Here is a 57,297-nt window from a genome sequence, read left to right as displayed (position 1 = left end):
CGTTGCCGATCTGCCGTGCGATCTCGATCTTGGTCCCGCACCACAGGTAGTCCTCGTCGAACCCTTGTAGGCGCGCCGCTTCGAGGTGGGTGATCGGACGGTTCACCCGGTTGCGGCCACGCGCATCCCACTGCGGATGCAGGTACGCTCCCTTCTCCGGCTTGTAGAACTCGGTGCGGATGGTGTGCGAGGGGAAGTCCCAGCGCATGCGGCCCATGACGTCGGTGGTTCCGGTGGGCTTCTCACGCCAGCAACGCGGCAACAGGTGTTCTGGTACGTCGAAGCGCCCACCACCGGGCGGCACGTGGTCGTACCGCTGGAGAGACAGTCGCGTGGGGTTGCGCCCGATGTGGAGGTCGAGTCCCTTGAACACACCCGGGACCGTCTCGTCGAAAAACCTCACAGTACTCGCAGGTAGAGAAGTCGTCGCGGGAATCGCCGGCAACCTCTTGATACGCGTTTCGGTTCCGTTCCATGGAAGAAGCCCCGAATCCTTGGCCGGGTTCCGGGAATGCGTCGGCGCCGGCAACTCGATGCGCCCGATCCGGGAACCGATCACGATCGTCCGGATGCGTCGCTGGGCGACACCGTAGTCGGCGGCGTTCAGATGGCCGTAGGTGAGCTGATAGCCCTTGAGCGATCCGTGCTCGGCTTCGTGAAGCAGGAGCTGGAACTCGGGCGACTTCATGAACCGGTCGACGTTCTCGATCACGAACACCTTGGGCTTGGCGACACTCACCACCCGCAGGTATTCGCGCCAGAGCTGATTCCGCGGGTCGTTGATGTCCCTGGATCCCAGGCTGGAAAAACCCTGGCAGGGCGGGCCACCGATTACCACGTCCGCCCGAGGTATATCCCGCTTCTTGACGCCCTTGATGTCTCCGAAGACCGTATGGTCCTCGCCGAAGTTCGCGGCATAGGTCGCCGCCGCGTGGAGGTTGAATTCGACCGACAGCACGGGCGTGTAGTCCTCGGCGACAAATCCCGCGGTCATGCCCCCGCAACCTGCGAAGAGGTCGATTACGTCCGCCATGCGCTCCACCATAAATTAGGGTTCCGACACCGCGGAGAGGCGCGCCGGCCGTACCGTTTAGACGTGGCTGTCGATACCTCGTGGGCATCGTCGGATGCGACTCGGGCATCGATGCGCGCGAACCGCCGGCGCGATACCCAACCCGAGCTCGCGGTGCGTCGGCTGGTGCACGCCGCGGGCCTGCGCTATCGCGTCGACTACCCTCCACTCTCCGACCACCGGCGTCTGCGAGCCGACCTGGTGTTCACACGCGCACGCGTCGCGGTGTTCATCGATGGGTGCTTTTGGCACGGGTGCCCGCGACACCACACCGTGGCCAAACGCAACGCCGAGTTCTGGGCGGCCAAGGTTGCCGGCAACCGCGCGCGCGACGAGCGGGTGACGTCGATGCTCGAGGCCGAGGGATGGACGGTACTCCGGTTCTGGGAGCACGACGAGCCAGCGCTGGCGGCCTCAGCGATCGTCGCGGCGGTGCGGGAGCGGTAGCCCAGGACGTTCCGACCTCCGTCGTGTCGAACCGGACCGAATCAACCGGCACCCGATGATATAGGGAACGGTAGGACACGAATCCCGCGCTATTGACCGGCAACGCCGGAGTAATCTACAAAAAATCGGTCGCACGTTCACCTGTGTCAGGCCCCTCTGGTATCACCTTGTATACCGAGTTTTCATCTACAGGAGGTCCTGCAGACATGTTGCCGAGCCGTCGCATCGCTCTCATTCGAGCCCGGCGCCGCAACAGTCTCCGGCCTAGGTTGTCCCGTGCACCACAGTTCGCGCTCGGGTCCCAAACCCAGGTCGGGCGCGCCGAGTAGCAACTCCATGTCGACGTCTTCTCGGCCGCTACCGCCGGCCAGCGAGGCCGCGTACCAAATTCTGGTCGAGCACGGTCCACTAGGTGCCGGCCAACTCAGCGAGCGCCTCCGTACACAGGGCTTCAGCCAGTCGATCGAACGGCTGGCCCAGCTACCCGATCGATTCCCACATCGATTTCAGCTCAACAACGACGGCTTGTTGACCGTCCGTACCGCAGAAGTCCCCCACGACGCTCCAGAGCACCACCACCCTTCCCAAGACAGCAGGGACTGGTATCGCCAGACCAGCCTGCCCCGAGCGCCGGCAAACCGGGTAGCGGTGCTCGACATCGAAACGACCGGTCTCGACAGCGCGACGGATTTCATCACCGAAATCGCCCTGGTTGGCCTGAACGGTGATCCGCTGGCCAATCTGATGGTGCAACTCCCCGATCCGGTGAAGCGGCCTACCGAGAGTCTCTCCGTCGAATTCCCACTCCCCGACGCCCTCGAGCTCCTGGCGGCGCACCTCGCCGAGATCGATCTAGTGATCGGCCATAACCTGCTGGCATTCGACCTGCCGTTCCTTCAGGCCACAGCCAAACGCGCCGGCATCGCGATACCGCAGCTGCCGATCTGTGCCGACAGTCTGCATCTCGCCACTCTGGTCGATGTCGCCATGCCGAACCGCACCTTGGCCGACCTCGTCGAAGAATACGGCGTCGCCCACCACGAGGCGCATCGCGCCGCGGCCGATGCAACCGCCACGGCAGCCGTCGTACGCAAGCTCTTGGACGCCGTCGACATGACCGACTCCAGCTGGCAACTGACGGTAGGCGTGCTCGAGAGTTTCGATCATCCCCTGGTTTCGCTGCTACCCGAACTGCCTGCGAAGCCCGACCTGGCATCGTTGACCCGGGCTCCCGACCCGCTGTTGAACCCGGCCGCCTCTGCGTCCGCAGATGCGTGGTCGGCCACGCGGGATGCCTTCACCGCACTACAAACCAGCCGCGGACTGCGGTCACGGCCCGCACAGCAGGAAATGGCCCACGCTGTCGCCGAAGTATTCGATCACGGCGGCCGCGTGGCGGTCGAGGCCCCTACCGGCACCGGCAAGTCCTTGGCCTATCTGCTACCCGCACTGGGCCGTGCCTCGCGGCCCAACCAGCCCGTCGTCGTGGCCACCGCCACCAAGGCACTGCAAGACCAGTTGCGGGGCGAGGCGGCCCGCCTCAAGACCGAAGGTTTGCTCAACGCTCCGTTTCGTCAGCTACAGGGCGTCAACAATTTCGTCTGCACCCGCGAGCTCGAAGACGGCCTCGCCGATCGGGATGCCTCCCCACTCGCGCTGGCCGCAGCGATTCGGGCGGTCGCCGCCTCGCCGACCGGAACCTGGGACGACGTAACCGATTTCGCGCTCCGACAGCGCGATACCCGCTACGCTCGCACCCGCGCACAACTGCGCACCAACTCCGCCGGCTGCGAACGTACCCACTGTCGTTGGGCGCACGTGTGTCCGCTGACCCAGCAATTGAAAGACATCGACAAATCGCCCGGGGTGGTGTCGGTGAACCATGCGCTGATCGCCAGCTGGGTCAAGACCGCGCAGGCGCCCGGCAATGTGCTCAGCGACGGGCGCGCAGACCTGGTTTTCGACGAGGCACACGCGTTGGAGGACTCCCTAACCTCAGCGTGGACTGAGCGAGTCGATGCGCTGGAACTGGAAATCCTGGCCAACAGCCTGGCACCGCGCGCAAGGTTGATGCGAGACATCCGGTCCCGAGTGGGTGACGACGCTGCTTTTTCGGCGACTCACGAAGCCCTCGAGAACAGTCGCGCACAGCTGCGCGCCACGGGTGCTGAATTCACCGAGGCGGTCGCGCTCTATCTCCACGAATATTCCGGCCGTTCGAATTCAGTCGTCCTCAGCACAGGCGTCGTCACCAGTCGTCCTGAATTCAGATCGCTGCGTCAAGCTGCGACCGCGGTCCGCTACGGCCTGATTCAGGTGTCCAAGGCGGTGCATCAGCTACGTCAGCTGCTGGACGGGACCGGCGGCGCGGGGCCTACCGGCCGCCGCCTTCGTGGTCTGTTAGATCGCCTCGATGGCGCCGTCGATCTGCTCGACACCTTGCGGGAACTGCCCGACGGACACGTGTGGGTGTACGAACTCACCTGCGAAGAAGACGATCCCGCAGCGTGGACCTATGCCCGCATCCCGATCCACGTCTTCCCGGAATTCCAGCAATCGATAGTCGACAAGACGCATTCGACCGTCTTGTCATCGGCGACGCTCACCGTCGAGCACCGCTTCGACTATTTGGCTTCCCGCCTGGGAATCCGTATCGACCCCGATCCAAACGACGGTTGTTTCCGAGCATTGAGTTTGTCTTCACCGTTCGACTACGCAAAACAATCGCGGGTGATCCTGACCAGTCACCTGCCCATCCCGATCCCGGTGAACGAGCGCGAGTTCTGCGAGGAAATGGCTGCCGACCAGACCGGATTCCTGTCCTTGTCCGGCGGCAAGGCATTGACCTTGTTCGCCGCTCGTAGCCGAATGGAGACCGTCGCCGCAGGTGTCCGGACCCGCGCAACGGAATTAGCCCAGCGTGGCGTTGAGCTGTTGGTGCAGAACGAGCAGAGTCGCTCGCAGATCCAGCACCGGTTCAGAAGCGATCCGGGCACGGTGCTCTACGGGCTGCGTTCGTATTGGGAGGGTTTCGACGCTCCCGGCGAGACGCTGTCGTATCTGTTCATCGAGAAACCACCCTATCCGCATCCGGACGATCCACTGATCGCAGCACGACAGCGGGCTATCGCTGAGCGCGGCGGTGACCCGTTCCTGGATTACGTGCTGCCTATGACGGCCATGCAGTTCACTCAAGGGTTCGGCCGACTCATACGCTCCGAGGAAGACCGGGGCGCTGCGTTGGTCTGTGACCGCCGCCTGCACTCCCCGACGCAGGCTCAGCGAGTGATTCTCGGATCTCTGCCGGGGCCAGACGTGTACGAAGCGGTCGATCGCGACGATGCCTGGACCAGCGCCATCGAATTCGTCACCGGATCAGCACCCGATCTATCCGATGCAATCAGCTTCGGCCGGGACGACGTCAGTGAGCTGTTGGAGAGCCTTCGCCTGGTGCCGGGAGAAGATCCCACCTCCAAGCTCATTGAGGCGGCCGAAAAGCTTTTCGGGATAACCGAACTACACCCCAAACAACTGGAGGTAATGCGGGCATTCATCGAGGGAAGAGATTTCCTGGCGGTGCTGCCCACCGGTTTCGGCAAATCCGTCTGCTTCCAGTTACCGGCGCTGCTCGCTCCCGAAGACCGAGCCACGGTCGTGGTCTCACCGCTGATCGCCCTGATCAAAGATCAGGTAAACGATCTGCGCGGACGCCGCGGTATCCGACCGGTGCAGGGCATCACCGGTACCACCTCGCGCGTGGTGCAGACCGAGATTTTGCGCGACACCGCCGACGGCAAAGTGCGGCTGCTGTACGTCTCACCGGAACGACTGGCCCGCGATCCGGTGCTACGCGGCGCGCTCGGGCGTCAGGAACTCAATCGCGTGGTGGTCGACGAGGCACACTGTGTCTCGGTGTGGGGCCACGATTTCCGGCCGGAGTTCAGGCAGGTTCCGGCATCGGTGGCAACATTCAACACCCGCCCACCACGAGCCGGCTTGACCGCCACGGCCACCCGGGAAGTGGAAGCCGACATCACCGGATCGTTGGAGATGCACGAGCCCGTGATGGTCCGCGAGCCCAGTGACCGGCCGAATCTTCGGTTCCGCGTCCAGGAATGCGGCAGCGAACGTGCGCGCGCCCGCGAGCTATTACGGTTCGTCACGTGGGCAAAGGATCGCCCCGGGATCGTGTATGTGACACGGCGATCTACAGCCGAGGAGATCGCCGCCCTTTTGCGCCGTGCCGGTTACTCCGCCCGCGCCTACCACGCCGGGATGGTGCCCGAGCAGCGTGACGCCGTCCAAGAGGACTTCGACTCCGACACCACCCGAATCATCGTCGCCACCAAGGCCTTCGGAATGGGCATCAACAAGCCCAACATCGCCTGGGTGGTGCACTACGATCTGCCGGACTCTCTCGATGGCTACGCGCAAGAAGCCGGCCGGGCAGCGCGCCAGCGCGATCTGACCGGCGAGTGCTTGCTGCTGTACACCCAACGAGATCTGCTGCGGCGCCGCCGCCTGATCGACACGCACGATCCCAAGACCGACGCCACCATCACCCAGCAGCTGTTGACCGCGCTGTGGTCATGCCCGGAACGTGGGGACAGCCGGGTGTTCGACGTCGAGGAGATAGCCGACACGCTGGCCATCGAAGACGACGAGCTCAACGTCCACCTCGCGCAGCTCGAAAGAGTAGGCGCCCTCACACAAGGCCTCGACTGCTCGGCACGCGGCACCGTCGACGTCGGTTCCCGGGAGCCCGAGGACGAAGAGGGCAAGCGCTTGTTTCGTGAGCTGTTCTACAAACACAACCGCGCACGGCCCAATGTCCGCATCATGCTGGATTTCCAACAGCTCAGCGACGAACACGACTATGACCCGGACGCCCTGGAGCAGCGGCTCATAGAGTGGTCCCTGGATCGGATGATCACATTCTCCAGTTCGCGTCGGCTGCGGCGCGTTCGGCTGACCAAGCGTGATGCGCCGGCCGATGCGCTGGCCCGAGAATCCGCGCACTGGAAAGCATGGCAGCAGCGCCGCCTCGGCGCCATGATCGACTACGCCACCAATACCTCGGAATGCCGCCGCGTCTTGGTCGCCCGGCATTTCGGCGACGAAGTATCCGACTGTTCCAGCCGCGACATCGAACGCTGCGATGTCTGCGATCCGCAGAACCCACCGTGGGCTTCGCTCCCCGATCATCTGGTGGCCGACCCGGAGCTGCTGATCAATGCTGAGCTCACCGTGCTGCAAGCAGTCGCGTGGGCATCCAGATTCCGGGGCGGCGCCTACGGGGAAATCAGCTTGCGTGCCGCGGTATTGGGCAACGACTCTCTTGGCCCGGGGCGGCCACTGGGCCAAGGCGTCCTGAATTGCCCGCAATTCGGCGCGCTGCGCCACGTCCGCAGCGGCGAGAAGCGCTGGGACGACGCCGTCACCCAACTCATCGACAAGAAGCTGATCGAGCGGCGCAACGTCCAACGGGACGTCTCGCAGACCTCCTACCAAACCCTCGCCTTGACCCCTCTCGGCGAGCAAACCATTGGAGTTTCTGGAACAGGATGATCGAGAAACGAATCACCGAACAGCTGCTCGAAGCCGGTGAATTGATACTCACCCCACGGGAACGCGAAGCGCTAAAGCTGCCTGAACACAGCACGACGGTCGAGATCGAGCTTGACGGCGAGACGTTCGGCGCGCAGTGGAACGGACGCAGCCGCAAGCTCAGCGGCGACACCCTGAGCGAGCGACTCTGCGACTACGGGCAAGTCAACGGGCTACTGCGGTTCGCCAAGGACGGCAACGGCTACCGCCTGTCGATACTGCCGCCGGGGTCGACGATCACCATCGACAACAGCAAAACACCCCAAGAATCACCAAGCCGCCCCGCCGACAAGCCGAAATTCAAGCGCCGCCCCACTGTCGATCGTCAGTTCCAATCCGACGACAAATACGACTGGGGCACCGGAAAAACCCGCACCGTCGGGTTCCTGGCCGAATCACGTAACCTGCTTGCCGACCAACTCAAGGCAGCCGGCTTCGACCCACTGGAAATGGTCGAGCTGCGGCTCCAGGGCGAGGAACTGGCGACACTCGACGACTTCGAAGAGTTGCTGTCCGTCGACGTCTCCAACGTCGATCGCATGCCGCATCAGGCCGCCGCAGCCCGTCACGCCCTATCGCGGCTACGAGGCAGGGCGATCCTGGCAGACGAGGTCGGCCTCGGCAAGACCATCGAAACCGGTCTTGCGATGAAAGAACTGACACTGCGCGGCTTGGCCAAGCGGGTGTTGGTGCTCTGCCCCGCACCACTGCGTGATCAGTGGCGCGAGGAGATGGATCAAAAGTTCGATCTCCGCTTCGATGTGGCCTACGGCAAGGCTGATATCGGCAATCAGGAAAAGCTGATCATGAGCCTGCCGCTAGCGCTAAAGAATATGGAGAAGCTGACGGCGGAACCTTGGGACATCATCGTTCTCGACGAGGCCCACCGAGCGGCCGGTGCAGGTGCCCGAAAAACCCGCGAATTGGTAACCCGATTGACCACCGCCTGTCGGTATGCGTTCTTTTTGACTGCGACTCCGGTGCAGAACGATCTGGTGGAGTTGTATCGCCTGGTCGAGCTGTTGCGTCCCGGTACCTTCAAATCGGAGAGTGCCTTTCGCGCCGAATACATGGCCAGCTACGACTCACGCACCCCGAGGGACCCTGCCGGACTTCGCCGCCTGATCAGCAGCGCGATGATCCGGACAACCCGCGCTCAGGCCGGAGTCGACCGGGTTGTGCGCCGCGCCGTGGACGTACCGATCGACCTCGGGCCTCGGGAGCGCGAACTCTACGCGCTCAGCACCGATCTGCTTCGCAACATCATGCGCAGCCCCGGCGACGCGATGCGCCGCCGGAGTCTCGCACTCCGGTTGACCGCCAGCCCGTTCTCGATGGGAACCACTGCACTACGGATGGCCGCACGCCACAACGACGAGCACGTACGCAAGGTGCTCAACGAGGTCGGCCATCTTGCCATGGATATCACCAGCTCCGCCCGCGAAGACCGGGCTCTGCAGATCACCCGCGATTGGGTGCGCGAACACGGGCGAGTACTGATCTTCACCCAGCACACCGATACCGTCACCGGCTTGCTTCGCCGAATCGAATCCGAAGGTCTGACCGCACGCGCTTTCCACGGTTCGATGTCGGCCGGTGAACGCGCCGCCACCATCTCCTCGTTCCGATCCGGCGAAGCCCCGATCATGATCTCGACGGACGCCGGCGCCGAAGGCCAAAACCTGCAGTTCTGCAATTGCGTCCTCAACTACGACCTTCCGTGGAATCCGATGCGAATCGAACAGCGCATTGGCCGTGTGGACCGGCTGACCCAGCCGCGGGACGAGGTGTTCGTCGCGAATCTGTATGCCCGCGACACCATCGATGCAAATGTCTACTTCCTGCTGGCCGAGAAGCTGCGGATGTTCGAGCTGCTGTTCGGCCAGGTCACCACGATCCTGGGCGAGATCGACGACTCCAAGTCGGCAACATTCGAATCCCGCGTCCTTGGAGCACTTTTCGCTGAGAACGATTCGAAGATGGAACAGCTCCTCGGCGAACTCGGAACCGAGCTCGCCGGTGCTCGCGAACGGGCCTCCACGTTGATCGCGGCTGATAGCGGACTATCGAGCTGGATGGCGTCGGCATTCGAACATCGCGAAGGGCTTACCAAGGCAGGCAGCAGCGAGCTGGCTCCGGAAATCAGTGAGCGCGCCCGGATCAGGCAGCGCAGCGTGCAATCCTGGGTACGCCGCGTGTTGAAGGCTCTCAACGCGGAAATTCTGCACGACACCGGCGAAGGTGACGGCGCGTTTCTGACCGCGAAGCTAGACGACGAAGTCGGCGAAGAGCTCGGTGGCCGCACGCTGCTGCATCTGGCGTTTGACAGACATGGTCTGGACAATCATCCCGCCGCGGAATTGTGTGCAGTGGGCTCCCCGGTCTTCGACGAGCTGCTCGGGCTACTGCGGATGCGTGGCGACATGCATGCGACAGTGCCGGTGATCCCCGAGGACCCCGGCCCCAGCCCACTTCGGCATGCACCCAGTACCTCGCTGGTTCGCCGTCGGTTTATCCCCTCGGGAACCTGGAGTGGTCACGCGACGTTTCGCGCTACGGTCGGCGAGGCCGAGACGACCGAGCACATCATCACCAGTGACATCGCCGGCGGCGGCGAGAATCGGATGCCGCGACGGCCGCTGGACGACGGCGAACCTCTCCCCTCAGCGTTCGGCATGCCCAAAAAGGTGATTACGGAGTTCGAGCAAGAAGCCGCCCGGCAACTTGAAGTCCTTCGCCGTGAACGAACCGAAAAAATAGCGCAGGAACAGGCGAGGGAACGCGAGCGCATCCGCGGCGGCTACCAGGCACAGATCGCCGAGGCCTATGTCAAAGAAGACCGTGAGCGACTGCAACGGGCGTTGCGTTCTGAGGAGCAGCGACTCCAGCGTCAACCGGATGTGCGGGCTCGCGCGAAGCTGCTGGCGTTCACTCTGGATGAAGACGACTGGCTGGTCGAAGAGATCTGGCGTGGCCCAGGAGATTCCGAGGTGCAGCTGACCTACGCCTGGGACCCTGCAGATGTTCCTGACGTGATCAGTGATGCGACGGATCGGCCGATCAAGATTCTGGCCCTGTGCTCCCAGTCCCACACCGTTGATCAATCGGAAGTCAGCGAGTGTGGTTCATGCGCCAATCATCTTTGCAGCGGCTGCGGCAACGATGCGCAGTTCACCGAATGCCCGATTTGTGCGGTGTCGATCTGCGGTGCCTGTCGATCCGCTTTCGGTGGGCTCTGCCAAAGCTGCGCGACCCCGCAGCGAGCACCGGAACTCGATGAGGATTTTGCAGTCGGCTGGCGACTGAGCGATCAGCTGACGCTGTTGGTCGGCGAACGGACTGCGCGACTCGTGCGGCCGCAGAATGCAGGCTCCAAGCTGATCGTTCGCGATGAAGATCTAACCGATGCACACCGCGTGAAGATGCGGGCATACGCGGTGAGTAATGGTTTACCCGCCGATAGCGGCGTGGAGTTGCTCGACTACGCCGTTCCACGCCAAAGTGTCAGCGATCCAAACCGTCTCGCGGTGAAGTCCAGTTCTGAGATCGACGTGGAGATCTCGATCAGCGAGAACCCCTCATCGGCCATCAATGCGACCGCAGTCCGTGATCTCCCCTCCGCGAAAGACCCTCGGGTGTCCGGAGAGACTGCTGCCGGCCTCGAAACCTTGCTCGCACAGCTACGGCACAGGGTTCCTCCCGCAGCCCCGCCAAGCGTCGTAGTCACACGACGCAACCGCTATGTCGACGTCTACCTCGAAGTCGATCGTCTCGTCGAGGAAGTCGCACTTTCAGGTGAAAGTGGCGCGACAACAGTGATTGGGCAGCACGAGACTCCACTGAATTGGCGCACACCAACTGTTACCGAAGCCACCGTCGCCGAAGCCCAGCTCGGAGGCGTACGTGTGATCCTGGAGCGCAGAAACGACGCGGTCCTTGTCAAAGCTGGGAACAAAGAATGGCTTGCCCTCCTCGACGGCCAATCCCCCGGAGAGCAACTGAGGTGGTTCGAGCACTTACAGTCACGTGGAACCCCCGGGGGACGCGTCGGCAAGCCCGCTCACGAAGCAGCGTCTATCATCCAGCCCTTCCCATCACCGGCTGAGTGTCGACTTCTAGAACGCAGCATCGAACCGGCGGTTGAACTTCGCGATGTCGCTGCCCTCACCGATCTTGTGTCGGCGACCGGCCCCGCACCACTACGGGCGGGTGCCGACACGAAGCCGGTAAAGCCTGCTAGCAGACTGCCGCGTGCGCTGAATAGCGCACTCTTACAGCGATCGGCACGATCCTTCACAACCGTTGTCCACAGCGGCTTTGAAGTGGTTGAAAGGTGGCGCGGGCATGGCGATGCGATACACCGATACCGGACATTCGACGGCCATCCTGTAGCACCGACTCTTGCTGATGTGGGTATTGCAGCTACGGACTTCGGAGTCTGCTGCGACGGTCATTTCTATCAACCCGGCACCGCTGCACTCTGTAATTCCTGTAACAGCTGGGCATGCCGCTCCTGTGATGAAACCGCGCACCAAGCGTCGATAGCCTGCCCTCGCTGCACTGCGTTGGTATGCCGACGCTGCCTAACCGACACCCATGCCCTGCCCCTTGTCCCCTGCGCCATCTGTGGTGATGTTGCCTGCTCCGAGTGCGGTTGCGATCCACACGTCGACGCTTGTCGCGTCTGCGATCGCGCCATGTGCGTATCGTGCCGCGTCGGCGATCTGTGTCCGGCATGCAATCAGCTGGCGCCGGCGACCGAAGGCCAGTTGCGCACGCTGCCCGCCGAACTCGCCGCTGCGGGAGCCACCGTTCTCGTTGGGAACGACCCGGACGCTACCACTGTGCTCATCAACCGCGGCGGCACCGTGGAACAGGCCGTAGTGAGGTCGGGCGTGGTCCATCGCTGGATATTGTTCGGCCACTCCAAAATTGATGACGTTTACCGACTTGAGCTGGTAGCTGCCCGCGTATATGGCGTACAGCTCAGCACGACGATTGAGGCGGTAGACAGGGAGGCACCCCTCGTGGTTCCGCACCGTGTCGTTCGATCCGAGCGAGCCTTCTGCGCCTCTTGGTCGATCGATGGGCTCAATGTATCGGGAGAGAGCACAGCCTCGTTTCCCGACACCGATGGCGACCTAGTTCGCCTGATTGCCCGCGAATTCCCTGCCGCCGGGGCCCTGCCGACGCCGTGCGAGGCAACACCGGTTCAGGTTCGTCAGGTGATCGAGTCTGCATCAATTCCGCCAACCTCCACACTGCGCTTGCGGTGGCATCGCATCGGATACGACGTACTCATTACCGATTCCGGGCTGCTCGCGCGAGCGATATCGGGAGCATCCGCACGCGAGAACGTGGTTTCGTGGTCGGTGCCAGAAGCGCCTCCTGCCTGGGTTAATGACTTCTGGAATCCAGCTCCGGCCATTCGTGGTTTCGCTGCAAACGATGGCGTTGAAGTTGCCGTCGTTGGTATGGCCTCACTTCTGGCCATCGGGATCCGCGTATCCGGCGTGACGAACTGGTACTCGATTTCAACATCCCATAATGCCGCTGCGGCCACGCTACTCGCGCGCTGGATGCACCTCGGTGATGCCGATGAAGTTGGCATTTTCACCGACCCCCGGCAGATCATCCGGTCGTCGGTTTCAAATGCGAAGAACGTCTCCTCGCAAATCCGGGCTGTCGGCGTTACGAAATCGATCCCCAGTCAAGATTTTCCGCGAACCAACGCGAAGAACGCTTTGCAGGTCTGGATGCCGGGCGAATCAGTTATCGTTCCGCAGTATGGCGTGCTGCCGGAACATTTCAGAGCCGCACTACAGCGACATTTCGGCATCGGCTCTCGGATCGTTCTGGAAATCGGCGCTCATGTCCACGAGTCGGTGACTACCGAGGACGGCGAAGTCTGGCAACACGACATCGACCTAGCGGCGGGTGCAACCGATGCACGCCTACTTGACAGGACGACGAGCCTGCCGCGAACCGCGGGAATGATCGACCGAGAAGGACACTTCGGCGACGACACCGTCTGCTGCGGATACTGCGGCGGACGCGTCTGTACGGTCTGCACGGACGGCATTGTGCGGTGCGACTGCTGCACGATCGCCGCCTGTCGACGCTGCGTTCAACCATTGCAGGCTCTGACGTGGCTTTGCTCAGCGTGCACCGGGATGCGTCGCCCGAGTCGCAGCGAGGCGCGTCAGCACGGGCGCCGGTTGCTGACCCGAAACATGTTGATCGGAGACGACGTCCACCATGAGGTCGTCGTCGAACGCACGAAGCAAGGTTGGATCCGCCAAACGGTCGACGGTGACCGAGCCCCAATCACCAGTCACGTAGTTGTCGAGTTCCTCGACGGCCGGCTATCGGCGAAGGGGGGCTAGCGAGGAGCGGCCATTGACGAATTCCACCGCAGGCACACAACCACCGGTCCCGGCGCGTTGACCGACCGCTCAGGTAGCCCGCGGTCGTGGCTTAGGTCAGCACCGACGGCTTGCCCCCCTGAATCCCCCGCAGCATCTGCCTGGTCGCCACCACGTGCAGCCGCGTCCCGATCACCAGGGCGCGATACATCCGGCCGTGTAGCCCGGGGAAGGCGGCATACGAACGGGCACGCACACAGGTACCGCCGCCCGCCGCGTCACTGAGTTCGAATTCCAGCCGATACCGCGAAAACCGGTGCCGCCCGGCCAGACTGATCCGCTGCTGTTCCACACGCTCCGCCACGTCAAAGCCGGCCCGCGGCTGCGGGCCGAGCAGCGCGACCAGGGGATTGCGTTCGGCGCCGCGTAGTAGGGATTCGACATACCGCTGCAGGCTGTCCCAGGCGGTCGCGCGCGGCGCATCGATGCGTACCGTGTGCTCGTCGATGTAGGGCAGTTCGCTCATCTCCGCCTCCTCCGTCAGAAACGACCTGTCAGCATTCGCCGTCGCTCCTGTCCGCTAGACGATCCCGCGCCACCGGATGTGACATCACCCGGCCGTCACACCTCGCCGCCGTCGCCCGTCCTTCCTAGAGACACCCGAAACAGGAAGGACTCAAACCATGAACACCGCACTGTGGACTGCCCAGGTCGTGCTGGCCGCGATCTTCGCGGCGTCCGGGACCGCCAAACTCACCATGTCCCGCGAGCGACTGCTGGCCACCGGCCAGACCGGGATCGCGATGTTCCCGATGCCGGTGGTGCGCTTCACCGCGGCGATGGAACTCCTGGCGGCCCTCGGCCTGATCGCTCCCGGACTCACCGGGATCGGGCCGGTGTTGACCCCGCTGGCTGCCGCCGGCTTGTGTGTGGTGATGGTCGGTGCCGCCTGGGCGCACTCGAAGCTGCACGAGCCGGCCAGCGTCGCGGTGAACGCCGTACTGTTCGCGACTGCGGCCTTCGTCGCACTGGGCGCGCTGGTGTGACCGCCCCTCAGAACGTATCCACGAACCGCGGCCGCGGCTCGCCTTGCCCGTACCCGGTCGAGGCCGCCAGCGTCGCCGCGATCACTCCGCGGGTCTCGGCGGGGTCGATGACGTCGTCGATTTCGAAAATCGCTGCGGCATTGAGGGCTTTGGCGTGTTCTTCGGCCGCGGCGGTGGCTTCGCGCACCCGCGCCTCGCGTTCGTCGTCGTCAGCGATGGCTTCCAGTTCTTTGCGCAGCCCCAGCCGCACCGCGCCCTCGAGGCCCATCGGCCCCAGGTGTGCCCCCGGCCACGCCACGGTCAATACCGGCTGGTGCAGACTGCCGCCGAGCATGGCTTGCGCACCCAGCCCGTAGCCGCGACGCAAGATCACCCCGATCAGCGGCACCCGCAGCGCCGCCCCGGCCACCAGCAGCCGAGATGCCCGTCGCACCAACGCTTCTGCTTCGGCCGCCGGGCCCACCATGTAGCCGGGACAGTCCACCAGCGACACGATAGGCAGCCCGAAGGCGTCACACAACTGCAGGAATCGGGCGGCCTTGTCGGAGGCACCGGCGGTGATCGCCCCGGCCATCACCATGGTGTTGTTGCCGATGATGCCGACCGGCCGGCCGTCGATGCGGGCCAGCGCGGTGACCATCTCGGGTGCGAACTTCTCCCGCAAGAACGTCACCGAGCCGGTGTCGGCCAGGGTTTCGATGATCGGTTTGAGTGGATAGGCCCGGCGGGCCCGCTCGGGAATCATGGTGCGCAACGCGTTCTGGTCGGCGGCTTCCCCTGGCGCGGTCGCGCCCTGGAAGTAGCCGAGGACTTGTTTGGTCACCGCGACGGCTTCGGCTTCATCGGCCACCACCACGTCGACGACGCCGTTGGGCGCCTGCACCGAGATCGGGCCGACGTCGTCGGGGGCGATATGGCCCAAGCCGCCGCCGGCGATCATCGCCGGGCCCGCCATGCCGATCGAGGTGTCTTCGGTGGCGATGATCAGATCCGAGACCCCGGCGATGACGGCGTTGCCGGCAAAGCAGCGGCCCTTGACCACCGCGATGCGCGGCACCAGCCCGGACAGCTTGGCCCACAACGCGAATGCCGGCACATCCAGGCTGGACACGGTCGGATAGTCGGTGTCACCGGGGCGCCCGCCGCCGCCTTCGGCGAAGAACACCGTCGGCAACCGCAGTCGTTCGATGAGCTCGAACAGCCGATCCTTCTTGAAGTGGCCGATGGCGCCCTGGGTACCGGCCAGCACGGTGTAGTCGTAGGACAGCACCGCGCACGCGCTGCGTTCGGGCCCGAACAGGGCGCCGTTGATGGTGGCGGTGCCGCCCAGCAGTCCGTCGCCGGGGGTGTTGGCGATCAGGTCGTCTTTGTCGCGCCGGGCGCGTTGGGCGGCGATGGCGAAGCGCCCGTATTCGACGAACGTGCCGGGGTCGATCAGGTCGGCGAGGTTCTCCCGGGCGGTGCGGCCGCCGGCGTCGTGGCGGCGTTGCACGGCGTGCGGTCGGGCCGAGTCCTCGGTGAGGGCGCGGCGGCGCAGTAGTTCGAGCAGGTCGTCGCGCAGCGGGGTGTCGGGCATCAGGCGGGTTCCTTACGCAGCGGGGGTCAACGTGCACACCATCATGGGCCGCGGGGGCTCCACAAGCCTGCGGCCGGGTGGTGTGCGGCGTTTCCGGACCATAGGGGTTGTTGCCCGCCTCTGAGCGACAACCCCCGCCCGCGGGGCGACATAACGCCGACTGTCGCTGCAAGGCGGGCAACTCCCCTATCCCTCCACCCGGCGCCGGCCCCTACCCTGAACCGCATGGCGAACGAGGAACAGCAGCAGGCCTGGGCCACCCAGGGTGTCGACTGGGTCACCCATGCGGCCGTCTTCGACGCGGTGCTGGCACCGTTCGCCGACGCGGTGATCGCCCACGCCGACATCACCCCTGGCGCGCGGGTGCTCGACATCGGCTGCGGCTCGGGCACCTTGCTGCAGCGCACCACGGACCTGGGCGCCGACGCGTTCGGGGTGGACATCTCCGAGCCGATGGTGGCCGCCGCCCGCCGCCGGGTCCCGCAGGCCACCGTGGCGCTCGGTGACGCCCAGACCATGGATCTGCGCGACGGCGACGACGGTGCCGCGTTCGACCGGGCGATCTCCCGGTTCGGGGTGATGTTCTTCGAGGATCCGGTCGCGGCCTTCGTCAACATTCGCGGCGCGGCGGCACCCGGAGCCCGGTTGGCGTTCGTGTGCTGGCGCGACGGCGACAACCCGATGTTCACCGCCGGCGTCGACGTGCTGGCCGCCAAGCTGGAGTCCCCGCCCGCCGCGCCGGATCCCGGCGCACCCGGACCGCTGGCGTTCGGCGATGCCGACCGGGTCCGCGCCATCCTGGCGGAGTCCGGCTGGAGCGACGTCGTCATCGACGCGTTCGACGGGATCTGCAACTTCGGCGTCGACGGTAGCGACGGCGTCGAGGAACGCTTGATGCTGCTGCTGTCCAACCGCACCGGACAGCAGGCTCGCGCCGAACTTACCGAACGCCTGGGCGCCGACGGTTGGGCCGCGGCCGTCGAGGAAGTGCGCGACGAGCTGCGCCGCCAGCGCGTCGACGGGGTGGTGCAGTTCCCGGGCCGGACCTGGGTGGTCACGGCGATCAATCCGGGCTGATCCTGTCAGTCCCCACCCCTACCCTCGCGGCCAGGACCTGGAAGGAGTGGCCGTGTTGGGGAGGCTGTGGGATGCGATCTTCGGTGAACCGGAGCCCATCCCTGACAGACCGCCGCTGCTGAAGCTGACCATCGAACAAGGCGCACGGTTGACGCCGTTCACCGAGCAGTGGATCGAGACCGCCAGATCCACCATGCCGCTCACCGACGACGAGTGGCGCACCTGGGAAGCTGGGATGCAGGCCGGTTATGCCGCCGCCGGTCGGCGCTGGCCCGGAGTGGTGGTGCGGGTCGGGTCGCCGGTGGTGGGTGCACTGGCCGCATCAGTCGCAGTGCAGGTGCTCGGGCAGCTTCGCCGCGACGGGGTCGTCTATGCCGCAGCGATCGACGCCCGGATCCGCGAGCTGACCGAGCACGGGGTTGATGCCGAACTCCGCCCGGCGGTCACTGCTGCGGCTACCGAGGCGGTGCGTGGCGCCCTGGCGCAATCCGCCGCGACTTCCTCGCCGCCTACCGATTGTCCGGACTGGGTGCAGTTCCCCCGGTCCGACCTGGTGGCTGCGATGTGCGACGTAGGCGCCAGATCGATCTATCACAAGGCTTTCAAGCGGGTCTGGCTTCCGGTCCAATATGCGGTCGACTTCCCGATCTTTAATCCGCTCACGACCGCTATCGGTGACGCGGTCCCGGACGGGTGGAGCTACGAGCAGTCCTATCGCATGCACTGCGAATCGGCTTTCGCCGCGTTCGTCCGGGATGAGGCGAAAGTTCCGCTCGACGAAGCGCTCTTGCGATACAGCGAAGCCCGCCAGAACATGCTCCTGACGCCGCTGTGGTGGACGGCGCACTATTTCGTGATGGTTTGTGATCGACCCACCGAACTGCATCTGGACGAATACGACGGGGCTGGTCGGTTGCACAACGCTTCTGGCCCGGCGGTCCGCTGGGCCGACGGTCGTGGACTGTACTTCTGGCATGGCACCCCAGTGCCGGCCGAGTTGATCGGCGCCGACTGGGATGTCGCCCGGATCCTGGCCGAACCCAATCTGGAGCTTCGTCGCAGCGCGATCGAACGCCTGGGCTGGGATCGTTTCGTCGCCGATGCGGGTTTTCGGCTGGTGCATGAGGCACCCGATCCGGCGAACGCCGGGCAACGGCTGCGGTTGTACGACGTGCCGCGGGATGCGGTGGGTACCCGATTGCGGGTGCTGGTGTGCAGCAACGCGACCCGGGAACGCGACGGCACCCGCCGCAGCTTCGGAATCCTGGTTCCGACCGACTGCCGCACCGCGCTGGCCGCCGCGGCATGGACCTTCGATGTGCCGGTTGCCGCCTATGCCGGCCTGGCCCGCGCAACCTGACCGCCCTCACCCGAAAGGAAACACCGTCATGGCAACCCTGCGCGATCTAAGCCAGCTGACCGGGATCGGTATCGTCGCCGATCACGACCCCGAATTCGACATTCCGGTGCTCGATGGCCTGCAGCGTCAAGGCGACGTGCTGGTGCTGCCCGGTTCCGCGGTGGCCACCACCGCGGTCCCGACCGCGGGCACGCCGGTGGTGCGCGGCGAGAGCAGCGGCAACACGCACGGCATCTACGCCGTCGACGGGCCGGTGTACTGCGACAACGACCTCGCCGACGAGCTGCGGGTCGCGACAGTGACCGTGCCCAACGGGTCCGTCGCCTACCTGTGTCATCCCGAGCACGGCTTCATGGGTATCGGTCCCGGTAACTACGAAATCCGTCGGCAACGCGAGTGGGCCCGAGGGATACGCACCGTCGCCGACTGACGTTGACGACGGTAACCGACCTTGTCGGATGCTTCGGTAACCATGTCCACAGAGTCCTGGAGAACCCCACTCCAGGCCCGGAAGTTATGGACTACTTTGTAGTACACTAGTGGAGCGCGTTCGGCATGGTCGATTGGTCGTACCGGAGCAACTACATCAACAAGCACGGCGTCAGTTCGGAAGAAGCCGACGAAGCGATATCCGATCCCGCACGTGTGACACTCACGCCTGATCCGGCATCGATATCAGGCCGAAGTGTCCGTGTTATCGGCTATTCAATGACCGCCTCAGCCGTCCTGACAGTCATCGTGCTCGAACACGAAGGCACCACCATCGGCGTTAATGCCTGGAGGGCCAACGACTTAGATCGGCGACGCTACAACGGCACGGAGAAATCATGACCTCGCAAAAGGTGACGGCGAAGAAGGACCTCGCGGCGATCCTCGCCAGGGAAGCCGCGGCGATCGATGCTGACCGCGATGCCCCGATTACCGATTCCACTGTGGTGACCCGCGGTCACGGCAGAAGCAAGACCTTGCAGGTTCGGCTCAACCCTGAAGAACTAGACGACTTGGAACGCCTTGCCGCCGACCGCGGCCTGCCAACATCTACGGTCGCACGTGAAGCGATTCTCCACCTGATTCGGCCGACCGCTGCCCGCTCCAAGGCAGCCCGTCGGCTCGTCGACGACTTCGCACGTTACCTTGATTCCCTGGCGAGCACTACCAACCAGGACGCACCGGGTAAGTAGCGCGACACGACGCATTCGATGGTCGGCACCCCGCGGATTTGATCAGCTCGTGGATCGAGGTCGGCTGCGGCCAGTGGCACTTTGCCGGCAGCTCAGATGCCAGCCGCGACACCGTTGCCCTCGCTCTCACGCGATCCCTTCGCGATAGCGTGACCACTACCGTTCCGCGACCCCGAAGGATCCCCGTGACCGACGCCGCCCACCCCTTCGACCGCGCCCTGCAGCTTCAGACCGTCGACGCCGGCACCGTCCGCGGGACCACCCGCCCGGACTGGGCGAACATGGTGGGACCGTTCGGGGGCATCACCGCCGCGGTGCTGTTGCGCGCCGTGGAGAACCGCCCCGACCGCATCGGTGACCCGTTGGCACTGACCGTCAACTTCGCCGCGCCCATCGCCGACGGCGACTTCGACATCGCGCTGCGTGCCGCGCGCACCAATCGCAGCAACCAGCACTGGATGCTGGAGCTGCGCCAGGGCGACGAGGTCAAGACCACCGCCACCGCCCTGTTCGGTCTGCACCGCGACACCTGGGCCGACGACGAGTCCCGTCCGCCGAGCGTGCCCGCCCCCGAAGACGTCGCCCCCGGCTCGTTCGTCGACGCCATCGTGTGGCCGAAGCGCTACGACATGCGTTTCGCCGAGGGACCGGTACCGCTGCGGGCGGTAGAACCCAGCGCGTCGTCGACCACCACCTTGTGGGTGCGCGACGCCGAGGGCCGGCCGCTGGACTTCGCCGGGCTGGCCTGCCTGTCGGATGTGTTCTTCCCACGGGCGTTTCTGCGGCGCGGCAAGTTCCTGCCCGCCGGCACCATCTCGCTGACCACCTACTTCCACGCCGACCGCACCGAAATCGAGGCGGTGGGAGCCGATTACCTGCTGGCCAGCGCGCACGCCAACCGGTTCTCCCGGGGCTATTTCGACCAGAGCGCGCACCTGTGGTCGCGCAACGGGCGGTTGCTGGCCAGCACCCATCAACTGGTTTATTTCAAAGACTGACATCGGCCGTTCACTCGGGTGAATACCGCGATTACCCGTGCTGAACTAGCGTCCGGGTCATGCCCGAGGAACTCGGCGCCCACGCCGACGCAGCACGCGCACGCGAAACCGCTCTGACGCAACGGTTGCAGCGCTCGGTGCAGGCCGACCGGGCCTTCGCCACGACACTGCAGGGTGCATCGCAGGTGGCCGTGCTGGGTCGCCGCCGGCTCGACGGCATCGAGAACGAGATCCGCCAGGCGTTGGCCCAGCATCGCGCCCTGGCCCTGGACACCCCCGCCGGCGCCCGCCAGTTCCAGCGGTTCCTGACCGCCAAGGCCCGCGATATCCAGCAGGTACTGACCGACACCACCGCCGACAATCACCGCCGCGCCCAGGCCACCCGCGCCCTGGGCGGTGGCTACCCGCGCGAAGACAAGCCGGATATCCAAGCGGTCGACTACGTCACGCACAAGCAGTCCCCGGCCCGCTCCGACGAGCGTCGACTCAACGAGATCGAGGCTTTCCGAGAGGTTTTCGGCCGAGATCCGGTTTCGGATTCGGACTGGACGACCGCGGCCGCACTCGACGCCCACAGCTATGACCCGACGCGTGCGGGCGTGGACGCCGAGATCCGGGTGGCGCGAATCGAACCCGTGCCGGGCCAGGGTGTGGTCCGGGCCTCGCAGTGGATCCCGCAGCGGGATGTCACCAGCTTCCCACCGTGGCGACGCGACTCCGGCAACAATCGTGGCCCCGACCCGAATTTCGATCCGGCGGACACCAAGGTCACCACCTATATCGACTACGACAACGGCATCGTGGTGATACGCCAGAACCCGTCGGTCGAACTGAACCCCGCCGGCGGCCCGGGACGGGTGGCGGTCAGCGCCCCCGAGGGCAGCGTCACCCAGGCCCCCGACGGTTCGGTGCGCATCAAGTACGACGCCGGAAACCCGTTGGCGCCCGGGGTGTTCACCGGCCCACACAGTCCGCTGGGCGGCCATCGCCTCACCGTCAACGGCGACCTGGTGTTCACCCCCGGCCCGGACGGCGTGCGGGTCGACGGCACCCGCACCGACTATCCGTCACTGGAGGTCTACCAGGACCTGCCCGACGGCTCCACCCGCACGGTGTTGATCGATCCGGCCCAGTCCGGCCGCAGCGGCGGCCCGGCACTGAATCTGCCGTTCCATCACGACGTCGGCATCGGCGGCAAGGCGTTCGCGCCGTTTGACCACGGCGGAAGTTGGAATCCGCGCTTCGATGTCCGCACTCCCCTGCCCGCCACCGAATTGGGCCCGACCAGTTCACCGCCGTCGGTTCCCGCACCGTCGGCCAGACCCGGCGGCTACCCCGCCTGAATCACCGAAAGGACCCGGTGCACCCCGCTATGAGCACCCCTGTCATCGCAAACCGCTACGGCCCGAACGCTTTGCTGCCCGCATTGGCGGCGATCGCCGTGGTCGGCACGACGGCGTGGATGTGGCTGCTGTACTGGATCGCCGACCTGTACCTGTTCGGCGTCGCGACCCTGCTGGTGATCGCGACCGGATTCCTCATGGCGCACAGCGGCGTCGGCCGGGCGGCGCACATCGGCCGCGGCATGCTGGTCGGCTATCTCGCGGCGCCGCTGACGATCGCCCTGGTGGTCATTCCTCCGGTTCTCCTCAACCAGCTACTGCATCTGGTGTGACGTCCTCGGGCCGCCGCGGCCCACCGTATTTGCCGTTGAGCAGCCGCGATACCGAACCCGGTTTCCACGGGCGACCGGTCGCGGTGCGCTGGCCGGCCGAGTTGAGGATCCGCGCCATCGCGGCCTGGGTGACGCCGCACCCGTCGACCAGCCAGCGCGCGTAGTTCTCCAGCAGCCGTTTGCGTTCCGGCCACGGCATCGACGGCGACGGCAGCGTCGGCGGCCGCGGGTGCCGACTGCGCTGGGCGCCCTCGGCCGGCACCAGGCGCACGGTCTGCGGGCCACGGGCGGCACCCAACGCCAGCTCGATCTCACGGCTGAGGCTCTTGGCGCCCTCGGCGGCCAGTGCGGCCTGATCGAGGTCGTCGACCGCGTGGACCTCCCGCCGCAGCGCGAAGTCGATCTCGTTCATTCCGCCGTCGGTGGGAGCGGAGTACAGGTTTCGGGTCAGCCGCAGGTTCAGGCCGTGTCGTTGCAGCACCAGGCTCATCCGCCGCAGGTGTTGTTCCCGGGTGAAGTCCGGGCCGGGAAACGGCACCCAGACGTCCATCCGGCCGGTGATCGCCCGGCCCAGCGCGGCGACCACCGCGGTGATCTCGGTCAGGTCGTCGGTGCCTGCGGCCGCGCCGTCTTCGAAACCGAACGCGTCGATGATCCTGCAGCCCCGCTTGGCGGCGTCGACGTCCAAGTCCGCGCGGTGCTCGACGGTCTCGCAGTCGCCGAGCAGCACGACGCGAGTGACGGTAGAAGAAGGTTGGTCTGCAGAATCCGACATTGTTGCCTCCCGATTTATGACGTACCCGTGGGGAATTGCGCGCTAGACGACTGTATCGGCGACCACCGACAAGTTACCGATCCAACCGCACCAGCGCTTCCCGGAAGTCCCTGTTGGGCAACGAATCCGGTAGCACCGCACGCGCATCGCGCAACGCGCGCTCCATCCCGACGCCGCGCAGCCGCGCCCCGTACAGCGCGGCGATGGTGGGGGTGCGGCTGTAGGCCTGCACGCAGTGCACGAACACGGTGCGGCCCTGGGCCCGCAGCTGCTCGATCGCCCGGACGGTGTCGACCAGAACGAAGTCCAGGTTCGGGTTCGCCCCCACCTGGTCGATCAGCCGGACGTCGAGGTGCGTCGCCCCGGCTGGTAGATCCTCGTCGGCGACCCGGCACAGTGACACCACCGCGTCGACGCCGTCGGGCAGGTGGTGCAGCGCCGCGACCCCGCCGATCCACACCTTTTCGTCGTAGGGATGTGCGACGGGCGGGCGCGCCCCGGGATATCCGTCATAGGTGTAGTCGAATCCGTCGGGTGCACCCTTGTCGATGATCTGCTCGGCCAGCTGGATCAGCCCGCGGGTGCGCAGGCCCGGCCATCCGCCGAGCTGCAGACGCCACGCCGACGGCACCGCGGTGGCACCGTAGACCGCCCCCAGCAGCCCGCCGGCGATCGCGGCGACGGTGTCGGTGTCGCCGCCGCCGCGCACCGCCGCTTCCAACGCCAGCCGCAGGTGATCGACGCGGAACACCTCGGCCCGCGGGTCCTGGTCGGGAACCGTGGTGCCGGCGATCGCCGACCAGGCACCCTGCAGCGCCGCGACCACCCAGCCGTTGGTGCGGGAAAAGCCACTCGGCTCAGCGTTTTCCGCTTCCTCGAGGCGCTGCTGCCACACCAGCCGGCGCTCGGCGTCGAGGTGGCCGAGCCCGACGCGCACGTCGAGTTGCCCGGTCAACACGGCATGACGGATCGCGGTGCACCACAGCACGCACGCGTCCCCGGCGTCCGGGTCGTAGTGGGTGAGTTCGCTGACCGTTCGCGCCGCAGCGACCAGTCCGGCCTCGTCGTCGAGGTAGGCCAACGCCACCGGCGCGGTCCGCATCAACGACCCGTTGCCGGCGGTGCGGCCGCTGCGTTCATGCAGTGCGGCGGATTCCTCCCACGCCGTCTGCGCGCTGATGCCGCGGCGGCCGGCCGCCGAGAGCACCGCGCGGGTCTGGATGCCGACGTCCTTGGCTCCGTGCGACCAGTCCAGCCAGCGGGCGACGACACCGTCCAGTGCGGCCGCGGAGCGCAGGTCGGCGCCGGTGGCGGCGGCCTCGGCGATCGCGATCGCCATCGAGGTGTCGTCGGTCCATTCACCGGGCTCGAACGGCCCGATGCCCCCGCCGATCATGTCGATGGGCTCGTGCGGCCCGCGGGGCCCGTCGAACTCATACCCGGCGCCCAGGGCGTCGCCGGCGGCGGTGGCCAGCAGCGCACCGCAGGCCCGGTCACGTTGTGCAGCAGTAAGACTCATGACCACTCTCCTTTCGTGGAGAACTCTCGGCCCGAGATTAGCGACGGGGTCTGACACGTCGGGGTGCGCGACGTCGGCCGCGCGAACTTGTCAGACCCTCTAGCTACCGTGCGTGACATGGACGAACCCCCTTTAGAGTGGCCCGGCGTGCTGGAACCTTCCCTGCTGTCGCAGGAGGTCGTCGCCGCCGGGCACCAGATGGCCGATGCGGCCGACGCCGGCGACTGGCCCGCACTGTTGGCCCTGTTGGACGCCACCCCCGCACTCAGCGTCAACCAGTGCCGGCCCGGCTGCCCCGACTGGCTCACCCCGCTGCACCGGGCGGCGCGGAACGGTGCCCCGACCGACGTCGTCGACGCACTGATTGCGCGCGGCGCGCTGCGTTCGCTGCGCGACGCCCGCGGATGGACACCGCGCGACGTGGCACTCGCCCAGCGCCATCCGCTGCCGCTGATCGCCCGGCTGACCCCACCGCCGTCGCCGCTGTCACAAGAGCGTGCCCGCATCCTCAACAGCAACCTGGAGTGGGTGATCGACGGCAGCATTCACACCGGCGCGGCCTTCACCGACCACAGCGACCGGGATCTGCGGCGCGCCCTGCGCTATCCCCCGGTGTCAGTGCTGCACGAGGCACCGGGCCGGTCGGTGCGACTGGCGGTCCCGGGCATGGCGCACGGGATCCGGGTCACGCTGCGGCACGGCTACCTGGAGACCTCCGGTGCGGGACGCGTCCACGTCATCACCCATCGGGGTGCGGTACTGGTCGATGAAGGGAGCGTGGACATGGTCTGAATCATCGGCCGGTAGCGTGACCGGCATGTCTTTTTCAATCGCCGACGCCCCCGACCAGTCCGGCCGCACCTTCGTGGTGACCGGCGCCAACGGCGGCCTGGGTGAGGTGGTCACCCGCACCCTGGCCGCCAAGGGCGCCACCGTGGTGATGGCCTGCCGCAACGCCGCCAAGGCCCAGCAGGTCGCCGACGGCATCGACGGTGACGTGCAGGTCGCCGAACTGGATCTGGCCAGCCTGGCCTCGGTGCGCGACTTCGCCGCCAAGCAAGGCGGCTTCGATGTGCTGGTCAACAACGCCGGGATCATGAACATCCCGATGCGGCGCACCGTCGACGGTTTCGAGACGCAGTTCGGGGTCAACCACCTGGGGCACTTCGCGCTCACCGGCCTGCTGCTCGACCGCATCACCGACCGGGTGGTGACCGTCGCCAGCATCGCCCACAAGCAGACCCCGAAGTTCTGGATCGACGACCTGAACTACGACAACCGCTTCTACCAGCGCAACCTGGCCTACGCCCAGTCCAAGCTGGCCAACCTGATGTTCGCCCGCGAACTGCAGCGCCGACTGGTCGCGGCCGGCTCGCCGCTGCGTTCCTACGCGGTGCATCCCGGGGTGTCGAACACCTACCTGTTCGACAACGACAAGACCCCGATCGGCCTGATCTACAAGTACGGTCTGCCGCTGCTGGGTCAGCCGCCGGAGCGCGGCGCCGAGTCCACGGTGTATGCGGCCAGCGTCGCCGACGCCGACCCCGCCATCTACTGGGGCCCCACCAAGCTGGGCGAGTCCCGCGGCCCGATGGGACGCTGCCCGTCGAGCAAGCTGTCGAAGGACCAGAACCTGTGGCGGCGGCTCTGGGAGGAGTCGGAGAAGATGACCGGGGTCAGCTACCCGCTGTAATCCCCGACCGCCCTGGGCGTCGCTCAGAGGCGGGCAGACATCCCCGCACCTCCCCGCCCACGCCAGTGACGCATGTGACGCGTGGGGCGCAACCGGCGCGACGCGCACCCGCCATCGACGACAAACCGGCGTGACGCCCCAGCTCACCGGTTAAGTTGTGGCAGGCCGCCACGGGATGCGGCATGAGACGACCGAGAGTGATCATGCGAGTTGAGGGGCGCGACGTCGCCGTCACCGGCAACCTGCTGCAGCCGCTGACCCGACGCACCAACGACATCCTGCGCCTAGCGCTGGCTGCCCTGGTCCTCGCCGCCGTCATCACCAGCTCGCTGGTCACCCGCTACGAGTGGGTCGCCCTGGAACGCTCGGTGTCGCAGATCGTCGGCGTGCTCTCCCCCGGCCACGCCAATCTGGTCTACCTCGCCTACGGCCTGGCCATCGTGGTGTTGCCGTTCGCGATCCTGATCGGATTGGTGGCCTCCCGGCAGTGGAAACTGCTCGGGGCCTACGCGGTCGCCGGGGTGGTCGCGGTGGCGTCGCTGTCGATCCGCAGCAACGGATTGGCCGCCCCGAGCTGGCATTTCGACCTGTCCGAGCGGCTGGCCACCACGCTGGCGCAGTTCCTCGACGACCCGCGGTGGATCGCGATGCTCGCCGCGATGCTCACCGTCTCCGGCCCCTGGCTGCCGGCCCGCTGGCGCCGCTGGTGGTGGACGCTGCTGCTCGCCTTCGTCCCGATCCATCTGGTGGTCAGCGCGATCGTGCCGGCCCGCTCCCTGCTCGGCCTGGCGGTGGGCTGGTTCGTCGGCGCCCTGGTGATCCTGATCGTCGGCACCCCCGCACTCGAGGTGCCGCTCGACGGCGCGGTGCGCACCCTGGCCCGCCGCGGGCACGACATCACCGAGCTCGCGGTGATCCGGCCGGCCGGTCCCGGGCCGCTGGTGCTGTCCACCGTCGACGAGAACCCGACGATCATCGAACTGTACGGCCCCAATCAGCGCAGCGGCGGCGCGCTGCGTCAGCTGTGGCGCAAACTGCGGTTGCGCACCACCGAGACCGCGCCGCTGCACGCCTCCCTACACCGGGCGGTGGAGCATCGCGCGCTGATGGCGATCTGCATCGCCGAAGCCGGGTACGCCAACACCGATATCGTCGCGGTGGCCTCCCTGGACCGGGGCTGGACGCTGTATGCGCACACCCCGCGGCGCGGCACCCCGATCGCCGACTGCGCGGCCAGCACCCCGGTGGGCAAGCCGTGGGAGTCGTTGCGGCGGCTGCACGAACAGCAGATCTCGCACGGCGACCTGCGCAGCAAGGAGATGACGGTCGAGTCCGGCACCGTATTGTTCGGCGGTTTCGGCAACGCCGAATACGGTGCCACCGACACCCAGTTGCAGTCCGACATCGCCCAGTTGCTGGTGACGACGACGTCGCTCTACGACGCCGAATCCGCGGTCAGCGCGGCGATCGAGAACTTCGGCCATCCCGCGGTGCTGGCCGCCTCGCGCCGGCTCACCAAATCGGCGGTGCCGTCGCGGCTGCGCAACGCCGTCCCGGAGATCGGCGCGGTGATCTCCGCGGCCCGCGAAGAGGTCAAACGCCAGACCGGCACCAACCAGATCCAGACCAAGACCATCACCCGGTTCACCCGCAGTCAGCTGATCCAGTTGGTGTTGCTGGGCGCGCTGGTCTACGTCGCCTATCCGTTCATCAGCCAGGTGCCGACGTTCTTCTCCCAACTGCGGCACGCGAACTGGTGGTGGGCGCTGGTCGGGCTGATCGTGTCGTCGCTGACCTATGTCGGTGCGGCCGGGGCGCTGTGGGCGTGCGCCAACGGGCTGGTCAGCTTCCGCAATCTGGCGATCATGCAGGTGGCCAACACTTTTGCCGCCACCACCACCCCGGCCGGGGTGGGCGGTCTGGCGTTGAGCACCCGGTTCCTGCAGAAGGGCGGGCTGAGCATGCTGCGCGCCACCGCCGCGGTGGCGTTGCAGCAGTCGGTGCAGGTGATCGTGCACGTGATCCTGCTGGTCATCTTCACCACCGCCGCCGGCGCCACGATGGACCTGTCGCACTTCGTGCCCGGCGCGACGCTGCTGTACCTGATCGCCGGGGTGGTGCTGGGCCTGGCCGGCATCGTGCTGCTGGTGCCCAACCTGCGCCGGTGGTTGACCACCGCGCTGCGGCCCCGCCTCAAAGAGGTCACCTCCGATCTGGTGGATCTGGCCCGCGAACCCAAGCGGCTGGCGCTGATCGTGCTGGGCGCGGCCGGCACCACATTGGGTGCGGCACTGGCGTTGTGGGCCAGTGTCGAGGCGTTCGGCGGCAACACGTCGTTCGTGACGGTGACGGTGGTGACGATGGTCGGCGGCACGCTGGCGTCCGCGGCGCCGACGCCCGGCGGGGTGGGCGCGGTGGAGGCCGCCCTGATCGGTGGGCTGGCCGCGTTCGGTGTGCCCGCTGCGCTGTCGGTGCCGGCGGTGCTGCTCTACCGGGTGCTGACCTGCTGGTTGCCGGTGTTCATCGGCTGGCCGGTGATGCGCTGGCTGACCAAGAACGAGATGATCTGAGCGGATGCGGATCGCGATCAGCGGTGCGGGGGTAGCCGGAACGGCGCTCGCCCACTGGCTGCGCCGCGCCGGGCACACCCCGACCGTCATCGAGCGGGCCCCGGCCTTCCGTACCGGCGGCTACATGATCGACTTCTGGGGCGTGGGCTATCAGGTGGCCCGTCGCATGGGTATCGAGGAGCAGGTCCTCGACAAGGGGTATCCGATCGAGTCGGTGCGCTCGGTCGGCGACGACGGGCACATCCGGGCCGCCTTGGACGCCGAGGTGTTTCGGCACCTTGTCGGCGACGCCTTCACCAGTCTGCCGCGCGGTGACCTGGCGGCCGCCATCCATGCCACGATCGCCGACGACGTCGAGATGATCTACGGCGACAGCATCACCGCGATCGACGCCCGCGACGACGGGGTCCGGCTGTCGTTCGCCCATGCCGGCCCGCGCGAGTTCGATCTGCTGATCGGCGCCGACGGACTGCACTCCAATGTGCGCCGGCTGGTGTTCGGGCCCGACGCCGACTTCGAGCACTATCTGGGCTGCAAGGTGGCCGCCGCCGTCGTCGACGGGTATCGGCCGCGCGACGAGCTGGCGTACGTGAGTTACGCGGTGCCCGGCCGGCAGGTGTCACGCGTCGCGCTGCGCGACGACCGCACCCTGGTGCTGTTCGTGTTCCGCGACGACTCCCCGGATGTTCCCGCGGACCCGACCGCAGTTCTGCACCAACAGTTCTCCGATGCCGGCTGGGAGTGCCCGCAGCTGCTGGCCGCCGTCGACGAGCTGGCCGACCCCGACGACCTCTACTTCGACGTGGTCAGCCAGGTCCGGATGCCGCACTGGTCACACGGGCGGGTGCTGTTGGTCGGCGACGCCGCCGGCTGTATCTCACTGCTCGGCGGTGAGGGCACCGGCCTGGCGATCACCGAAGCCTACGTGCTGGCCGGGGAACTGCACCGTGCCGCGGGCGATCACCGCCGGGCGTTCGACGCCTACCAGGCGCGACTGCGCCCGTTCATCGACGCCAAGCAGGCCGGCGCACGACAGTTCCTCGGGTTCTTCGCCACCCGAACACGATTCGGCCTGTGGTTCCGCAATCAGGCGTTGCGGGCGATGAACCTGCGGCTGCTGACGACCCTGTTCGCCGGCAGTGTGCGCGACGATTTCGAACTGCCCGACTACGACCTGTGACCGCTACCCGGCCCCCGCCGACGCGTACACCCGGCTGACCTCCGGCTCCACATGGCCGGCGCCGGTCACCGCGGCACGCACCGCGTCACCGACCTTGAGGGTCAACTCGGTGGGTACCAGCGCGATCACGCACCCGCCGAACCCGCCGCCGGTCATCCGGGCGCCCAGCGCCCCGGCGGCCACCGCGGCGTCGGCGATCAGATCCAGATGCGCGGTGGTGATCGCGAAGTCGTCGCGCATCGAGGCGTGCGACGCGGTGAACAGTGCCCCGGCGGCGGCGAAGTCCAACTCCGCACAGGCCGCCACGAAATCCAGCACCCGCTCGTTCTCGGTCAGCACGTGCCGGGCCCGGCGGGCATCGACCGGGTCACCGATCGCATCCAGGACCGCCACGCCGCGATGCTGGACCTCCCGCAGCGACGACACCCCCAGCGCGGCGGCGGCCCGCTCGCAGGAGGCGCGCCGGGCACCGTATTCGCCGTCGACGTGGCCGTGCCGCTGACGGGAGTCGAACAGCAGCAGCGTCACCCCGGACTCGTCGGGGTCGAACGCCACCGGGTGCACCGCGACATCGCGGAAGTCGATCAGCAGGGCATGGTTGACCTCACCGAACACCGACGACAGTTGATCGAGCAATCCCGTTGGGGCGCCTACGTAATCGTTCTCGGCGCGCTGCCCGATCCGGGCCTGCTCGACCCGGTCGAGCTGGACTCCGGCCGCGGTGGTCAACGCCCCCAATACCGCGCATTCCAGCGCCGCCGACGACGACAGGCCCGACCCGATCGGCACGTCACTGCGGATCGTCATGGTTCCGCCGGGCACCTCGACACCGCGTTCGCGCAGCGCCCAGATCACCCCGGCGGCATAGCCTCCCCAGCCGGTGATCTGCCCGGGGGTGGTGTCGCGCGGGATGGCCACCGGGCCGTCGGCGTGATCGCTGAACACGGTGACGGTGTCGATCTCGGCGGGCTCGAAGGCCACGGTGGTGCGCTGCGGCAGCGCGATCGGCAGCGCGAAACCACCGTTGTAGTCGGTGTGTTCGCCGATCAGGTTGACCCGGCCCGGCGCGGAGTAGGTGATCACAGCTCACGCAGCCTAGCCGCGACGGATTCGGGGGTGACGTCGGCGATGAACGCATCCATCGCCGACTCCGAGGCGGCCAGGTACTTCAGTTTGGTGGCGCTGCGCCGAATCGACATCAGCTCCACGTGGAAGTAGCCGTCGGCCTGCACCCCGGTGTCGCGGTACTGGTGCAGCGCGGCGATGTAGGGCAGCGGGGCGTCGTAGATCCGGTCGAAGCGGCCCAACAGGTTTCGGTAGACCTCGGCGAAATCCGCCAGCTCGGGGTCGGTGAGCTCGGTCAGGTTGTGCACCCGCCGGTTCGGGTAGAGGTGCACCTCCACCGGCCAGCGTGCCGCGAACGGCACGAATGCGGTGACGTGCTCGGTGCGCGCCACGATCCGGGTGCCGTCGATCTGCTCGGCGGCCAACAGGTCGGCGAACAGGTTGGTGCCGTGGGCGATTCGGTGTGCGCGGGCCTGCTCCAGCATGACGGCGGTGCGCGGGGTCAGATACGGGTAGCCGTAGATCTGGCCGTGCGGGTGGGCCAGGGTGACCCCGATCTCCTCGCCGCGGTTCTCGAAGCAGAACACCTGCTCGACACCGGGGCGCGCCAGCAGGTCCGCGGTGCGGTGCCGCCAGGCCTGCACCACCAGCAGGGCGTGTGCGGGCGGCAGGTCGGCGAACGAGCCGGTGTGATCGGGCGAGAAGCAGATCACCTCGCAGCGGCCGTCGCCCGGTGCTGCAACGAACGATTTCGGCGCGCTTTGTCCCGCTGAGCGGTCACTAGCGCGCCGAAATCCCGCCAGGCTCGGGAACCGGTTCTCGAAGACCACGACGTCGTAGTCGGCGGCGGGCACCTCGCTGGTGGCGCCGGTCGGCCCCGGGCACAGCGGGCAGGCCTCCGCGGGCGGCTTGTAGGTGCGGTCCTGGCGTTGCGCGGCGATGATCACCCACTGGCCGGTGGTGCGGTCCAGGCGCAGCTCGGAGGGTGCGGGGTTGCGCGGCGGCAGCGGACGGCGGTCGGCGACCGGGGCGGGGGTGTGGCCGGGCAGGGCGAAGAACAGCAGTTCGCGGCCGTCCGCCAACGGCCAGCGGGTCGGCGCGCTCACGCGACCAGCCGCGGCTGCAGTCGCTGCGGGTCGATCTCCACCCCGGCCGCCAGGTCGTCGGCCAGGCGCGCGGCGAAGCCCAGCAGGCCGGCCAGGTCGATGCCGAACGGCGCCGGGGGCCGCACCGCCGCCAGGTGGTCGGCGCCGCGGCGCAGCAGACTGACCGCGCCGGTGACGTTGCCGCGCTGGACGTGGGTGACGCCGACGGCCAGCTGCGCCAGCCCCTGCCACAGTTCGCGCTCGGCGGCGGGCCGATGTTTCCAGGCGGCCTCGAGCACCTCGTGGGCGTTGAACGCCAGCCCGTCATCCAGCAGCAGTTGCGCGTAGGCCAGCATCTGTGTCGGCGGCAGGTCGAGGTCGTCGGGCACCCCTTCGACACCGCCCTCGCTGCCGCGGGGCAGCGGCCGGCCCAGCCGGTCGCGCGGGCGGGCGTTGCGGGGACGGCCCGAATCGTCGCGGTCGCGGGTTGTCACCCGTCCATCATGGCAAGACCGTCAGGCCGGTTTGGTGGCAATCACCTCGATCGCGGCCATGTTGTTGCGGTGCCGGCGGAAGGTGGCCCGCATGTTGAGCACGCGGGCGCGGGCGTCGGAGTCGCGTAACACGTTGAACGCGAAGCGCAATGCCCCGAACAGACCCTCGTCGGCGATCAGCCGGTGCGGCTCTAAGAGGGCCATCGGCGCGTATGCGGTCTTCTGCACGGTGAAGCCGGCACCGGTGAGCAGGTCGGTCCATTCCTCGGTGGTCAGCGGCCGGGCGTTGACCTTGATCGAGCGGGCCAGCGAGGTCCGCACGTCGTCCTTGACGGCGTAGGCGACGTCGTCGGGGCGCAACGCCAGTTCGTGGATGGCGTAGCGGCCGCCGGGCCGCAGCACGCGGAAGGCCTCCTCGATGATCTCGGCCTTGTGCGCGTTGGTCTGCATGGTCAGCATCGCCTCGCCGATCACGACGTCGGCGCTGGCGGCCTCCAGCCCGGTCTTCGACGCCTCGGCCGTGACCACCCGGCCGCGGGCGCCGACCACCGAGCGGACCACGCCGGCGGCGTTCTCGTCGGCCTCGACACCGGTGTAGGTGCCGGGGTCGCGGTCCAGGATCTCGCGGGCGGTGCGGCCCATGCCGGGGGCGAGTTCGACGACGTCGACGCCGGCCAGGCCCGCATCGCCGAGCATCTGGTGGGTCAGTTTCAGCCCGCCGGGCCGCAGCACGCGTTTGCCGAGACGCGCGAACAGCCAGTGGCCGGGCAGGTCGGCGGTCTTGCGGTCGTGCATCGGAAGGCTCATGAAACCAAGGCTAGGCTTACCCACCTGGGGCCACCAGGGGACTTTAGACCCCTATTACCCCTCTAAATTGCGGTGGGTTTGCGCGAGGTTTTCTGTCGGTGCCCGCCGATACCTTCAAGCCATGCTCACCGCGGGTTCGACGTTCGCCGACTATCGGATCATCCGATTGCTGGGCAGCGGCGGTATGGGCGAGGTCTACCTGGCCGAGCATCCCCGGCTGCCGCGCCGGGACGCGCTGAAGGTGCTGCCCGCCAACCTGTCGGCGGATCCCGAGTTCCGGGAACGGTTCAACCGGGAAGCCGACCTGGCGGCGTCGCTGTGGCATCCGCAGATCGTCGGCGTGCATGACCGCGGCGAGTTCAACGGCCAGCTTTGGATCGCGATGGATTACGTCGAGGGATCCGGTGCCGCCGAGTGGTTGAAGTGCTGCCCCGGCGGGTTGCCGCGCGCGCAGGTGGCCGAGATCGTGCTGGCCGTGGCGCAGGCGCTCGATTACGCGCACGAACGCGGCCTGCTGCACCGCGACGTCAAACCGGCCAACATCCTGTTGAGCGAGCCGGGCGAGTCCGGTGGGCGAATCCTGCTGGCGGACTTCGGGATCGGACTGCGGGTCGATGAGGTGAGCGGGTTGACCGCCACCAACATGGCGATCGGCACGCTGCGCTATGCGGCCCCCGAACAGTTGCGCGGCGAGGCCATCGACGGTCGCGCCGACCAGTACGCGCTGGCCGCCACCGCCTATCACCTGCTCACCGGCACACCGCCGGTGCATCTGGATCCCGCCGGACTCGATGCGGTGCTGGCGCGGGCGCTGGCCGCCGATCCGGCCGCCCGCTACCGAAGCTGCACCGAGTTCGCCGTCGCACTGCACCAGGGTGAGCCGGTCCCGCTGCGGGAACTGGCGCCGCCGGCCATCGTCTCGCCGGCCAAGCGTCGGCACGGCAAGGGACTGGCCCTGGCTGCCGCCGGCTTTGCGGCACTGTATTTCCTGGGCACCTCGCCGAACTTCGCCCCGCCCAAGCCGGTCCCGCCGGTCGCGGCGCCGACCACATCCACCACCACCGTCACCCGCTCCGTCGTCACCACCGTGCCGGCCCCGGTCACCACCACGACATCGCCGTCCCCGGCGCCGGCCACCACGTCCGCGCCGGTCACCACGTCGGCACCGGCCACCACGACGGGCGCGGTGGCGCCGCTGCTCGGGGTGGGCCAATCGGCCGGCGGGCCGAGCGTGCCCGAAGGCCTCTACGCCATCCCGAGCGCGATGCCGTTCGGCACCTACGCCGCCGATATCGGCCCGACCGGCTCCTGCACCTTCGCGGTGATCAACGCCAACGGCCGCGTCGTCACATCGGGGACTCGCCTGATCTCCCTGAACAAGGTCACCGTGGAGATCGACCCGCGGGCCGAGGACGGCACGTTCGCCAGCTACGGCTGCACGCCCTGGACGCGTATCCGGGCCCTGCCGGGCGACTGGTAGCCGGCCGGAATAGCCCCACGCCGGCCGCCGTTGGTGCCCACATGCCCCGACCCTTCACCGAAACCGAACGCGAGCAGTTCCTGGCCGGCGTGCACGTCGGCGTGCTGTCGGTGGCCGCCACCGACGGCCGGCCTCCGGCCAGCGTCCCCATCTGGTACGACTACTCCCCCGGAGGCGACATCCTGGTCAACACCGGCGCCGGCCGGCGCAAAGCCCGGCTGATCGAGCAGGCCGGGGCGGTCACCCTGGTGGTGCAGCGCGAAGACCTGCCCTACCAGTACGTGATCGTCGAAGGCACGGTGATCGAGGCAGCCACCCCGGCGCCGCTCGCGGCGCGGGAGGCCATCGCGAGCCGGTATCTGGGCGCCGAGGGCGGGCGGGCGTTCGCCGCGGCGATGGACGGCGCCACCAGTGTGCTGTTCACCATCCGGCCCGACCGCTGGATGAGCGCGGACTACTCCGCGGACCTGTAGGACCCTCGTCGCCATGTTGCCCGTGCTCGATCTGTCCGACGCCGATGCCGATGCCGACGCCTTTCGCCGGGCCCTGCGCGAGGCCGCCCACACCGCGGGGTTCTTCTATCTGACGGGTCATGGTGTGCCCGACGCGCAGACCGCGCAGATCCTCGACCTGGCCCGACAGTTCTTCGCGTTGCCCGATGCCGAGAAGAACGCGATCAGCCAGCTGAAAAGCCCGCATTTCCGGGGATATTCGCGTCTGGGCGGAGAGCTGACCAATGGCCGCGTGGACTGGCGCGAGCAGATCGACATCGGCCCGGAGCGCCCCGCAGTGCCCGGCGCGCGGGGCTACTGGCATCTGCAGGGCCCGAACCTGTGGCCGGCGCGGCCCGCCGCGTTTCGGGCCGCGTTGCAGGCCTGGGACCGCTCGCTGTCCACGGTCGGCATGCGGTTGCTGCGGCACTGGGCGGTGTCGCTGGGCGCCGCCGAAGACCTGTTCGACGCGGCGTTCGCGTCCCGACCCGAGACGCTGATCAAGGTGGTGCGCTATCCCGGCGGCACCGGCCACAGCCAAGGTGTCGGCGCACACAAGGATGCCGGGGTCTTGACGCTGCTGCTGGTCGAACCGGAATCCGCGGGGCTGCAGGTGGAGCGATCCCCGGGCGACTGGGTCGACGTCGCACCGCTGCCGGGCGCGTTCATCGTCAACATCGGGGAACTGCTCGAAGTCGCCACCGGCGGCTATCTGCGGGCCACCCGGCACCGGGTACTGGCCCCGCCGCCCGGCACCGACCGGATCTCGGTCCCGTACTTCTTCAACCCGGCGTTGGACGCCACCATCCCGCGCATCACGCTGCCGCCCGAGTTGGCCGCACAGGCCCGCGGCGTGGAGGACGACCCCGCCAATCCGCTGTTCAGCACCTACGGCGAGAACGCCTGGAAATCGCGCACCCGGGCCCACCCGGACGTCGCCGAGCGCCACCACGGGATCGCCCGTGCGCAGGATCCGCACCCCGCAAACCAGTCAGGCCCCCTGCACGAGGGGGCCTGACGCTGGGTGGCAGGTACAGGATTCGAACCTGTGTAGGCTTTCGCCGACGGATTTACAGTCCGCTTCCATTGGCCGCTCGGACAACCTGCCGTATTGCGCCTAGCAGACTACAACGAGGACGTCCCCCAAACACAAACGGCCAGTACAACACGAAGGAGAGGATCAGGTCTCGTGGCTGACTCATCGTTCGACATCGTCAGCAAGGTCGACCGCCAGGAGGTCGACAACGCCCTGAATCAGGCCGGCAAGGAACTGGCCACCCGGTTCGACTTCCGCGGCACCGACACCACCATCGCCTGGAAGGGCGAGGAGACCATCGAGCTGGTCAGCTCCACCGAGGAGCGGGTCAAGGCCGCCGTGGACGTCTTCAAGGAGAAGCTGATCCGGCGCGACATCTCGATGAAGGCCTTCGATGCCGGCGACCCGCAGCCGTCGGGCAAGACCTACAAGGTCAGCGGCAGCCTCAAGCAGGGCATCAGCAGCGAGGACGCCAAGAAGATCAACAAGCTGATCCGCGACGAGGGGCCCAAGGGCGTCAAGACCCAGGTCCAGGGTGACGAGATCCGGGTGTCGTCGAAGAAGCGCGACGACCTGCAGGCGGTGATCTCGCTGCTCAAGGGCGCCGACCTGGATGTGGCGCTGCAGTTCGTCAACTACCGTTGATACATGCGATTCGTGCGACTCGGCCCAGTCGCACGAATCGCAGGCAAAATCGTGGTGTGACCACCGTCGAGCAACTGGCCGCCGCCACACAGCGGATCCGCGACAGTGCGCATGCCGTGGGCGCGGCACTGTCGGCGGTCAGCGTCTACACCGAGCCGACGATCACGCGCGCGGTACAAGCCGAGCAAAACCTCTACCGCGGGATCGAGACCGAATTCAGCCTGCTGAGCAGCACCGACGCCGGCAGGTTGATGGGGTCGCGCTCCAGCGCCCCGCGCAATCTGGCCGCCGCGGCACACCGCGGCCAAGCGCTGATCGGGCTGCGTCGCGGCAACCAGGTGGTCTACCCGGGATTCCAGTTCGGTTCCGACGGGCAACCACTGCCCGTCATCAAGCGGCTACGCGAGATCGCCGACGCCAACGGCTGGTCGGAAACCGCCCTGTTGCAGTGGCTCTGCGCGCCGACGACCTACCTCGACGGGGATCGCCCGGTGGATCACCTCGGTACGGACCCGCAACGCGTCGCTGCAGTTGCGGCAGACGATTTCAGCGTCTCGTGGTGAAGCGGCCGCCGGTCCCCCGCGACCCGGCCATCGCCACCCTTCCCGCCGGCGCTCTGCTGTACCGCGTGGCATCCGCCACCCGCACCGCCACCGAGTTCAACCCGGGCGTGGGCGGACCGACCCGGTTCGGATTCTTCGGAGAACCGGCGGTGCCGCTGCTGTATGCCGCCGAGACCGAAGATGCTGCGATAGCCGAGACGCTGCTGCACAGCATCCCGGTCGAGGGGGGTGTGCTGCCTTACGACAGATACGCCGACAAAGTTCTGGTGCGACTGGCCGCAGCCCGTGACCTGCGGGTCGCGGTACTGCACGGAACAGGATTGCGGCGACTGAAAGTCACCGCGAGCGATCTGACGGCAAGCCCGGCGTCGGCCTATCCCAGCACCGTGCGCTGGGCTGAGGCCGCCCATGCAATGGCCGTCGACGGGTTGGTGTGGATGTCCCGGATGTGCAATGACTCCACGGCATACGTGTTTTTCGGTGACCGCCACAAGGCGGCCGGCCGGCCTTTCACCCAGGACGTGACCTATGCGCGGATCTTCGCCAACGCGGCCGACCAGATCTGGCTCATCGATCATTGCGCTCCACTGCACGTCGACGTACTCATCGAGCCTCGTTAACCGATACTGCTAGTCCCAGTGCCCCTCGCGTGCCTAGGCTGGACACCGTGGCCACAGAAGAGTTTCTCGACGTCGTCATCATCGGTGCGGGCATCTCCGGTATCGGCGCGGCCTACCGCATCGCCGAGCGCAATCCCGGCGCCCGCTACGTCATCCTGGAGCGCCGGGAGCGCATCGGCGGCACCTGGGATCTGTTCCGCTATCCCGGCGTGCGCTCCGACAGCAGCATCTTCACGTTGTGCCTGCCCTACGAGCCCTGGACCGGCCGTGAACGGGTCGCCAACGGCGACGAGATCCGCGACTACCTGACCGACGCCGCCCGCAAGCACGGCATCGATCGGCACATCCGGTTCAACCACCACGTGGTGGCCGCCGACTGGGATTCGTCGACCGACAGCTGGACGGTGACGGCCGAGGAGAACGGCACCACCCGGACCTACCGCGCGCGGTTCGTGTTCTTCGGCTCCGGTTACTACAACTACGACGAGGGCTACACCCCGGAGTTCGCCGGATCCGAGGCGTTCACTGGCACGGTGGTGCACCCGCAGCACTGGCCCGAGGACCTGGACTACACCGGTAAGAAGATCGTGGTGATCGGCAGTGGCGCCACCGCGATGTCGCTGGTCCCGGCGCTGGCCGAGAAGACCGATCAGGTCACGCTGCTGCAGCGCACACCCACCTATCTGGTCTCGGCGTCGATGTACAGCCGCTTCGTCGACCTGGTCGCAAAACTGTTGCCCCGCAAACTGGCTCACCCGATCATCCGGCTCTCGATGGCGCTGCTCGAGGGGGTCACCTGGCTGCTGGCCCGCAAGACGCCGCCGATCATGAAGTGGATGCTGCGCCGTACCGCGGTGCAGAACCTGCCGGCCGGCTATGACATCGACACCCACTTCAAGCCGCCGTATCAGCCGTGGGATCAGCGGCTGTGCCTGATCCCCGACGCCGACCTCTACGGCGAGATCAGCGCCGGGCGCGTCGAGATGGTCACCGACCGCATCGACCACTTCGACGCCACTGGGATCGCGCTGCAATCCGGGGCGCATCTGGATGCCGACATCATCGTCACCGCCACGGGCCTGCAACTGCAGGCGCTCGGCGGCGTGCGGATCAGCCTGGACGGCACCGAGATCAAGCCCACCGATCGGTTCGTCTACAAGGCGCACATGCTCGAAGACGTGCCGAACCTGTTCTGGTGCGTCGGCTACACCAACGCCTCGTGGACCCTGCGCGCCGACATCACCGCCCGGGCGACCGCGAAGCTGATGGCGCACATGGCCTCTCGCGGCTACACCCACGCCTACCCGCATCTGGGTGACGAGCCGATGGCGGAGAAGTCCGCCTGGGACATCCAGGCCGGTTATGTGCTGCGCGCACCGCACGCGCTGCCGCGTTCGGGTACCAAACGCCCGTGGAACGTCCGGCAGAACTACTTCGCCGACGCCCTGGACTACCGGTTCGACCGGATCGAGGAGGCGATGGTGTTCGGCCGGGCCGGGGAGTCGATACCGCTGGCCGGGTAGGCCGGCACCCTTCAGCCCTCCGCGCGCAGGGCCGCGATGCCGCGGTCCAGCGCGGCCTCTAAGAAACCCAGGTCGCCGGTGGCCAGCAGGATGCCCACTCCGCCCTGGATTCCGGCCAGCAGCGCGGCCGCCGCCGCCTCGGCGTCGATGCGCCGCGCCATCTTGCCACCGGCCTGCATCGCGCGGATACCGGTGGCGATCTCGCCGTGCCACTGCCGGATCAGCGAAGCGGTGACGGCCTGGGCCGCCGGCGTGGTCCGCCCGAGTTCGGACATCAGCACCGCCAGCGGGCAGAACTGGCCCTGCTGGCGGTAGCGGTCCACCACCGCGTCACGCCAGCGCTGCCAGGCCGCCCAGGAGGTGAGTTCGCCCAGGTAGGGCTGTTGGTCGGAGAGCACCAACTCGGCCTCGTGTTCGGCCACCGCGAGCAGCAGTTGGTCCTTGCCGCCGGGGAAGTAGTGGAACAGTTGGCTCTTGGAGGTCCGGGTGCGCGCCAGGATGTCGTCGAGGGTGGTGGTCGCGACGCCGGCGGCGCGGATCTCCGCGGCGGCGCCCTGGATGATCCGCCACCGGGTGGCGGCCCCTTTGGCCGTCAGTTTTTGGACTTGCGGGTCCATTTTTGTCGGCGCATGATCTGGACTCATGAGTCCAAACAATACGCGGCTTGCAGGCCGCACCGCATTGATCACCGGTTCCACCGCAGGATTGGGTGCCGGTCTGGCCACCGCGTTGGCCGAGGCCGGGGCCCTCGTCGTCGTCAGCGGCCGCGACGCCACCCGCGGCGCCGACGTCGTCCGCCGCATCGAGTCCGCCGGCGGCACGGCCGCTTTTGTCGGCGCCGACCTCAGCGCCGGTGGGGCCGAGCTGTCCCGGCTGGCCGCCGAGGCGACCGACGCGGCCGGCGGCGGCATCGACATCCTGGTCAACAATGCCGCCATGCTCATCGATCCCAGCCCGAGCGCGGACATCGCCGAGGATCGGCTGCAGGCGGCGTTCGCGACCAACGTGTTCGCGCCGTTCCTGCTGACCGGGCTGATCGCGCCGGCCATGGCGGCGCGCGGGGGCGGCGCGATCGTCAACGTCGGCTCCATCAACGGGCTGATCGGTATGGCGGATTCGGCGCTGTACAGCGCGACCAAGGCCACGCTGCATTCGCTGACCAAGTCCTGGGCCGCCGAGTACGGTCCCGTCGGCATCCGCGTCAATACCGTTGCCCCCGGACCGATCCGGACCGAACGCAACGCGGAGTACGAACAGTACGTGGCGCCGACGCTGGCCCGGATCCCGTCACGCCGGATGAGCACGGTGGCCGAGGTGGCCGCGGCGGTGGTGTTCCTGGCCGGTGACGAGGCGACCAACATCCACGGTGCCACGCTCTCGGTCGACGGCGGCTGGTCGGCCGTTTGAGCGACTTGTGCACAAACCGCGGGCGTCGCGGTGGCGACGGCAATACGCTGTCGCACATGCCTGCAATTCGTACCCCCAATGTCGTCGTGCTCGGAGGCGGTTCGTTCGGGACCACCGTGGCGTCCATCTGCTCGCGCCGCGCCCCGACACTGCAATGGGTGCGTTCGGAGGCGACCGCCGCCGACATCAACGACAACCACCGCAACAGCCGCTACCTGGGCGACGAAGTGGAGCTCAGCGCCACGTTGCGCGCCACCACCGACTTCGCCGAGGCCGCGCACTGCGCCGACGTGGTCGTGATGGCGGTGCCCTCGCACGGGTTCCGCGGGGTGCTCGAGGAGCTGGCCCCCGAACTGCGGCCCTGGGTGCCGGTGGTGTCGCTGGTCAAGGGGCTCGAGCAGGGCACCAACATGCGGATGTCGCAGATCGTCGACGAGGTGCTGCCCGGTCATCCCGCCGGCATCCTGGCCGGGCCGAACATCGCCCGCGAGGTCGCCGAGGGGTATGCGGCCGCGGCGGTGCTGGCCATGCCGGACCCGGGCCTGGCCTGCGAGCTGGCGTCGCTGTTCCGCACCAAGCGATTCCGGGTCTACACCACCGACGACGTGGTCGGGGTCGAGATGGCGGGCGCGTTGAAGAACGTCTACGCGATCGCGGTCGGGATGGGCTATTCGCTGGGCATCGGGGAGAACACCCGGGCGCTGGTGATGTCACGCTCGGTGCGGGAGATGTCCAAGCTGGGCGAGGCGATGGGTGGCGCCCGCGATACCTTCGCCGGGCTGGCCGGCATGGGCGATCTGATCGTGACCTGCACCAGCCAGCGCAGCCGTAACCGCTACGTCGGCGAGCAGTTGGGCTCGGGCAAGCCGATCGACGAGATCATCGCCTCGATGAACCAGGTGGCCGAAGGTGTGCGGGCGGCCAGCGTGATCATGGAGTTCGCCGCGCAGTACGGGCTGAGCATGCCGATCGCCCGCGAGGTCGACGGTGTGATCAACCACGGGTCCACCGTCGAGCAGGCCTACCGCGGGCTGATGGCCGAGGCCCCGGGGCACGAAGTGGATGGATCTGGATTCTGACTGGACGGTATCTGTGAGAATCCTGCCAATGTGAAGCCGATGTTTACCTAGTCGCCATCTTCCATACCGCAGCTGGCAATAAGGCATGCATAACTTCACTGCGTCTCAGCAACATTTAATGAGAGCAGGGGAGTCCGCACATGCTGACCACGCATGCCACCGAAGCCAACCGATGGGTGGCCTGGTCGCGGTCGACCCTTCGTTACGACCTGCCCGCCTCTCTGGTGGTGTTCCTGGTCGCGCTGCCGTTGTCGTTGGGGATTGCCGTCGCCTCCGGCGCCCCGGTGCTCGCCGGGTTGATCGCCGCGATCATCGGAGGCCTCGTCGTCGGCGCCCTGGGCGGATCACCGCTGCAGGTGAGTGGGCCGGCGGCCGGACTGACCGTCGTCGTCGCCGACCTGGTGGCGCGATTCGGCTGGAAGGTGACGTGCGCGATCACCGTCGGCGCGGGTCTGCTGCAGATCCTGCTCGGCTTGAGCCGGGTGGCGCGGGCCGCACTGGCGATCTCACCGGTCGTGGTGCACGCGATGCTGGCCGGCATCGGCGTCACGATCACGCTGCAACAACTGCACGTTCTGCTGGGGGGCAGTGCGGCGAGTTCGGCGTGGGACAACCTCTCCGGTCTACCGGAGGGGCTGATCGAATCCAACGGCGCCGCACCGGTCCTGGGCATCCTGGTGATCGTCACCATGTATGCGTGGCGTTCGGTGAAGGGACCGCTGGGCCGAATCCCCGGACCGCTGGTCGCGATCACCGGGGCGACGGTGCTCTCGCTGGTCTTCTCCCTCGACGTGCGGCGCATCACCCTGGACGGATCGCTGGTCGACGCGGTCCAGCTGCCGGAACTGCCGCACGGCAACTGGACGGCCTTCGGGATCGGCGTGATCACCGTGGCGCTGATCGCCAGCGTCGAGAGTCTGCTCTCGGCGGTGTCGGTCGACCGGATGCACACCGGGGCGCGCACCGATTTCAACCGTGAGCTGATCGGGCAGGGCAGCGCCAACGTCGCCTCGGGCCTGCTGGGCGGCCTGCCGATCACCGGAGTGATCGTGCGCAGCGCCACCAACGTCAGCGCCGGCGCGAAATCTCGGGCGTCGGCATTCCTGCACGGCGTCTGGATCCTGCTGTTCGCCCTGCCGTTCGCCGGCTTGGTGCAGCAGATTCCCAGCGCCGCACTGGCCGGGCTGCTGATCACCATCGGCGTCCAGCTGATCAAGATGGTCCATATCGAGACCGCCTGGCGCAGTGGCGATCTGGCCGTCTACGTGGTGACCGTCGCCGGGGTGGTCTTCCTCAACCTGCTGCACGGCGTGCTGATCGGGCTGGTGCTGGCGATGGCACTGACCGGCTGGCGGGTCATCCGCGTCACGATCACCGCCGCACACAGCGGTGACCAATGGCTGGTGACCGTGTCCGGCGCCTGCACCTTCTTGGCGTTGCCCCGGCTCACCGGTGCGCTGGCGCAGATCCCGGCCCGCACCGATGTCACGCTCAACATCAAGACCACCTACCTCGATCACGCCGCCGAGCAGGCCATCGAGGACTGGCGGCAGCAGCATTGCGCCACCGGCGGCACGGTGCAGATCCAGGGCGTCGTCATCGAGGACACCGCCGACGGATGCGCCTCGTGCGCAGCGGTGGAACCGCGGGCCGAAACCGCCGTCCGCTAGCTCGAATCGCGCTACGTCCCGGCCTACCCCCGGGCCATCGCCTCCAGCCGCCGGATCCGGTCGGCCATCGGGGGGTGGGTGGCGAACAGTTGGCCGACCTTCTCCCCGGCCCGGAACGGGTTGGCGATCATCAGGTGCGACTGGCTGGCCAACTCGGGCTCGGGCGGCAGCGGGGCCATCTCCACACCGTCGGAGATCTTGCGCAGCGCGGACGCCAGCGCCAACGGGTCACCGGTGAGCACCGCACCGGATTCGTCGGCCTGGTACTCCCGCGACCGCGACACGGCCATCCGCACCACCGACGCCGCCAGCGGGCCCACCAACGCGACCAGCAGCACCGCCAGCGGGTTGCCGTCGCGGCGGTTGCCCATGAACATCGCCATGTTGGCCAGACCGGTGATCACCGAGGCCAGCGCGCCGGCCACACACGAGATCAGGATGTCGCGGTTGTAGACGTGGGACAGCTCGTGGCCCAGCACGGCCCGCAGTTCGCGCTCGTTGAGCAGCCGCAGGATGCCACTGGTGCAGCAGACCGCGGCATGCCGCGGGTTACGCCCGGTGGCGAAGGCGTTGGGGGCGTTGGTGTCGCTGACGTAGAGCCGGGGCATCGGCTGGTGAGCGGCGGTGGCCAGTTCCCGGACGATCCGGTAGATCTCCGGGGCCTGTACTTCGGTGACCGGCTGGGCGTGCATCGCCCGCAGCGCCAGCTTGTCGCTGTTGAAGTAGGTGTAGGCGTTCATGCCGACGGCGAACAGCACCGCGATCCACATCTGGGTGGGCCCGAACACCCGCCCGACCCCGACGATCAGCGCCGACATCGCCAACAGCAGAAAGAACGTCTTCGCGGTGTTGTGGTGCGGATGCCAGGTCATCGACTTCCTCCTTGGAGAACCTCGCTCGTGCTCATTTAACGCCGCAGGGCTCGCCCGGGTTCCGTAATCGCGGTCACCCGTGCCGGTTCACCGTGTAGTCGACCAGGCTCGCCAACGCCGCCGTGCCGACACAGTCGGGCAGCTCGGCCAGTTCCGCGCGCGCCTGCGCGGCATAGTCGGCGACGGTCGCCTTGGCCTTCGCCATCCCGGGCGACGCCCGTAGCAGCCGCAGGGCCTCGGCCACCAGCGCGTCGTCGGTGACCGGGCCGGCCAGCAACTCGCGCAGCCGGTCGGCGTCGGCGCCGGTCTCGGCCAGCGCGTAGAGCACCGGCAGGGTGTGCACGCCCTCCCGCAGGTCGGTGCCGGGCAGTTTCCCGGACTCGTCGGGGTCGGAGTCGATGTCGATGATGTCGTCGGAGATCTGGAACGCGGTGCCCACGATCCCGCCGAGGCGGGCCAGCCGCTCGATCTGGGCGTCGTCGGCGCCGGAGAAGGTGGCACCGAACTGGCCCGACGCCGCGATCAGGCACGCGGTCTTCTCGTAGACCACTTTGAGGTAGTGCTCGATGGAGTCCACACCCTCGGCCGCACCGCGGGTCTCGCGCATCTGGCCGGTCACCAGCTGGGCGAAGGTCTCGGCGATGATCCGCACCGCGTCCGGGCCCAGCCGCGACACCAGCCGGGAGGCCGTCGCGAACAGATAGTCGCCGGCCAGGATCGCGATGTTGTTGCCCCACCGCGCGTTGGCGCTGGCCGCACCACGCCGGATCTGCGCCTCGTCCATCACGTCGTCGTGATACAGCGTGGCCAGGTGCACCAGCTCGATGACCGCGCCGGCCACCGTCACCTGCCAGGCGTCGGGCTCCGGACCCAGCTGGGCGGACAGCACCGTGAACAGCGGGCGGAAGCGTTTCCCGCCGGCGTCGAACAGGTGCGTCACCGCCTCGGTCATCAGGCCGTCGCCGCCGCGCAGCTCGGTGTCCATCAGCTCTTCGATGCGGGCGACGCCGTCACGGACCCGGCCCGCGAAATCCGGGTCCCCCAGGCCGCCGAAGTCCAACCCCGCCACCACGCTCGCCGGTGTCCTCACGGCTCCAACATACTGGTCAGTGTGAGCTCGCAAGCGGACGTGGTGGTGGTGGGGGCCGGACCGGCCGGGTCTGCGGCTGCCGCGTGGGCCGCCCGGGCGGGCCGCGACGTGCTGGTGATCGATTCGGCCGCGTTCCCCCGGGACAAGACCTGCGGTGACGGCCTGACGCCGCGCGCCGTCGAACAGCTCGAGCTGCTGGGCCTCGGCGAGTGGCTCGACGCGCACCTCCGCCACCGGGGCCTGCGGATGGCCGGGTTCGGCAGCGAGGTGGAGATCGCCTGGCCGGGGCCGTCGTTCCCGTCGACCGGCAGTGCGGTGCCGCGCACCGAACTCGACGACCGGATCCGCAAGGTCGCCGAAGAATCCGGTGCCCGAATGCTGTTGGGCGTCAAAGCCGTCGGCGTCGAGCATGATTCCTCCGGCCGGGTGCGCTCGGTGACGCTGGCCGACGGCACCGCGGTGACCTGCCGGACGCTGATCGTGGCCGACGGGGCCCGCTCCACCCTGGGCCGGGAGCTGGGCCGGCAATGGCATCAGGAGACGGCCTACGGGGTGGCCGCGCGCGGCTATCTGGCCTCACCACGCAGCGACGAGCCGTGGCTGACCTCGCATCTGGAACTGCGGTCGGTCGACGGGACGGTGCTGCCGGGCTACGGGTGGATCTTCCCGCTGGGCAACGGCGAGGTGAACATCGGCGTCGGCGCGCTGGCCACCACGAAGCGGCCCGCCGACGTGGCGCTGCGGCCGCTGATGGCGCACTACGCCGACCTGCGCCGCGAGGAGTGGGGCTTCGAGGGCCCGGTGCGGGCGCCGGCCAGCGCGCTGCTGCCGATGGGCGGTGCGGTCTCGGGTGTGGCCGGGCCCAACTGGATGCTGATCGGCGACGCGGCGGCCTGCGTCAACCCGCTCAACGGCGAGGGCATCGACTACGGCATGGAGACCGGGAAGCTGGCCGCCGACCTGCTGGACGCCGCAGGGTCTTCCGCGGATCTGACGCAGGCGTGGCCGGAGTTGCTGGCCACCCACTATGCGCGCGGCTTCTCGGTGGCGCGCCGCCTGGCGCTGCTGTTGACCTTCCCGCGGTTCCTGCCGGCCGCCGGCCCGCTGGGGATGCGCTCGGAGACGCTGATGCGGGTGGCGGTGCGGGTGATGGGCAACCTGGTCACCGATGAGGACGCCGATTTCGTCGCACGTCTCTGGCGCGGCGGGGGCCGGCTGTCGCGGCTGATCGACCGCCGCCGCCCGTTCCATTAGCTCCTTTTCCTGAGCGAGCGTGCGCGTGCGCGGCCGACACTCCGAGCCGACGGCCGGGACTACGCCCGCCCGCACAGACGGCTATATCAAGACCATTGACATATATCAGCGTCGTTGATAAACCGGGTCCATGAGCGATTCATTGGAATTCCAGTTCGACGCCGTCTACCGGGGCGAATCCGAGCAACTGGGTTCGGGCGCCAAACCACCGTGGAGCATCGGGGAACCCCAACCCGAGCTGGCCACCCTGATCGAAGAGGGCAGATTCCACGGCGACGTCCTCGACGTCGGCTGCGGCGAAGCCGCCATCTCACTGCATCTGGCCGAACGCGGCTACACCACCGTGGGCCTGGACAGCTCCCCCACCGCCATCGACCTCGCCCGCGCCGAGGCCGAGCGGCGCGGACTGGCCAACGCCACCTTCGCGGTCGCCGACATCAGCGACTTCTCCGGCTATGACGGCCGCTTCGGCACCATCGTCGACAGCACGCTGTTCCATTCGATCCCGGTGGAAGCCCGCGACGGCTACCAGCGCTGCATCGTGCGCGCCGCCGCACCGGGGGCGTCGTACTTCGTGCTGGTCTTCGACAAGGCGGCCATCCCGGAAGGCCCACCGTTCGCGGTGACCGCCGACGAACTGCGCGAGGCGGTCGCGAAGTACTGGGTGATCGACGAGATCCGGCCGGCTCGGCTGCACGCGGCGTTCCCCGCCGATTTCCCCGGCTTCGGCGGCGAACCACTGCGCGACGAGGCCGGCGGCCGGAAATCGGCCGCGGGCTGGCTGCTCTCGGCGCACCTGGGCTGACGGCGATGACCGCGGGGAAGCTGCCCGGCTGGCTCAAGCCGGTCAACAAGGTGATGCTGGCGATGCAGAAGCTCGGTGTCACCGCCGGGCCGGTCAGCGTGCTGACCGTGCCGGGCCGCAAATCCGGCCGGCCGCGCAGCACCCCGATGACACCGTTCGGCTACGACGGCGGCATGCACGGGGTGGCGTTTCCCGGCGCCGACTGGGCGAGCAATGCACGCGCCGCCGGAATCGGGACGCTGACCCGCGGCCGCCGGTCGCAGCGGGTGCAGATCGTGGAACTGTCCGCCGACGACGCCCGGCCGGTGCTGCGGGCGTTTCACGCCCAGGTGCCGACCGGTGTCGGGTTCATGAAGCGTGCCGGGCTGGCGCCGAACGGCACGCCCGAGGAGATCGAGGCACTCGCCGGTCGCTGCGCGGTCTTCCGATTCGAGCCGCTGCCGAAGTAGAAGCGTCAGGCCAGCGGCTTGCGGGCCGAATGCAGGGCGACGATGCCGCCGGTGAGGTTGCGCCAGCTCACCTCGGTCCAGCCCGCCGCGGTGATCCGCTCGGCCAACTGAGCCTGATCCGGCCAGGCCCGAATCGATTCGGCCAGGTAGACGTAGGCCTCCGGGTTGCTCGACACCGCGGTGGCCACCGCCGGCAGCGCCCGCATCAGGTACTCCTTGTAGACGGTGGCGAACACCGGCAGCGTCGGGGTGGAGAACTCGCAGACCACCAGGCGCCCGCCGGGCCGGGTCACCCGGGCCATCTCCCGCAGGCCGGCCACGTGGTCGACGACGTTGCGCAGCCCGAAGCTGATCGTGACCGCGTCGAACACCGCGTCGGCGAACGGCAGCTTGGTGGCGTCCCCGGCGACCTTGGGCACGTCACGCTTGGCGCCGGCGGCCAACATGCCGACCGAGAAGTCCGCGGCCACGCACCAGGCGCCGGATTTGGCCAGCTCGACGGTGGACACCGCGGTGCCCGCGGCCAGGTCGAGCACCTTCTGGCCCGGTTGCAGTTCGAGTGCTTTGCGGGTGGCCCGCCGCCAGGCACGGTCGCGGCCCAGCGACATCACCGTGTTCGTCAGGTCGTAGCGACGGGCGACGCCGTCGAACATCGACGCGACGGCATGGGGGTCTTTGTCCAGGCTCGCGCGGCTCACCCGGTCGACGCTACTCGTCTCCGATAGGGTTGGTGGAATGCGGTCTTGGCTGGGCACATTGGTAGCACTGGTGGTCTTCGGCGTGGGATTGGCGGGCCCGACGGCCGCCGACCCCGCAGCACCGGGCACGGCGCTCAGCGCCGATCACTTCGGGGTGCTGGCCGGATCGGCCGCCGCCCCGGTGCAGCTGGAGATCTTCTGCGACCCGCAGTGCTCGGAGTGCGCGAAGTTCGAGGCGGACTCCGGCGGTGAGCTGAGCCGGCGACTGGCCGCCGGGGAAGTCGCGGTGACGTACCGGTGGATGACGTTCTTAGACGCCCGCCGCCACAACGACGTCTCGGCGCGGGTCGGCAACGCACTGATGTCCGCCGCCGACCCGGCCACCTCCGCGGTGGCCTACCAGGGCTTCGTGAACAACCTGTACCGCAAGGGCGGCGCGCCCAGCAACGAAGAGATCGCGGCGACCGCCCGCGACAGCGGACTGCCCGCGCATGTCGTCGACCGGATCGCGGCCGGTCAGCCCGCGGTGGAGCCCACCTCGATGAACGCCTTCAACCGGGTGCAGCTGGTGGCGGCGAACCCGGACCGGCCGGGCACCCCGACGGTGTTCGACCTGAACTCCAAGACCCTGGTGGACACCGACGACGCCGGCTGGCTGAACCGGTTGGTGTCGGGCGGCTAGCGCTTCGGTTCGCAGGCGATGCCGTCGCCGTCGCGGTCCAGTTCCGTTCGGTAACCGGGATCGCCTTCGTAGAGCGGTGCCGCACCGGCCTCCCGGGCTGCGGTGCAGTTCTTGTAGTAGGGATCTGCCGCGGCGACGGGCGCGAGTGCGATTCCGGCCCCGCAGGCCGCGAGACCGGCCAGGACTACGGCACGACGGATCATGAAGGGACTCCTCATCGTTGAGGGCCGCCGCTTACCCGGTAAGCGAGCTGCGCGAAAATTCGTCGCAGCCTAGCAAGCCCGGTCGCGCCCCCAGCGTCGTTCGACCAGATTGATCGCCGCCAGCGCGGCGATCCCGACCAGCCAGGCGAGCATCGCCACGGAGCCGGCCGGGATGACGGCCAGCACGGCGGTGCGGTGCTGGACCCGCACCAGGTCCGGGTCGGATTTGTCGTACTCGACGTAAATCCGCATGCCGGTTGCCAATTCGGATGGATACAGCACCCCGAGTTCCGGGCGGTAGGTGATGCGTTCGGGCGTGACGAATTCGATGGTGGAACGCCGGAATCCGGCGTTGAGCACCTCCGCCTCGGCCACCCCCATGTTGCGTTCGATGGTGAGGTCGTTGCGCCACGCCCCGGCCACCAGCAGCACCGACTGCAACGTCACCACCGCCACCAGGATCAGCACGCCGGTGCGCGACCACCGCAACACCCGGCCGGCCACCGAGTCTCGGGGCAGCTCACCGTTGCCGTGGATCAGGCTGCGCAGCAATGGTTTCAGCGCCTGCACGACCCGGCTGGATCGCAGATCGGGCAGTCTCACAGGGCGGCCTTGATCGCGGCGTGCAGGCTGCGCAGCGAGGTGCGGTCGGCTTTGACCTCCAGCACCCGTACCCCGCCGGCGGATTCGGCGAGCGCGTCCGGCAGGTCGTCGGCCTCAACCTGCTGGAAGTCGACGTGGTAGGCGCGGCACAGTGCGGCGATGTCGACGTCGTGCGGGGTGCCGAAGATCCGCGACGAGACGTCGTGGAACCGCGGATCGCCCTGTTCGAGCAGCTCGAAGATGCCGCCGCCGTTGTCGTTGGAGACCACGATGGTCAACTGCCGCGGTCGCGGTTCGGTGGGCCCGATCAGCAACCCGGAGCTGTCGTGGACGAAGGTCAGGTCCCCGATCAGTGCGACGGTGCGGGCCTCGGGGTTGCGCGCCTCGTGGGCCAGCGCGGCACCGATCGCGGTGGACACCGTGCCGTCGATGCCGGCCACGCCCCGATTGGAGCGCACCGTCACACCCCCGGCGTCGTTTGCGCCGCCGAGACCCACCAGCGCGGCGTCGCGCACCGGGTTCGACGCCCCCAACACCAGCTGGTCGCCGGGGCGCAGCGCGTCGACGACGGCGGCGGCCACGTGCAGACCGGTGGTGTGGGCGTGCGTGGCCAACTGCGAGCGCACCGCGGCGTTCGCATGCGCGTTGAGTTCGGCACAGCGGCGCAGCCAGGCCGCATCCGGTGCTCCGGAGACCACCGCGCGGGTGCCGGTGGCCTGCGAGTTGCCCGACACGTCCGGCCAGCGCGGCCCGGTGGTCAACGCGTAGACCGGCACCGTCGGGTCGGCCAGCAGCGCCGAGACCGGCCGGTGCAGGGTGGGCCGGCCGGCCATGATCACCTGCTGCGGGCGCAGCAGCGGCAGCGCCAGCGGGTGCAGCGGATTCGCCGGCGCCGGGGCGGTGGGTTCGGCCACCGTGGGCAGCGCGGCCAGGTTCGGGTGGACCCCGGCACCGTGCCCGGCGATCACCACGGTGTCCGGTGTCAGGTCGATCTCCAGCGGCTGATCGAAGGTGACCGGCGGGGTCAGTGTCCAGGGCCGGCCGTCCGGGCGGCCGGCCGGCACCGGCGAGCCGTCCGCGCCGGCGTCGGGCACCAGCGGCTCACGCAGCGGGATGTCGAACTGCACCGGACCGGCATTGGCGGTGCGAGAACCGGTGGCGGCCACCAGCACTCGACAAACCGCCGACCGCCAGGTGGCGTTGAGGGCGGCCATCCGCTCCGGCGCGTCCTCGGCCAGCCCCAAACTGATGGTGGCCCGCACCTGGGTACCGAAGTACCCGAGCTGCTCCATGGTCTGGTTGGCGCCGGTGCCCAGCAGCTCGTAGGGCCGGTTGGCCGACAGCACGATCAGCGGCACCCGCGCATAGTTGGCCTCGACCACCGCGGGCCCCAGGTTGGCCACCGCGGTCCCCGACGTCATCGCCACACAGACCGGTGCGCCCGCACTGACCGCCAGCCCGATCGCCAGATACCCGGCGGTGCGTTCGTCGATGCGCACGTGCAGACGCAGTCGGCCGGCCTGATCGGCGTCGTGCAGTGCGAACGCCAGCGGCGCGTTCCGCGATCCCGGGCACAGCACCACGTCGCGGACACCGCCGCGGATCAGCTCGTCGACGACGATGCGCGCCTGTGCCGTCGAGGGGTTGGTCATCGGCACCAGGTTAGTCGTGCCCGGCGGGCAGCGGCGCCCACCGGAACGGCTTGCCGTCGATCTCGGTGAGGAATTCCAGCGCGGCCTTGTTGACCTCGTCGGGCTTCTCGATGAACCCGAGGTGCCCGGCGTCGGGAATCTCCAGGTAGCGCGCCCCCGGGATGGCGTCGGCGACCTCGCGGCTCAGATGGGCCGGGGTGACGACGTCGTCGGCGAAACCGATCACCAGCACCGGCTGGGTGATGTTGGCGTAGGCCGGCAGCCGGTTGGTCAGCGGCGCCACGTCGAGTTGGCAGCGCAATCCGGGTGTGTTCTTGACCGGCCACATGGTGAACATCGCGATCCAGTCCTTGATCGCCGCGTCGTCACTGAGCGTCTTGGGTGAAAAACTTTCCAGCAGGCGCACTTTGGCTTCATATTCGGCGGGCAGCTCGACCCCGGCCTCGGCGAGCTTGACCTCCGCGGAGTAGAAGAAGTCGCGGGCCCGGTCGTGGCGGCCGCGGGTGGCCATCAGCACCGCGGATTTCACCAGGTCGGGCCGGGCCAGCATCAGTTCCTGGGCGATGAACGATCCCATCGACACCGCGACGATGCGGACCGGGCCGGCGTCGAGCGATTCGATGAGCGCCGCGGTGTCGGCCACCATGGTCTCGGTGGTGAAGCCCGAGGCGTTCTCGGTGGCGCCGATACCGCGATTGTCGAAGGTGATCGGGCGGTAGCGGGCGAGCTGGAACTCGCGGACCTGGTGCAGGTGCCAGCCGCGGCCGGCTCCACCGCGCCCGGCGATGAACAGCACCGGCTCCCCATCCTGATTACGGTCGTCGTAAGCGAGGTTGGTCACCAGAGTGAAGGTACGCGACCGCTGGACGCCCTATGGTGTCAGGATCGCAACTGCGCAGCTGGGGGACGGTGATGCGGGCACGACACGTCGGATGGGTGTGTGCGCTGGTGTTGGCCTGCGCCGTGCCGACGGGCTGTGCGCGGGTGACCGCGGGCCTGGCGGTCCCCGCCGACCACGACGGGCCGCGGCCGGTACCGGCCTCGATGCTGCCGGATCTGCTGTTGGAGGCCACCACCGTCGGCGACATCATGGGCTCGCCGGCGATGCGGGTCAAAGACTCCCGGTCGCGGATGTTCGACGTCGGCCCGCAATTCCCCGACGCGGACTGCATGCCGGCCTGGATGCCGGTGGAGAAGTCGGTGTACGCCGGCACCGACTGGTCGGCGACCATCTCCCAGAGCCTGACCGAGACCGCCCAGGACCATTTCGTGATCCAGGCGGCCACCGCGTTCCCCACCCGCGATGCGGCCCGGAACTTCTTCGAGACGACGGCCGGTCGCTGGAACCCTTGCGGCGAAAGGACTTTCGCCACCATCAACGACGGCTACTCCGACACACCCTGGACGTTCGACCGGGTCGCCGACGTCGACTCCACGGTGTGGATGACCCAGCATCAGGACGACAGCGCCGGCTGGTCGTGCCAGCGGGCACTGCGGGTGACCAACAATGTGGCGATCGACGTGCTGGCCTGCAAGCTCTACGTCAGCGACGAGGCCGTCACCATCGCCAACGGTATCGACGCCCGGCTGCCCGGTTTCTAACGCTGCCGCGGTAGCAGCGGGTAGCACGCCCGGATCCGGTCGATCCACCACTGGCGTCGTTCCGGGGCCGCGGCCAGCGCCTGCAGCCGGGCCGGGTCCGGGACCACCGGCGCCACCGGCAGGTAGCCGTCGTCGTGCCGCACCGGTTCGGTGACGTCCTCGACGAACAGCGATCCGGTGCCCAGCCCGCAGGCGTGCTGCAGGTCCGGCAGGGCGGCGGCGGCGTGCAGACCGGCGGCGATCCCGATCGCGGAGTCGATGGCGCTGGAGATCACCACCGGCATGCCGATCTGGTCGGCGATCGACAGCAGTGCCGAAACACCGCCCAGCGGTGCGACTTTGAGGACGGCGATGTCGGCCGCGCCGGCGTTCGCGATGGCCAGCGGGTCGTCGGCCTTGCGGATGCTCTCGTCGGCGGCGATCGGGGTGTCGATCCGGCGGCGCAGCGCGGCGAGTTCGGCGACGGTGGCGCAGGGCTGTTCGAGGTATTCCAGCGGGCCGCCGGCGGTCAACGCGGTGTTGGCCCGCACGGCTTCCTCGACACTCCAGCCGCCGTTGGCGTCGACCCGCACGGTGGGGACCAGCGCGCGTACCGCCGCCACCCGGGCGACGTCGTCGGCCAGGGCCTGGCCGGGTTCGGCGACTTTGACCTTGGCGGTGCGGGCGCCGGGGAACCGGGCCAGTACCTCGGGCACCCGGGCGGCGTCGACGGCGGGCACGGTCGCGTTGATCGGAATCCGGTCGCGGCGCGCCGGGGGCGGCGGCCGGTAGGCGCCCTCGACGGCGGCGGCCAGCCAATGGGCGGCCTCCGGTGGCGCGTACTCGGCGAACGCGCCGAACTCGCCCCAGCCCGCCGGGCCGTCGATCAGCGCCACTTCCCGCACCGTGATGCCGCGAAACCGGACCCGCATCGGCAGCGCGACCACATGCAGGCGCTCCAGCAGATCCGGCAGCGAGGAGTTCGACATAGCTGTAGGTTCTCAGACCATGCGGCAGGGCGCAGAACCCTTTCACCGGGGCGCGGCACGGCCGCGGACCCCCGGCGGCGGCGGGCACCGGCGATGAGGCCCTCGATCGGCCTGGGCATGGCCGCCACCCTCGATGCGCTGGTCGCCGCCCCGATACCGCTGTTGTCCTCGCTCGGCTCACCGGCGGACTACGCGGCGGCGTCCGCCGAACTCGATGCCGCAGTGCGCTACTACCGCGACGCCGGCTGGCTCGACGACCCGGCAGGCCGGCACCGCACCCCCGCGGCCCCCGACGACGTGCGGATCACCCTGGCCCCGGACCGGGCGCCGGGGGTCGAGGTCGCCTGGTTCGACAGCGACTGGCGTCCCGAGGCCGGCGAGCCCGGCGCCCGGCGCTGGCTGTCGCTGCACGCCAACGAGCGGGTACCGGTCCGGCTGCTGCGTCACCGCGGCACCCCGCGGCCGTGGCTGGTGGCCGTGCACGGCCAGGGCATGGGGCGCCCGGGCGACGTGAAGATGCTGCGGGTGCGCCGCCTGCACGAAGAACTCGGGATCAACGTCGCGTTGCCGGTGTTGCCGCTGCACGGCCCGCGGTCCTGCGGGTTCTCGCCGCCGCGGCAGTTCGCCTCCAATGTGTTCGCGACCAACAACGTGCTGGGGCTCACCCAGGCGGTGTGGGATGTCCGCCGGCTGCTGGCGTGGCTGCGCGACGAGCAGCGGGCGCCCGCGGTGGGCCTGCTCGGGGTGTCGCTGGGCTCCTACGTCGCCAACCTGCTGTCCACCCTCGACGGTGACCTGGCCAGCCTGATCGCGGTGGTGCCGACCGGCGACCTGGCCGCCTCGATGCGCGACGCGTTGCCGGTCACGCCGGCCAAACGCCGCCTGCACCGGCGGGTGCACGACTACCGGGCGGCGCTGGCGCATCTGGTGGTCTCGCCGCTGGCCGCACCGTGCCTGGTCCCCCACCCGCGGCGCCACATCGTGGCCGGCCGGGTGGATCGGATCGCGCCGCCGCGCGGTGCGGTCGCGCTCTGGCGGCACTGGGGCGAGCCGTCGATCAGCTGGCGTCCGCGCGGCCACGTCACCGCGTGGCGCGGACCCGACTACGACGACCACATCGCGTCGGTGCTGGCCGCCGACGGACTGCAACACTCGCCGTGCCGAACGTGAGGAGGACCGATGCGCCAACTGTCCAGCGCTGATTGGACGATGGTGTCGCTGGACACCGCGACCGCGCACAACACCATCGGCATCGTCGGCATCTACGACCCGGCCACCCGCGGCGGCAAGCCGGTCGGCTACGAGGAGGCCCTCGAATACGTCCGGGCGCGCCTGCACGTCGCCGAGAGCTTCCGCGAACGGCTGGTGCATGTACCGTTCGGCGCCGATCGGCCCTGGTGGATCCGCGACGGCGACTTCGACCTGGAGTACCACGTCCGGCACATCGCGCTGCCCCGGCCGGGCAGCTGGCGGCAGCTGTGCACCCAGATCGCCCGGATCCACGCCCGGCCGCTGGACCTGACCCGGCCGCCGTGGGAGCTGTACCTGATCGACGGGCTCGACGGCGTCGAGCAACTGCCCGACGGCGCCTTCGCGGTGTTCCTGCGCATCCACCACGCCGCCATCGACGGCGTCGCCGGCGCGGAGATCCTCACCGCGATCCACACCCACGAACCCGACGGGGCACCCCCACCGCCGCCCGAGGGGTACCACTGGGAACCCGACCCCGTCCCGTCCGATCTGGATCTGCTGAGCCGGGCCGCGCAGCACGGCGTCATCCGGCCCTTCGAGGTGCTGGGCCAGGTCGGCAAGGTGGTGCTTCAGGTGCCCACCCTGGTGTCGGACAACCGCGATCCCGACGTCACCTCGCCGGCGTCGCTGCCGAAGGCGACCCGCTTCAACCAGGTGGTGTCGCCGCACCGGGTCTTCGGCACCGCCTACACGACGCTGGACGTGCTCAAGGAGATCCGCACCGCGCTGCCGGAGGCCAAGATCAACGACATCGGCCTGGCGATCGTCGGCGGCGCCATCCGCCGCTACCTGCTGGACAAGGACGAACTGCCCGACGACGCGATGGTGGCGATGATGCCGATCTCGATCCGGCCGACCACCACCCGTGCCAGCGGCCACGCCGGCGCCGAGACCAGCACCGGGACCAGTGGCAACGAGTACTCGGTGGCGCCCATCACGATGGCGACCGACGAAGCCGACCCGCTGGCCCGGCTGGCGCGCATCGTGACGTCGACCGCGCACGTCAAGGAATCCGGCGCCAACCCCGTCCGGTCGCTGATCGCGATGTCCGAGGAGGCCCTC

General features: G+C 68.2%; 51 protein-coding genes and 1 tRNA gene (2 of these 52 only partly in view). 33 read left to right on the top strand and 19 right to left on the bottom strand.

Translation table 11 applies throughout. The features are described 5' to 3' along the window. A protein-coding gene (locus RCP38_RS02690) for a DNA cytosine methyltransferase (protein ID WP_308475442.1) crosses the window boundary here: on the bottom strand, window positions 1-1,033 show its 5' portion. Its footprint begins 56 nt before the window's first position; only the first 1,033 of its 1,089 coding nucleotides appear in the window; its start codon is at window positions 1,031-1,033; its stop codon lies off the left edge, out of view. A 63-nt stretch (window positions 1,034-1,096) separates the two neighbouring features. Here RCP38_RS02690 and RCP38_RS02685 point away from each other — a divergent pair, with 63 nt between their 5' ends. From RCP38_RS02685 to RCP38_RS02675, 3 genes are all read left to right on the top strand, one after another. Further along, window positions 1,097-1,519 (top strand): very short patch repair endonuclease, encoded by a 423-nt coding sequence (locus tag RCP38_RS02685; protein WP_308475440.1) that lies wholly within the window; start codon window positions 1,097-1,099, stop codon window positions 1,517-1,519. A 336-nt stretch (window positions 1,520-1,855) separates the two neighbouring features. Continuing rightward, on the top strand, window positions 1,856-7,087 hold the full coding sequence (locus tag RCP38_RS02680) for a RecQ family ATP-dependent DNA helicase (protein WP_308475438.1): 5,232 nt from the start codon (window positions 1,856-1,858) through the stop codon (window positions 7,085-7,087). Continuing rightward, on the top strand, window positions 7,084-13,512 hold the full coding sequence (locus RCP38_RS02675) for an SNF2-related protein (RefSeq protein ID WP_308475437.1): 6,429 nt from the start codon (window positions 7,084-7,086) through the stop codon (window positions 13,510-13,512). Before RCP38_RS02680 ends, RCP38_RS02675 begins: the two co-directional genes overlap by 4 nt. A 91-nt stretch (window positions 13,513-13,603) precedes the next feature. Here the strand turns inward: RCP38_RS02675 and RCP38_RS02670 are convergent, their stop codons facing one another. Continuing rightward, entirely contained in the window at window positions 13,604-14,017 is a 414-nt protein-coding gene (locus tag RCP38_RS02670) for a hypothetical protein (RefSeq protein ID WP_308475436.1), read from the bottom strand. A gap of 157 nt (window positions 14,018-14,174) precedes the next feature. Here RCP38_RS02670 and RCP38_RS02665 point away from each other — a divergent pair, with 157 nt between their 5' ends. Continuing rightward, window positions 14,175-14,537 (top strand): DoxX family protein, encoded by a 363-nt coding sequence (locus tag RCP38_RS02665; protein WP_308475434.1) that lies wholly within the window; start codon window positions 14,175-14,177, stop codon window positions 14,535-14,537. Window positions 14,538-14,544: 7 nt separating this feature from the next. On the opposite strand, the gene RCP38_RS02660 is transcribed toward RCP38_RS02665, so the two are convergent. Next, window positions 14,545-16,113, bottom strand: coding sequence for an acyl-CoA carboxylase subunit beta (locus RCP38_RS02660; RefSeq protein WP_308475433.1), 1,569 nt, complete (start codon window positions 16,111-16,113; stop codon window positions 14,545-14,547). 225 nt (window positions 16,114-16,338) lie between these two features. Between RCP38_RS02660 and RCP38_RS02655 the strand changes: the two genes are divergently transcribed. The 8 genes from RCP38_RS02655 to RCP38_RS02620 all read left to right on the top strand — a co-directional run bounded on the left by RCP38_RS02655 (window position 16,339) and on the right by RCP38_RS02620 (window position 22,404). After that, window positions 16,339-17,190, top strand: coding sequence for a class I SAM-dependent methyltransferase (locus tag RCP38_RS02655; RefSeq protein WP_308475431.1), 852 nt, complete (start codon window positions 16,339-16,341; stop codon window positions 17,188-17,190). A gap of 52 nt (window positions 17,191-17,242) precedes the next feature. Beyond that, complete coding sequence (locus RCP38_RS02650) at window positions 17,243-18,550, top strand: DUF6745 domain-containing protein (RefSeq protein WP_308475430.1); 1,308 nt, start codon at window positions 17,243-17,245, stop codon at window positions 18,548-18,550. 28 nt (window positions 18,551-18,578) lie between these two features. Next, a complete protein-coding gene (locus tag RCP38_RS02645; protein WP_308475428.1) occupies window positions 18,579-18,980 on the top strand; it encodes a hypothetical protein in 402 nt (133 codons plus the stop codon). Between the two features lie 125 nt (window positions 18,981-19,105). Next, entirely contained in the window at window positions 19,106-19,381 is a 276-nt protein-coding gene (locus RCP38_RS02640) for a BrnT family toxin (protein ID WP_308475426.1), read from the top strand. Then, window positions 19,378-19,731, top strand: a complete 354-nt coding sequence (locus RCP38_RS02635; RefSeq protein ID WP_308475425.1) for a ribbon-helix-helix domain-containing protein — start codon at window positions 19,378-19,380, stop codon at window positions 19,729-19,731. The genes RCP38_RS02640 and RCP38_RS02635 overlap by 4 nt, the downstream gene beginning before the upstream one ends. 185 nt (window positions 19,732-19,916) lie before the next feature. Next, on the top strand, window positions 19,917-20,729 hold the full coding sequence (locus RCP38_RS02630) for an acyl-CoA thioesterase (protein WP_308475424.1): 813 nt from the start codon (window positions 19,917-19,919) through the stop codon (window positions 20,727-20,729). Window positions 20,730-20,788: 59 nt separating this feature from the next. After that, a complete protein-coding gene (locus RCP38_RS02625; RefSeq protein WP_308475422.1) occupies window positions 20,789-22,072 on the top strand; it encodes a DUF4226 domain-containing protein in 1,284 nt (427 codons plus the stop codon). A 29-nt stretch (window positions 22,073-22,101) separates the two neighbouring features. Next, on the top strand, window positions 22,102-22,404 hold the full coding sequence (locus RCP38_RS02620) for a hypothetical protein (protein WP_308475421.1): 303 nt from the start codon (window positions 22,102-22,104) through the stop codon (window positions 22,402-22,404). Here RCP38_RS02620 and RCP38_RS02615 read toward each other — a convergent pair. Next, a complete protein-coding gene (locus RCP38_RS02615) occupies window positions 22,379-23,134 on the bottom strand; it encodes a hypothetical protein (protein WP_308475420.1) in 756 nt (251 codons plus the stop codon). The two genes, RCP38_RS02620 and RCP38_RS02615, sit on opposite strands and share 26 nt — an antisense overlap. Window positions 23,135-23,252: 118 nt before the next feature. Further along, the gene (locus tag RCP38_RS02610; RefSeq protein ID WP_308475418.1) at window positions 23,253-24,698 is read right to left on the bottom strand and encodes an ADP-ribosylglycohydrolase family protein; all 1,446 of its coding nucleotides are present in this window, start codon (window positions 24,696-24,698) and stop codon (window positions 23,253-23,255) included. 147 nt (window positions 24,699-24,845) lie between these two features. On the opposite strand from RCP38_RS02610, the gene RCP38_RS02605 reads away from it, so the two are divergent. From RCP38_RS02605 to RCP38_RS02590, 4 genes are all read left to right on the top strand, one after another. After that, window positions 24,846-25,490: an ankyrin repeat domain-containing protein gene (locus tag RCP38_RS02605; protein WP_308475416.1), complete on the top strand. Its 645-nt coding sequence runs from the start codon at window positions 24,846-24,848 to the stop codon at window positions 25,488-25,490. A 25-nt stretch (window positions 25,491-25,515) separates the two neighbouring features. Then, window positions 25,516-26,391: an oxidoreductase gene (locus RCP38_RS02600; RefSeq protein ID WP_308475415.1), complete on the top strand. Its 876-nt coding sequence runs from the start codon at window positions 25,516-25,518 to the stop codon at window positions 26,389-26,391. A gap of 203 nt (window positions 26,392-26,594) precedes the next feature. Then, window positions 26,595-28,961 carry a lysylphosphatidylglycerol synthase transmembrane domain-containing protein gene (locus RCP38_RS02595; RefSeq protein ID WP_308475414.1) on the top strand — a complete coding sequence of 789 codons (2,367 nt, stop codon included), beginning with the start codon at window positions 26,595-26,597 and terminating at the stop codon, window positions 28,959-28,961. Window positions 28,962-28,965: 4 nt separating this feature from the next. Continuing rightward, the gene (locus tag RCP38_RS02590; RefSeq protein WP_308475413.1) at window positions 28,966-30,141 is read left to right on the top strand and encodes an FAD-binding domain; all 1,176 of its coding nucleotides are present in this window, start codon (window positions 28,966-28,968) and stop codon (window positions 30,139-30,141) included. A 3-nt stretch (window positions 30,142-30,144) separates the two neighbouring features. Here RCP38_RS02590 and RCP38_RS02585 read toward each other — a convergent pair whose 3' ends face one another. Genes RCP38_RS02585 through RCP38_RS02570 form a run of 4 tightly spaced genes read right to left on the bottom strand, consistent with a single transcriptional unit; the run spans window position 30,145 to window position 33,592 of the window. Beyond that, window positions 30,145-31,224: a galactokinase gene (locus RCP38_RS02585; protein WP_308475412.1), complete on the bottom strand. Its 1,080-nt coding sequence runs from the start codon at window positions 31,222-31,224 to the stop codon at window positions 30,145-30,147. Beyond that, the gene (gene galT, locus RCP38_RS02580) at window positions 31,221-32,312 is read right to left on the bottom strand and encodes a galactose-1-phosphate uridylyltransferase (RefSeq protein WP_308475411.1); all 1,092 of its coding nucleotides are present in this window, start codon (window positions 32,310-32,312) and stop codon (window positions 31,221-31,223) included. The genes RCP38_RS02585 and galT overlap by 4 nt, the downstream gene beginning before the upstream one ends. After that, window positions 32,309-32,785, bottom strand: a complete 477-nt coding sequence (locus RCP38_RS02575) for a DUF309 domain-containing protein (protein WP_308475410.1) — start codon at window positions 32,783-32,785, stop codon at window positions 32,309-32,311. The genes galT and RCP38_RS02575 overlap by 4 nt, the downstream gene beginning before the upstream one ends. Window positions 32,786-32,806: 21 nt before the next feature. Continuing rightward, complete coding sequence (locus RCP38_RS02570) at window positions 32,807-33,592, bottom strand: class I SAM-dependent methyltransferase (protein WP_308475409.1); 786 nt, start codon at window positions 33,590-33,592, stop codon at window positions 32,807-32,809. A gap of 121 nt (window positions 33,593-33,713) precedes the next feature. On the opposite strand from RCP38_RS02570, the gene RCP38_RS02565 reads away from it, so the two are divergent. The 3 genes from RCP38_RS02565 to RCP38_RS02555 are packed head-to-tail and all read left to right on the top strand — an operon-like array spanning window position 33,714 to window position 36,581. Further along, a complete protein-coding gene (locus RCP38_RS02565; RefSeq protein WP_308475408.1) occupies window positions 33,714-35,072 on the top strand; it encodes a serine/threonine-protein kinase in 1,359 nt (452 codons plus the stop codon). A gap of 41 nt (window positions 35,073-35,113) precedes the next feature. Continuing rightward, entirely contained in the window at window positions 35,114-35,545 is a 432-nt protein-coding gene (locus RCP38_RS02560) for a pyridoxamine 5'-phosphate oxidase family protein (protein WP_308475407.1), read from the top strand. A gap of 13 nt (window positions 35,546-35,558) precedes the next feature. Next, window positions 35,559-36,581: an isopenicillin N synthase family dioxygenase gene (locus tag RCP38_RS02555; protein WP_308475406.1), complete on the top strand. Its 1,023-nt coding sequence runs from the start codon at window positions 35,559-35,561 to the stop codon at window positions 36,579-36,581. 7 nt (window positions 36,582-36,588) lie between these two features. Here the strand turns inward: RCP38_RS02555 and RCP38_RS02550 are convergent. Continuing rightward, window positions 36,589-36,671: transfer RNA gene (locus RCP38_RS02550), tRNA-Tyr, on the bottom strand. A gap of 81 nt (window positions 36,672-36,752) precedes the next feature. On the opposite strand from RCP38_RS02550, the gene RCP38_RS02545 reads away from it, so the two are divergent. From RCP38_RS02545 to RCP38_RS02530, 4 genes are read left to right on the top strand one after another with little or no spacing between them, the layout of a single operon-like run. Then, window positions 36,753-37,244, top strand: a complete 492-nt coding sequence (locus tag RCP38_RS02545) for a YajQ family cyclic di-GMP-binding protein (protein WP_308475405.1) — start codon at window positions 36,753-36,755, stop codon at window positions 37,242-37,244. Between the two features lie 56 nt (window positions 37,245-37,300). Further along, a complete protein-coding gene (locus RCP38_RS02540; protein ID WP_308475404.1) occupies window positions 37,301-37,807 on the top strand; it encodes a hypothetical protein in 507 nt (168 codons plus the stop codon). Next, complete coding sequence (locus RCP38_RS02535) at window positions 37,804-38,427, top strand: RES family NAD+ phosphorylase (protein WP_308475403.1); 624 nt, start codon at window positions 37,804-37,806, stop codon at window positions 38,425-38,427. Before RCP38_RS02540 ends, RCP38_RS02535 begins: the two co-directional genes overlap by 4 nt. Window positions 38,428-38,465: 38 nt before the next feature. Continuing rightward, window positions 38,466-39,950: a flavin-containing monooxygenase gene (locus RCP38_RS02530; protein WP_308477033.1), complete on the top strand. Its 1,485-nt coding sequence runs from the start codon at window positions 38,466-38,468 to the stop codon at window positions 39,948-39,950. Window positions 39,951-39,961: 11 nt separating this feature from the next. Here the strand turns inward: RCP38_RS02530 and RCP38_RS02525 are convergent, their stop codons facing one another. After that, entirely contained in the window at window positions 39,962-40,567 is a 606-nt protein-coding gene (locus RCP38_RS02525; protein WP_308477032.1) for a TetR/AcrR family transcriptional regulator, read from the bottom strand. Window positions 40,568-40,592: 25 nt separating this feature from the next. On the opposite strand from RCP38_RS02525, the gene RCP38_RS02520 reads away from it, so the two are divergent. The 3 genes from RCP38_RS02520 to RCP38_RS02510 all read left to right on the top strand — a co-directional run bounded on the left by RCP38_RS02520 (window position 40,593) and on the right by RCP38_RS02510 (window position 44,106). Beyond that, window positions 40,593-41,357 carry an SDR family NAD(P)-dependent oxidoreductase gene (locus RCP38_RS02520; protein WP_308475401.1) on the top strand — a complete coding sequence of 255 codons (765 nt, stop codon included), beginning with the start codon at window positions 40,593-40,595 and terminating at the stop codon, window positions 41,355-41,357. A gap of 56 nt (window positions 41,358-41,413) precedes the next feature. Beyond that, window positions 41,414-42,436: an NAD(P)H-dependent glycerol-3-phosphate dehydrogenase gene (locus tag RCP38_RS02515; RefSeq protein ID WP_308475400.1), complete on the top strand. Its 1,023-nt coding sequence runs from the start codon at window positions 41,414-41,416 to the stop codon at window positions 42,434-42,436. Window positions 42,437-42,576: 140 nt separating this feature from the next. Continuing rightward, window positions 42,577-44,106, top strand: coding sequence for a SulP family inorganic anion transporter (locus RCP38_RS02510; protein WP_308475399.1), 1,530 nt, complete (start codon window positions 42,577-42,579; stop codon window positions 44,104-44,106). Window positions 44,107-44,129: 23 nt separating this feature from the next. On the opposite strand, the gene htpX is transcribed toward RCP38_RS02510, so the two are convergent. Both htpX and grcC1 read right to left on the bottom strand, forming a co-directional pair. Continuing rightward, a complete protein-coding gene (gene htpX / locus RCP38_RS02505) occupies window positions 44,130-44,978 on the bottom strand; it encodes a zinc metalloprotease HtpX (protein WP_308475398.1) in 849 nt (282 codons plus the stop codon). Window positions 44,979-45,051: 73 nt separating this feature from the next. Beyond that, on the bottom strand, window positions 45,052-46,068 hold the full coding sequence (grcC1, locus tag RCP38_RS02500; protein WP_308475396.1) for a nonaprenyl/(2E,6E)-farnesyl/geranylgeranyl diphosphat synthase: 1,017 nt from the start codon (window positions 46,066-46,068) through the stop codon (window positions 45,052-45,054). Between the two features lie 12 nt (window positions 46,069-46,080). On the opposite strand from grcC1, the gene menJ reads away from it, so the two are divergent. The 3 genes from menJ (at window position 46,081) to RCP38_RS02485 (ending at window position 48,576) form a co-directional block, all read left to right on the top strand. Continuing rightward, entirely contained in the window at window positions 46,081-47,322 is a 1,242-nt protein-coding gene (gene menJ, locus RCP38_RS02495) for a menaquinone reductase (RefSeq protein ID WP_308477031.1), read from the top strand. A gap of 130 nt (window positions 47,323-47,452) precedes the next feature. Further along, entirely contained in the window at window positions 47,453-48,127 is a 675-nt protein-coding gene (locus RCP38_RS02490; protein WP_308475394.1) for a class I SAM-dependent methyltransferase, read from the top strand. Window positions 48,128-48,132: 5 nt separating this feature from the next. Next, window positions 48,133-48,576, top strand: a complete 444-nt coding sequence (locus RCP38_RS02485; protein ID WP_308475392.1) for a PNPOx family protein — start codon at window positions 48,133-48,135, stop codon at window positions 48,574-48,576. Window positions 48,577-48,581: 5 nt separating this feature from the next. On the opposite strand, the gene RCP38_RS02480 is transcribed toward RCP38_RS02485, so the two are convergent. Then, window positions 48,582-49,274 (bottom strand): demethylmenaquinone methyltransferase, encoded by a 693-nt coding sequence (locus RCP38_RS02480; RefSeq protein WP_308475391.1) that lies wholly within the window; start codon window positions 49,272-49,274, stop codon window positions 48,582-48,584. A 37-nt stretch (window positions 49,275-49,311) separates the two neighbouring features. On the opposite strand from RCP38_RS02480, the gene RCP38_RS02475 reads away from it, so the two are divergent. After that, window positions 49,312-49,956, top strand: a complete 645-nt coding sequence (locus RCP38_RS02475) for a DsbA family protein (RefSeq protein ID WP_308475390.1) — start codon at window positions 49,312-49,314, stop codon at window positions 49,954-49,956. On the opposite strand, the gene RCP38_RS02470 is transcribed toward RCP38_RS02475, so the two are convergent. The 4 genes from RCP38_RS02470 to RCP38_RS02455 all read right to left on the bottom strand — a co-directional run bounded on the left by RCP38_RS02470 (window position 49,953) and on the right by RCP38_RS02455 (window position 53,255). After that, window positions 49,953-50,159, bottom strand: a complete 207-nt coding sequence (locus RCP38_RS02470; RefSeq protein ID WP_308475389.1) for an excalibur calcium-binding domain-containing protein — start codon at window positions 50,157-50,159, stop codon at window positions 49,953-49,955. The genes RCP38_RS02475 and RCP38_RS02470 overlap by 4 nt on opposite strands. Window positions 50,160-50,228: 69 nt before the next feature. After that, window positions 50,229-50,729: a DUF3592 domain-containing protein gene (locus RCP38_RS02465; RefSeq protein ID WP_308477030.1), complete on the bottom strand. Its 501-nt coding sequence runs from the start codon at window positions 50,727-50,729 to the stop codon at window positions 50,229-50,231. Between the two features lie 29 nt (window positions 50,730-50,758). Continuing rightward, window positions 50,759-52,414: a 2-succinyl-5-enolpyruvyl-6-hydroxy-3-cyclohexene-1-carboxylic-acid synthase gene (menD, locus tag RCP38_RS02460; protein ID WP_308475388.1), complete on the bottom strand. Its 1,656-nt coding sequence runs from the start codon at window positions 52,412-52,414 to the stop codon at window positions 50,759-50,761. Window positions 52,415-52,424: 10 nt separating this feature from the next. Next, the gene (locus RCP38_RS02455) at window positions 52,425-53,255 is read right to left on the bottom strand and encodes an alpha/beta fold hydrolase (RefSeq protein ID WP_308475386.1); all 831 of its coding nucleotides are present in this window, start codon (window positions 53,253-53,255) and stop codon (window positions 52,425-52,427) included. 32 nt (window positions 53,256-53,287) lie between these two features. Here RCP38_RS02455 and RCP38_RS02450 point away from each other — a divergent pair, with 32 nt between their 5' ends. Continuing rightward, window positions 53,288-54,016 (top strand): sensor domain-containing protein, encoded by a 729-nt coding sequence (locus tag RCP38_RS02450; protein ID WP_308475385.1) that lies wholly within the window; start codon window positions 53,288-53,290, stop codon window positions 54,014-54,016. Here RCP38_RS02450 and RCP38_RS02445 read toward each other — a convergent pair. After that, on the bottom strand, window positions 54,013-54,984 hold the full coding sequence (locus RCP38_RS02445; protein ID WP_308475384.1) for an o-succinylbenzoate synthase: 972 nt from the start codon (window positions 54,982-54,984) through the stop codon (window positions 54,013-54,015). The genes RCP38_RS02450 and RCP38_RS02445 overlap by 4 nt on opposite strands. Window positions 54,985-55,077: 93 nt before the next feature. On the opposite strand from RCP38_RS02445, the gene RCP38_RS02440 reads away from it, so the two are divergent. After that, window positions 55,078-56,154, top strand: coding sequence for an alpha/beta hydrolase (locus tag RCP38_RS02440; protein ID WP_308475383.1), 1,077 nt, complete (start codon window positions 55,078-55,080; stop codon window positions 56,152-56,154). 9 nt (window positions 56,155-56,163) lie between these two features. Next, window positions 56,164-57,297 carry the 5' portion of a wax ester/triacylglycerol synthase family O-acyltransferase gene (locus RCP38_RS02435; RefSeq protein WP_308475382.1) on the top strand. The gene runs 330 nt beyond the window's last position, so the window shows 1,134 of its 1,464 coding nt (coding positions 1-1,134); the start codon lies at window positions 56,164-56,166; its stop codon lies off the right edge, out of view.

The sequence above is a fragment of the Mycolicibacter sp. MU0083 genome (assembly GCF_963378075.1).
In the GTDB taxonomy this organism is placed as follows: domain Bacteria; phylum Actinomycetota; class Actinomycetes; order Mycobacteriales; family Mycobacteriaceae; genus Mycobacterium; species Mycobacterium kokjensenii.
Note: the sequence above shows the minus strand (reverse complement) of the source record. Positions and strands in the feature narration are given on the sequence as shown.

Bases quoted from the DNA above. Each gene is read 5' to 3' on its own strand.
- RCP38_RS02515 (WP_308475400.1), top strand. From the start codon at position 41,414: ATGCCTGCAATTCGTACCCCCAATGTCGTCGTGCTCGGAGGCGGTTCG.
- RCP38_RS02570 (WP_308475409.1), bottom strand. From the start codon at position 33,592: ATGAGCCTTCCGATGCACGACCGCAAGACCGCCGACCTGCCCGGCCAC.
- RCP38_RS02510 (WP_308475399.1), top strand. From the start codon at position 42,577: ATGCTGACCACGCATGCCACCGAAGCCAACCGATGGGTGGCCTGGTCG.
- RCP38_RS02565 (WP_308475408.1), top strand. From the start codon at position 33,714: ATGCTCACCGCGGGTTCGACGTTCGCCGACTATCGGATCATCCGATTG.
- RCP38_RS02665 (WP_308475434.1), top strand. From the start codon at position 14,175: ATGAACACCGCACTGTGGACTGCCCAGGTCGTGCTGGCCGCGATCTTC.
- RCP38_RS02470 (WP_308475389.1), bottom strand. From the start codon at position 50,159: ATGATCCGTCGTGCCGTAGTCCTGGCCGGTCTCGCGGCCTGCGGGGCC.
- RCP38_RS02620 (WP_308475421.1), top strand. From the start codon at position 22,102: ATGAGCACCCCTGTCATCGCAAACCGCTACGGCCCGAACGCTTTGCTG.
- RCP38_RS02600 (WP_308475415.1), top strand. From the start codon at position 25,516: ATGTCTTTTTCAATCGCCGACGCCCCCGACCAGTCCGGCCGCACCTTC.
- RCP38_RS02655 (WP_308475431.1), top strand. From the start codon at position 16,339: ATGGCGAACGAGGAACAGCAGCAGGCCTGGGCCACCCAGGGTGTCGAC.
- RCP38_RS02520 (WP_308475401.1), top strand. From the start codon at position 40,593: ATGAGTCCAAACAATACGCGGCTTGCAGGCCGCACCGCATTGATCACC.
- RCP38_RS02475 (WP_308475390.1), top strand. From the start codon at position 49,312: ATGCGGTCTTGGCTGGGCACATTGGTAGCACTGGTGGTCTTCGGCGTG.
- RCP38_RS02485 (WP_308475392.1), top strand. From the start codon at position 48,133: ATGACCGCGGGGAAGCTGCCCGGCTGGCTCAAGCCGGTCAACAAGGTG.
- RCP38_RS02445 (WP_308475384.1), bottom strand. From the start codon at position 54,984: ATGTCGAACTCCTCGCTGCCGGATCTGCTGGAGCGCCTGCATGTGGTC.
- RCP38_RS02680 (WP_308475438.1), top strand. From the start codon at position 1,856: ATGTCGACGTCTTCTCGGCCGCTACCGCCGGCCAGCGAGGCCGCGTAC.
- RCP38_RS02675 (WP_308475437.1), top strand. From the start codon at position 7,084: ATGATCGAGAAACGAATCACCGAACAGCTGCTCGAAGCCGGTGAATTG.
- RCP38_RS02670 (WP_308475436.1), bottom strand. From the start codon at position 14,017: ATGAGCGAACTGCCCTACATCGACGAGCACACGGTACGCATCGATGCG.
- menD (WP_308475388.1), bottom strand. From the start codon at position 52,414: ATGACCAACCCCTCGACGGCACAGGCGCGCATCGTCGTCGACGAGCTG.
- RCP38_RS02645 (WP_308475428.1), top strand. From the start codon at position 18,579: ATGGCAACCCTGCGCGATCTAAGCCAGCTGACCGGGATCGGTATCGTC.
- RCP38_RS02635 (WP_308475425.1), top strand. From the start codon at position 19,378: ATGACCTCGCAAAAGGTGACGGCGAAGAAGGACCTCGCGGCGATCCTC.
- RCP38_RS02610 (WP_308475418.1), bottom strand. From the start codon at position 24,698: ATGAGTCTTACTGCTGCACAACGTGACCGGGCCTGCGGTGCGCTGCTG.
- RCP38_RS02490 (WP_308475394.1), top strand. From the start codon at position 47,453: ATGAGCGATTCATTGGAATTCCAGTTCGACGCCGTCTACCGGGGCGAA.
- RCP38_RS02525 (WP_308477032.1), bottom strand. From the start codon at position 40,567: ATGGACCCGCAAGTCCAAAAACTGACGGCCAAAGGGGCCGCCACCCGG.
- RCP38_RS02590 (WP_308475413.1), top strand. From the start codon at position 28,966: ATGCGGATCGCGATCAGCGGTGCGGGGGTAGCCGGAACGGCGCTCGCC.
- RCP38_RS02595 (WP_308475414.1), top strand. From the start codon at position 26,595: ATGCGAGTTGAGGGGCGCGACGTCGCCGTCACCGGCAACCTGCTGCAG.
- RCP38_RS02450 (WP_308475385.1), top strand. From the start codon at position 53,288: ATGGTGTCAGGATCGCAACTGCGCAGCTGGGGGACGGTGATGCGGGCA.
- htpX (WP_308475398.1), bottom strand. From the start codon at position 44,978: ATGACCTGGCATCCGCACCACAACACCGCGAAGACGTTCTTTCTGCTG.
- RCP38_RS02660 (WP_308475433.1), bottom strand. From the start codon at position 16,113: ATGCCCGACACCCCGCTGCGCGACGACCTGCTCGAACTACTGCGCCGC.
- RCP38_RS02440 (WP_308475383.1), top strand. From the start codon at position 55,078: ATGAGGCCCTCGATCGGCCTGGGCATGGCCGCCACCCTCGATGCGCTG.
- RCP38_RS02560 (WP_308475407.1), top strand. From the start codon at position 35,114: ATGCCCCGACCCTTCACCGAAACCGAACGCGAGCAGTTCCTGGCCGGC.
- RCP38_RS02555 (WP_308475406.1), top strand. From the start codon at position 35,559: ATGTTGCCCGTGCTCGATCTGTCCGACGCCGATGCCGATGCCGACGCC.
- RCP38_RS02640 (WP_308475426.1), top strand. From the start codon at position 19,106: ATGGTCGATTGGTCGTACCGGAGCAACTACATCAACAAGCACGGCGTC.
- RCP38_RS02625 (WP_308475422.1), top strand. From the start codon at position 20,789: ATGCCCGAGGAACTCGGCGCCCACGCCGACGCAGCACGCGCACGCGAA.